The 56288-nt window shown below is 67.3% G+C and carries 50 protein-coding genes (1 of these 50 running past the window's edge); 23 read left to right on the top strand and 27 right to left on the bottom strand.

The genetic code is table 11. The annotated features are described in order from the left end of the window. Positions 1 to 655, top strand: the 3' portion of a protein-coding gene (locus E4A48_RS17165; protein WP_039004790.1) for a sugar kinase. The gene continues 368 nt to the left of window position 1, outside the view; the window shows 655 of its 1023 coding nt (coding positions 369-1023); the start codon falls outside the window, past its left edge; its stop codon occupies positions 653 to 655. A gap of 166 nt (positions 656 to 821) precedes the next feature. On the opposite strand, the gene fabV is transcribed toward E4A48_RS17165, so the two are convergent. Together fabV and E4A48_RS17155 are read right to left on the bottom strand one after the other, a co-directional pair. Further along, positions 822 to 2027, bottom strand: coding sequence for an enoyl-ACP reductase FabV (fabV, locus tag E4A48_RS17160; RefSeq protein WP_039004789.1), 1206 nt, complete (start codon positions 2025 to 2027; stop codon positions 822 to 824). Between the two features lie 404 nt (positions 2028 to 2431). Beyond that, a complete protein-coding gene (locus E4A48_RS17155; RefSeq protein ID WP_141696358.1) occupies positions 2432 to 3016 on the bottom strand; it encodes a hypothetical protein in 585 nt (194 codons plus the stop codon). Positions 3017 to 4335: 1319 nt separating this feature from the next. Here E4A48_RS17155 and E4A48_RS17150 point away from each other — a divergent pair. From E4A48_RS17150 to lldD, 3 genes are all read left to right on the top strand, one after another. Continuing rightward, positions 4336 to 4917: a methyltransferase family protein gene (locus E4A48_RS17150; RefSeq protein WP_080763310.1), complete on the top strand. Its 582-nt coding sequence runs from the start codon at positions 4336 to 4338 to the stop codon at positions 4915 to 4917. A 140-nt stretch (positions 4918 to 5057) separates the two neighbouring features. Beyond that, entirely contained in the window at positions 5058 to 5924 is an 867-nt protein-coding gene (lldR, locus tag E4A48_RS17145; RefSeq protein ID WP_142742849.1) for a transcriptional regulator LldR, read from the top strand. After that, positions 5921 to 7081: an FMN-dependent L-lactate dehydrogenase LldD gene (lldD, locus tag E4A48_RS17140; protein ID WP_142742848.1), complete on the top strand. Its 1161-nt coding sequence runs from the start codon at positions 5921 to 5923 to the stop codon at positions 7079 to 7081. Before lldR ends, lldD begins: the two co-directional genes overlap by 4 nt. A 323-nt stretch (positions 7082 to 7404) precedes the next feature. Here lldD and ligD read toward each other — a convergent pair whose 3' ends face one another. From ligD to E4A48_RS17125, 3 genes are read right to left on the bottom strand one after another with little or no spacing between them, the layout of a single operon-like run. Then, positions 7405 to 10119, bottom strand: coding sequence for a DNA ligase D (ligD, locus tag E4A48_RS17135; RefSeq protein ID WP_142742847.1), 2715 nt, complete (start codon positions 10117 to 10119; stop codon positions 7405 to 7407). Between the two features lie 6 nt (positions 10120 to 10125). Continuing rightward, positions 10126 to 11103: a non-homologous end joining protein Ku gene (ku, locus tag E4A48_RS17130; protein WP_039004786.1), complete on the bottom strand. Its 978-nt coding sequence runs from the start codon at positions 11101 to 11103 to the stop codon at positions 10126 to 10128. Beyond that, on the bottom strand, positions 11103 to 11501 hold the full coding sequence (locus E4A48_RS17125; protein ID WP_039004784.1) for a hypothetical protein: 399 nt from the start codon (positions 11499 to 11501) through the stop codon (positions 11103 to 11105). Before E4A48_RS17125 ends, ku begins: the two co-directional genes overlap by 1 nt. A gap of 166 nt (positions 11502 to 11667) precedes the next feature. Here E4A48_RS17125 and E4A48_RS17120 point away from each other — a divergent pair, with 166 nt between their 5' ends. Further along, positions 11668 to 11964, top strand: a complete 297-nt coding sequence (locus tag E4A48_RS17120; RefSeq protein WP_142742846.1) for a hypothetical protein — start codon at positions 11668 to 11670, stop codon at positions 11962 to 11964. Between the two features lie 142 nt (positions 11965 to 12106). On the opposite strand, the gene E4A48_RS17115 is transcribed toward E4A48_RS17120, so the two are convergent. The 4 genes from E4A48_RS17115 to E4A48_RS17100 form a co-directional block, all read right to left on the bottom strand. Further along, positions 12107 to 12502, bottom strand: a complete 396-nt coding sequence (locus E4A48_RS17115) for a DUF779 domain-containing protein (RefSeq protein WP_039004782.1) — start codon at positions 12500 to 12502, stop codon at positions 12107 to 12109. Next, entirely contained in the window at positions 12502 to 13530 is a 1029-nt protein-coding gene (adhP, locus tag E4A48_RS17110; RefSeq protein WP_039004780.1) for an alcohol dehydrogenase AdhP, read from the bottom strand. Before adhP ends, E4A48_RS17115 begins: the two co-directional genes overlap by 1 nt. A gap of 260 nt (positions 13531 to 13790) precedes the next feature. Beyond that, on the bottom strand, positions 13791 to 15320 hold the full coding sequence (gene adh, locus E4A48_RS17105) for an aldehyde dehydrogenase (RefSeq protein WP_039004779.1): 1530 nt from the start codon (positions 15318 to 15320) through the stop codon (positions 13791 to 13793). A gap of 55 nt (positions 15321 to 15375) precedes the next feature. Then, entirely contained in the window at positions 15376 to 15600 is a 225-nt protein-coding gene (locus E4A48_RS17100) for a hypothetical protein (RefSeq protein WP_039004777.1), read from the bottom strand. Here E4A48_RS17100 and E4A48_RS17095 point away from each other — a divergent pair. Then, complete coding sequence (locus E4A48_RS17095; RefSeq protein WP_039004776.1) at positions 15565 to 17508, top strand: sigma-54-dependent Fis family transcriptional regulator; 1944 nt, start codon at positions 15565 to 15567, stop codon at positions 17506 to 17508. The genes E4A48_RS17100 and E4A48_RS17095 overlap by 36 nt on opposite strands. A 141-nt stretch (positions 17509 to 17649) precedes the next feature. On the opposite strand, the gene xopAP is transcribed toward E4A48_RS17095, so the two are convergent. Next, positions 17650 to 18906, bottom strand: a complete 1257-nt coding sequence (xopAP, locus tag E4A48_RS17090) for a XopAP family type III secretion system effector (RefSeq protein ID WP_058196150.1) — start codon at positions 18904 to 18906, stop codon at positions 17650 to 17652. 147 nt (positions 18907 to 19053) lie between these two features. Further along, entirely contained in the window at positions 19054 to 21189 is a 2136-nt protein-coding gene (locus E4A48_RS17085) for a TonB-dependent receptor family protein (RefSeq protein ID WP_142742845.1), read from the bottom strand. A 151-nt stretch (positions 21190 to 21340) separates the two neighbouring features. On the opposite strand from E4A48_RS17085, the gene E4A48_RS17080 reads away from it, so the two are divergent. From E4A48_RS17080 to E4A48_RS17070, 3 genes are all read left to right on the top strand, one after another. After that, positions 21341 to 22543 (top strand): amino acid aminotransferase, encoded by a 1203-nt coding sequence (locus E4A48_RS17080; protein ID WP_142742844.1) that lies wholly within the window; start codon positions 21341 to 21343, stop codon positions 22541 to 22543. Between the two features lie 309 nt (positions 22544 to 22852). Further along, on the top strand, positions 22853 to 23869 hold the full coding sequence (locus E4A48_RS17075; protein WP_058196147.1) for a class 1 fructose-bisphosphatase: 1017 nt from the start codon (positions 22853 to 22855) through the stop codon (positions 23867 to 23869). A 328-nt stretch (positions 23870 to 24197) separates the two neighbouring features. Further along, positions 24198 to 24905, top strand: coding sequence for a 2OG-Fe(II) oxygenase (locus E4A48_RS17070; protein ID WP_058196146.1), 708 nt, complete (start codon positions 24198 to 24200; stop codon positions 24903 to 24905). A gap of 65 nt (positions 24906 to 24970) precedes the next feature. Here the strand turns inward: E4A48_RS17070 and E4A48_RS17065 are convergent, their stop codons facing one another. Then, positions 24971 to 26056 (bottom strand): PA0069 family radical SAM protein, encoded by a 1086-nt coding sequence (locus E4A48_RS17065; RefSeq protein WP_142742843.1) that lies wholly within the window; start codon positions 26054 to 26056, stop codon positions 24971 to 24973. Positions 26057 to 26164: 108 nt separating this feature from the next. Here E4A48_RS17065 and cls point away from each other — a divergent pair, with 108 nt between their 5' ends. The 4 genes from cls (at position 26165) to E4A48_RS17040 (ending at position 29279) form a co-directional block, all read left to right on the top strand. Continuing rightward, entirely contained in the window at positions 26165 to 27637 is a 1473-nt protein-coding gene (cls, locus tag E4A48_RS17060; RefSeq protein WP_142742842.1) for a cardiolipin synthase, read from the top strand. A 121-nt stretch (positions 27638 to 27758) separates the two neighbouring features. Further along, on the top strand, positions 27759 to 28028 hold the full coding sequence (locus E4A48_RS17055) for a hypothetical protein (RefSeq protein WP_003470016.1): 270 nt from the start codon (positions 27759 to 27761) through the stop codon (positions 28026 to 28028). A gap of 13 nt (positions 28029 to 28041) precedes the next feature. Next, on the top strand, positions 28042 to 28794 hold the full coding sequence (locus E4A48_RS17050) for a pyridoxine 5'-phosphate synthase (RefSeq protein WP_039004768.1): 753 nt from the start codon (positions 28042 to 28044) through the stop codon (positions 28792 to 28794). Between the two features lie 260 nt (positions 28795 to 29054). Beyond that, entirely contained in the window at positions 29055 to 29279 is a 225-nt protein-coding gene (locus E4A48_RS17040) for a transposase (protein ID WP_142742841.1), read from the top strand. Positions 29280 to 29448: 169 nt separating this feature from the next. On the opposite strand, the gene E4A48_RS17030 is transcribed toward E4A48_RS17040, so the two are convergent. After that, a complete protein-coding gene (locus E4A48_RS17030) occupies positions 29449 to 29982 on the bottom strand; it encodes a LysR family transcriptional regulator (RefSeq protein ID WP_080763305.1) in 534 nt (177 codons plus the stop codon). A gap of 236 nt (positions 29983 to 30218) precedes the next feature. Here E4A48_RS17030 and E4A48_RS17025 point away from each other — a divergent pair, with 236 nt between their 5' ends. Then, a complete protein-coding gene (locus E4A48_RS17025) occupies positions 30219 to 30635 on the top strand; it encodes an ester cyclase (protein ID WP_039004767.1) in 417 nt (138 codons plus the stop codon). Positions 30636 to 30914: 279 nt separating this feature from the next. Here the strand turns inward: E4A48_RS17025 and E4A48_RS17020 are convergent, their stop codons facing one another. From E4A48_RS17020 to dnaA, 11 genes are all read right to left on the bottom strand, one after another. Next, on the bottom strand, positions 30915 to 31328 hold the full coding sequence (locus tag E4A48_RS17020) for an ExbD/TolR family protein (protein ID WP_039004766.1): 414 nt from the start codon (positions 31326 to 31328) through the stop codon (positions 30915 to 30917). 3 nt (positions 31329 to 31331) lie between these two features. Beyond that, on the bottom strand, positions 31332 to 31757 hold the full coding sequence (locus E4A48_RS17015) for an ExbD/TolR family protein (protein ID WP_003470008.1): 426 nt from the start codon (positions 31755 to 31757) through the stop codon (positions 31332 to 31334). A gap of 42 nt (positions 31758 to 31799) precedes the next feature. Then, a complete protein-coding gene (exbB, locus tag E4A48_RS17010; protein ID WP_003469996.1) occupies positions 31800 to 32564 on the bottom strand; it encodes a TonB-system energizer ExbB in 765 nt (254 codons plus the stop codon). Positions 32565 to 32657: 93 nt separating this feature from the next. After that, on the bottom strand, positions 32658 to 33332 hold the full coding sequence (locus E4A48_RS17005) for an energy transducer TonB (RefSeq protein ID WP_039004765.1): 675 nt from the start codon (positions 33330 to 33332) through the stop codon (positions 32658 to 32660). Positions 33333 to 33482: 150 nt separating this feature from the next. Next, the gene (locus tag E4A48_RS17000; protein WP_039004764.1) at positions 33483 to 34676 is read right to left on the bottom strand and encodes a tetratricopeptide repeat protein; all 1194 of its coding nucleotides are present in this window, start codon (positions 34674 to 34676) and stop codon (positions 33483 to 33485) included. A 156-nt stretch (positions 34677 to 34832) separates the two neighbouring features. Next, on the bottom strand, positions 34833 to 35639 hold the full coding sequence (locus tag E4A48_RS16995; RefSeq protein ID WP_058196863.1) for a M48 family metallopeptidase: 807 nt from the start codon (positions 35637 to 35639) through the stop codon (positions 34833 to 34835). A gap of 68 nt (positions 35640 to 35707) precedes the next feature. Further along, a complete protein-coding gene (locus E4A48_RS16990; protein ID WP_039004762.1) occupies positions 35708 to 36559 on the bottom strand; it encodes a CPBP family intramembrane glutamic endopeptidase in 852 nt (283 codons plus the stop codon). 78 nt (positions 36560 to 36637) lie between these two features. Beyond that, positions 36638 to 39085, bottom strand: a complete 2448-nt coding sequence (gyrB, locus tag E4A48_RS16985) for a DNA topoisomerase (ATP-hydrolyzing) subunit B (RefSeq protein ID WP_142742839.1) — start codon at positions 39083 to 39085, stop codon at positions 36638 to 36640. 113 nt (positions 39086 to 39198) lie between these two features. Then, the gene (gene recF, locus E4A48_RS16980; protein ID WP_039004759.1) at positions 39199 to 40299 is read right to left on the bottom strand and encodes a DNA replication/repair protein RecF; all 1101 of its coding nucleotides are present in this window, start codon (positions 40297 to 40299) and stop codon (positions 39199 to 39201) included. Positions 40300 to 40662: 363 nt separating this feature from the next. Continuing rightward, entirely contained in the window at positions 40663 to 41763 is a 1101-nt protein-coding gene (gene dnaN / locus E4A48_RS16975) for a DNA polymerase III subunit beta (protein WP_039004758.1), read from the bottom strand. 325 nt (positions 41764 to 42088) lie between these two features. Next, positions 42089 to 43426 (bottom strand): chromosomal replication initiator protein DnaA, encoded by a 1338-nt coding sequence (gene dnaA / locus E4A48_RS16970; protein ID WP_039004757.1) that lies wholly within the window; start codon positions 43424 to 43426, stop codon positions 42089 to 42091. Positions 43427 to 43685: 259 nt separating this feature from the next. On the opposite strand from dnaA, the gene rpmH reads away from it, so the two are divergent. The 4 genes from rpmH (at position 43686) to mnmE (ending at position 47568) form a co-directional block, all read left to right on the top strand. Continuing rightward, a complete protein-coding gene (rpmH, locus tag E4A48_RS16965) occupies positions 43686 to 43826 on the top strand; it encodes a 50S ribosomal protein L34 (protein WP_003469983.1) in 141 nt (46 codons plus the stop codon). A gap of 38 nt (positions 43827 to 43864) precedes the next feature. Further along, positions 43865 to 44302, top strand: a complete 438-nt coding sequence (rnpA, locus tag E4A48_RS16960; RefSeq protein WP_142742838.1) for a ribonuclease P protein component — start codon at positions 43865 to 43867, stop codon at positions 44300 to 44302. Between the two features lie 18 nt (positions 44303 to 44320). Further along, positions 44321 to 46060 (top strand): membrane protein insertase YidC, encoded by a 1740-nt coding sequence (gene yidC / locus E4A48_RS16955; RefSeq protein ID WP_142742837.1) that lies wholly within the window; start codon positions 44321 to 44323, stop codon positions 46058 to 46060. Between the two features lie 167 nt (positions 46061 to 46227). Continuing rightward, positions 46228 to 47568, top strand: a complete 1341-nt coding sequence (mnmE, locus tag E4A48_RS16950) for a tRNA uridine-5-carboxymethylaminomethyl(34) synthesis GTPase MnmE (protein ID WP_039008624.1) — start codon at positions 46228 to 46230, stop codon at positions 47566 to 47568. A 113-nt stretch (positions 47569 to 47681) separates the two neighbouring features. Here mnmE and E4A48_RS16945 read toward each other — a convergent pair whose 3' ends face one another. Then, positions 47682 to 48758 (bottom strand): hypothetical protein, encoded by a 1077-nt coding sequence (locus E4A48_RS16945; protein ID WP_142742836.1) that lies wholly within the window; start codon positions 48756 to 48758, stop codon positions 47682 to 47684. Between the two features lie 410 nt (positions 48759 to 49168). Beyond that, the gene (locus E4A48_RS16940) at positions 49169 to 50011 is read right to left on the bottom strand and encodes an ABC transporter ATP-binding protein (protein WP_185910671.1); all 843 of its coding nucleotides are present in this window, start codon (positions 50009 to 50011) and stop codon (positions 49169 to 49171) included. 141 nt (positions 50012 to 50152) lie between these two features. On the opposite strand from E4A48_RS16940, the gene E4A48_RS16935 reads away from it, so the two are divergent. From E4A48_RS16935 to E4A48_RS16915, 5 genes are all read left to right on the top strand, one after another. Continuing rightward, complete coding sequence (locus E4A48_RS16935) at positions 50153 to 51349, top strand: DesA family fatty acid desaturase (RefSeq protein ID WP_039008618.1); 1197 nt, start codon at positions 50153 to 50155, stop codon at positions 51347 to 51349. 56 nt (positions 51350 to 51405) lie between these two features. Beyond that, the gene (locus E4A48_RS16930; protein WP_230812629.1) at positions 51406 to 51741 is read left to right on the top strand and encodes an EF-hand domain-containing protein; all 336 of its coding nucleotides are present in this window, start codon (positions 51406 to 51408) and stop codon (positions 51739 to 51741) included. Positions 51742 to 51884: 143 nt separating this feature from the next. Continuing rightward, complete coding sequence (mutM, locus tag E4A48_RS16925) at positions 51885 to 52697, top strand: bifunctional DNA-formamidopyrimidine glycosylase/DNA-(apurinic or apyrimidinic site) lyase (RefSeq protein ID WP_039008613.1); 813 nt, start codon at positions 51885 to 51887, stop codon at positions 52695 to 52697. A gap of 475 nt (positions 52698 to 53172) precedes the next feature. Continuing rightward, entirely contained in the window at positions 53173 to 53445 is a 273-nt protein-coding gene (locus E4A48_RS16920; protein ID WP_058196518.1) for a DUF4380 domain-containing protein, read from the top strand. A 58-nt stretch (positions 53446 to 53503) separates the two neighbouring features. Further along, entirely contained in the window at positions 53504 to 55108 is a 1605-nt protein-coding gene (locus tag E4A48_RS16915) for a glucan biosynthesis protein (protein WP_142742835.1), read from the top strand. A gap of 179 nt (positions 55109 to 55287) precedes the next feature. Here E4A48_RS16915 and E4A48_RS16910 read toward each other — a convergent pair whose 3' ends face one another. Beyond that, on the bottom strand, positions 55288 to 56040 hold the full coding sequence (locus tag E4A48_RS16910) for a Sel1 repeat protein (RefSeq protein WP_039008607.1): 753 nt from the start codon (positions 56038 to 56040) through the stop codon (positions 55288 to 55290). Positions 56041 to 56288: the final 248 nt, after the last annotated feature.

Raw genomic sequence — 56288 nt, 5'->3', positions numbered from 1 at the left:
GCCAGCGCTGCTGCGCGGCGCCCAGTGGCTGCACCTGTCCGGGGTGACCCCGGCGCTGGGCGAACGCGGCGCGGCCGCGGCGCTGGCGGCGGCACGCAGCGCGCGCGCGCTCGGCGTGCGCGTGTCGTTCGACGGCAACTACCGGCCCAAGCTGTGGGAAGCCTGGAACGGCGACGCGCCGGGCATCCTGCGCCAGCTGCTGGCGCAGGCCGACGTGCTGTTCGCCGACTACCGCGACCTGGGCGTGGTGCTGGGCCACCAGTATCCGCAGGACAGCGCGCAGGCGCGGGTGGAAGCCGGTGCGCGCGACGCCTTCGCCGCGTTCCCGCAGCTGCAGGCGATGGCCTGCACCCAGCGCGTGGCGCACAGCGTGGACCACCACAGCCTGGGCGCGCTGCTGCTGCGCCGCGACGGCAGCGTGGCGCAGGCCCCGGCCGAGGAACTCACCGGCATCGTCGACCGCATCGGCGGCGGCGACGCGTTCGCCGCGGGCGTGCTGCACGGCCTGAGCCAGGGCTGGGACGACACCGCCACGATCCGCTTCGGCCTGGCCGCCGGCTGCCTGAAGCACTCGGTGCCGGGCGACTTCCAACCGCTGAGCGAAGCCGACGTGCAGGCCTGCGTGGGGACGTCGCGGTTCGATGTGAAGCGGTGAAGGCCGGGAATCGGGAATGGGGAATGCGCAGGAGCGCTGATTGCGGCGTTTTTGCGCGCGGCCCTGCGTTGCTGGCGATACGTGTTGTTGTCGCGGCTGAAGCCGCGACAGGCGCTCACAGAAAACGGCCGGCATCGCTGCCGGCCGTATCCCGAATCCCGGCTGCTTACAGCTCGATGCAATCGAACTGCACGTCCGGATTCACGTCGGCGTCGTAGTCCACGTCGTTGCGCTCGAAGCCGAACAGCTTGAGGAATTCGTGCTTGTAGCCGGCGTAGTCGGTGAGCTGGAACAGGTTCTCGGTGGTGACCTGCGGCCATAACGCCTTGCACGCGTCCTGCACGTCGTCACGCAGTTCCCAGTCGTCCAGGCGCAGCCGGTTCTGCTCGTCGGTGGCCGGCGCCTGGCCGTCTGCGCGGTACATGCGCTCGCGGAACAAGCGGTCGAGCTGGTCGATGGTGCCTTCGTGCAGGCCCTTTTCCTTCATGATCTTGTAGACCATGGAAATGTACAGCGGCATTACCGGGATCGCCGCGCTGGCCTGGGTCACCACCGACTTGAGCACCGCCACGTTGGCGCTGCCGCCGCTTTGCTGCAGGCGCGCGTGCAGGCGCTGCGCGGTCTGGTCCAGGTCCACCTTGGCCTTGCCCAGCGCGCCATGCCAGTAGATCGGCCAAGTGATCTCGGTGCCGATGTAGCTGAAGGCCACGCTGCGCGCGCCCGGCGCGAGCACGCCGGCGGCGGCCAGCGCGTCGATCCACAGTTCCCAGTCCTGGCCGCCCATCACGGTGACGGTGTCTTCGATCTCCTGCTCGGTGGCCGGCTCGATCGAGGCCTGGATGATCGCGTCCTTGTTGGTGTCGATCGCGGTGGCGGTGTAGGTCTGGCCGATCGGCTTGAGCGCCGAGCGCTTCACCTCGCCGGTGCCGGGCAGCTTGCGCACCGGCGAGGCCAGCGAATACACCACCAGATCGACCTGGCCGCCCATCTCGGTCTTGATGAGGTCGATCACCTGCGCGCGCGCCTCGTCGGAGAACGCGTCGCCGTTGATCGACTTGCTGTACAGGCCCGCGGCCTTGGCATGCGTGTCGAACGCGGCCGCGTTGTACCAGCCGGCGGTGCCGGCCTTCTTGTCGCTGCCGGGCTTTTCGAAGAACACGCCCAGGGTGTCGGCGCCGAAGCCGAACGCGGCGGTGATACGCGAGGCCAGGCCGTAGCCGCTTGAGGCGCCGAGCACCAGCACCTTCTTCGGCCCGTCGCTGCGCACGCCGCGCGCGCGCGTGGCGGCGATCTGCTCGAGCACGTTGCGCTCGCAGCCGAATGGATGCGTGGTGGTGCAGATGAAACCGCGAACTTTGGGATGGATGATCAACGCCTACTCCTCGTCAACAAGATGCTGGCGGCATCTTAGGGCCTGGCAGCGTCATTGGGGAGGCCGCGGCGGGGCTGGGAGACGGTTATGGCGGGAGCGATGGGCTGGCGTTGACGGACACACAGCCGCATCGTCGCCGACATGAACGGCGCTGGCTTGCGTGCCGCGCATGCGCCAGCCAGAGCAGGGCATCCCGTGTAATGCAGGCGCGGCACACCGCTACGGCAGCGCGTTAGACCGGCGAAACCCTTGTCGCCACGGTAACGACATGCGACCAACATCGCGTGCCGTCCCCCGCCGTGTTGGTTTCAGGGCATCCAGCTCGCTTGCAAGGATACGACCGGTACCGGAGGTCGCTTCGTCGCGAACGGATCACGAAGGTGCAAACAAGGCGTTGATCACCGCTAGCGCCGGTCACTTGGTATATAGGCAACCAGAGTTTCGATCAATGCCTTGGCATTCCCGCTGTTTCTATATGCGTGATACACCGCTGCATGGCTCACTTGTTTGTCAGCTTGAATATCTTGGAGTAGGTCAATCACCCCCAGCCTCTGCCATTCAGTAATTCGAGGAGCGTCAATCTTACTCTCAAGGCCACATAATATGTTCATGGCTTCCGTCATAACTTCGTTACTGATTCCGGCCCGGGATCCATTCAGCATCGGCTCACTCGTCGCGCGCCGTGCTTGCGCTTCAACCCGCTGATGTTGGGCACCCGTTTTTTCATAATCACGGATGCATTTATCTACTATATGCGCCAGATCATCTCTAGAAATAGCGCTATTTTGGCCGGCAATTAGCTTGTCCGCGCGCGCAATACCATCTGCCGCCCTATCATAAGCACGCTGAAGCTCGCGATAGTATGGGAGGGCGGCAGATATCTTGTTAAATATTGCAACGAGATTTGGTTTTATCTCATTCCGAACCTGGTCAAGCCCCTCCTGCTCTACCCGCGATACATGTCGTGGCGGCGCGGGGCGGCTGGACAACTCTGCAAGGCGTGGGTCAGCGGATGCGGCGGGGGTTTCCCTCCGCGCACTCCTCCGCTCGGGTTCGTTTTCAGCCCGGCGGGAGCTCCCGGAAGCAGAAGAAGAACCGATTCCAAAAAACCGTCCAAATCTAGGCATTTTTTCCTCTTACTACTCAGTACTTATATTTAAAACTAGAACATGCGCGACATCCAATTTCCGGCGCGGAGCGAATCCGTGGCGCACCAATCGAACTCCACGCCAGCCTTGTGGGCGATCCCACGCCTCCGGTAGTGCATGTCGCCGGCGTCAACCAACATGACGCCGTGGTGTACAAAAAGCTGATCGATGCCGTGCTACCGGTGGTCGGCACGCTGCGATGCCGGCATAGTCCGGATATGCGTATTCGCACGCCGACGATCAGCCGTGCGCTCAGATAATGCGCCGTGTGATCGCCTTTAGCACCGCGCGGTTGCGGTTGCCGCGCGCATCCAGGATCGTGATCGGCTTCACGGTCACGTTGGTTTTGTTAGCTCCGATATGTCCGGGAATACCAAGCGCGGAAGCGGAGTGTTGCTCTGTATGGCACGCTCTTGCGTCGATGAAGCATCGGGGATCGCAGCGCGCGCAGGGGCGCGCGCAGGGAGCCCGTCTAATTGCGGGTCAGGGCATGCCGCTGGCGGTTCCAGGCGAGGATGCCTCTGCTCGGTACCGTGTTCGGGCGCGCGAGAACTTGAACTTGAAGAAGAACTGCTGCCCGTTACAAATTGTTTAGATCGGCGCATTCTTTTTTCTACTTTTTATCTGATATTCATAAAAATTTATAGTACACATTCCGTCTATTTTCGATTCGAATACCGAAAAGGTGTGGCGATAACCGAACTTCGCGCACGTCTCCGGGCCAAAGCACCGTTGCCGATTGGGTGGCCGCCGTCGTCCCTGCTCCGCTACAGCGACGGCGGCGCCTGGACCGATCGCACCTTGCAATGCAGCGTCGCCGCGCCGGCCGATGTCCGTTTGCAAACACGCGTGCTGCGCACCCTCGTCCGGCCGGTGCATGGACATGCAGGCACGCTGGCCGTACCGATGGAGCTTGGCGCCAGCCTGCCTGGCCTGCATGGACGCGCACTGCAGGCAAGATGCAGGCAGCGCGTGGCGGCAGCGATGAGTCGCATGCAAAAAAGACGTCCGGCAGGTCGCGGCGATGGCCAGCAGTCACTGTTCCCGCCACCGCATGGCGATCACAATGGCAGCATGCCATCGCCGCCGCGACCGCCAGTTCATCCGGCCTGCAGCGCGATGGCGTACACCGGCACTTCCCCCTCCAGGAGGCAACGACGATGTACCTGACCCTGCCACATCCCGATCTGTTGTTCATGCTGCTAGGTGCGAGCTGGGGCGTGTTCGAGATGCTGCTCGGCCACCGTCGACGCGCGGCCGATGGCGGCGCGCGCGACCAGGGCACGCTGCAGCTGCTATGGCGCGTACTGTTCGCGGCGCTGGTCTTGGGCATGCTGCTGTCCTTCCTCGGCGCATGGCGCTATGCGCCCGCGCTGCAGGAGCAGGCACGCTGGCTGGGCTGCGCGCTGCTGACCGGCGGCATTGGGTTGCGGCTGTGGGCGATCCGGGTGCTGGCGCACTGGTTCACCGTTGAGGTGACCATCCAGGACGACCACCGGCTGATCCGCCACGGGCCGTACCGCTATCTGCGCCATCCGTCCTATACCGGCACGCTGCTTGCGCTCTACGGGCTGGCGATCGGCTTGGGCGATGTGCTGTCGCTGCTGACGATCGTGCTGCCTGCGACCTGGGCGTTCCTGCGCCGCATCCGCGTGGAGGAAGCGGCGCTGACCCAGGCCTTTCCCCGCGAGTACCCGGAGTACGCCAAGCACAGCTGGCGGCTGCTGCCGTTCGTCTGGTGAGGGCGGCCGCCACCCGGGGGTGGCATGGTTTGTGGCGATTGGTATGACCAATATCCAGGGTGATCTCGTTGCCCGCGTTTGACTTGGCCGGATGTGCCGCGATCTAATGGCGTTCGGCGTTGCGCTAGGCAGCTTTTGGTATGACCAACTCATCCACGTCCGCGAAGGCCGGCACCCGCTCCCGGCCAGCGGCAGGCCAGCACGATCCTGCCAGCGCGGGAGCTGCGCCCGCGCTCGGCGGCGGCCGCCTCAGCGACCGCGTCGCCGCGCAATTGCGTGCGCTGATCGCACAGCACGGGCTGCAAGCGGACGCGCGCCTGCCGGCCGAGCGCACGCTGGCGCTGCAGCTGGGCGTGTCGCGCACCGCGTTGCGCGAGGCGATCGCCCAGCTCGCCAGCCAGGGCTTGCTGCGCGCTCGCGCCGGCGGCGGCACCTACGTGCAGCGTCCGCACACGCCCGAGGAGCAGGTGGTGGCGCCGCTGCAGCCGTTCCTGCCGCTGCTGCAGGGCGATCCGGCGTACCGCTTCGACGTGCTGGAGACCCGCCATGCGCTGGAAGGCGCCACCGCCTGGCACGCCGCGCTGCGCGCCACCGACGCCGACCGCGCGCGCATCGCCGCCGCATTCGAGGCGATGCTGCAGGCACATACGCAGGGCGATGCAGCGGCCGAGGCGCGCGCCGACGCCGACTTCCACCTGGCCATCGCCGAGGCCGCGCACAACCGCGTGCTGCTGCAGGTGATGCGCGGCCTGTTCGACCTGCTGCACACCAACATCTCGCAGAGCCGGCACGCGCTGTTCCAGTCGCCGCGCACTTTCGCCCCGCTGCTGACGCAGCACCGCGGGCTGCGCGACGCGATCCTGGCCGGCGAGCCCGAACGGGCACGCGACGCCGCGCATGCGCACCTGGCCTTTGTGCACACCGCGTTGCGCAGTCTCGACGACGACGAAGCGCGCCGCGCGCGCGCCGCGCGCCTGCCCTCCTCTCCCGACGACCCGCGCCGATGATCATTTCCGCCGCTTCCGATTACCGCGCAGCCGCCCAAGCGCGGCTGCCGCCGTTCCTGTTCCACTACATCGACGGCGGCGCCTACGCCGAGCACACGCTGCGGCGCAACGTCGCAGACCTGGCCGACATCGCACTGCGCCAGCGGGTGCTGCGCGACATGGCCGAGCTGAATCTGGAGACCGAGCTGTTCGGCGAGCGCCTGGCGCTGCCGCTGGCGCTGGCCCCAGTCGGGCTGACCGGCATGTACGCGCGCCGCGGCGAGGTGCAGGCCGCGCGTGCGGCGGCGGCCAAGGGCGTGCCGTTCACCCTGTCCACGGTGTCGGTGTGCCCGATCGAGGAAGTGGCGCCGGCGATCGGCCGGCCGATGTGGTTCCAGCTGTACGTGCTCAAGGACCGCGGCTTCATGCGCAACGCGCTGGAGCGGGCCAGGGCCGCGGGCGTGACCACGTTGGTGTTCACCGTGGACATGCCCACGCCCGGCGCGCGCTACCGCGATGCGCACTCGGGCATGAGCGGGCCGAACGCGCCGTTGCGGCGCATGCTGCAGGCCGCGACCCATCCGCGCTGGGCCTGGGACGTGGGCCTGCTCGGGCGCCCGCACGACCTGGGCAACATCTCCGCCTACCGCGGCAGCCCGACCGGGCTGGCGGATTACATCGGCTGGCTCGGCGCGAACTTCGACCCGTCGATTGCGTGGAAGGACCTGGAATGGATCCGCGAGTTCTGGACGGGGCCGATGGTGATCAAGGGCATCCTCGACCCCGACGATGCGCGCGACGCGGTGCGCTTCGGCGCCGACGGCATCGTGGTCTCCAACCATGGCGGGCGCCAGCTCGACGGCGTGCTATCCAGCGCGCGCGCACTGCCGGCGATCGCCGACGCGGTGAAGGGCGAACTGAAGATCCTGGCCGACTCCGGCATCCGCAGTGGCCTGGACGTGGTGCGCATGCTAGCGCTCGGTGCCGACGCGGTGCTGCTCGGCCGCGCCTTCGTGTATGCGCTGGCCGCGGCCGGCCAGGCCGGGGTGGAGAACCTGCTGACCCTGGTGGAGAAGGAAATGCGGGTGGCGATGACGCTGACCGGGGCCAGGTCGATCGCGGCGATCTCGCGCGATTCGCTGGCGCGGGTCACCCGCGAATCCGCTGTGTCGCCGTAAGTGGCGTAGTGGGCGCGGCAGCGGTTGCGGTTGCGGTTGCCGCCTACGCGAGCATCGCGCTAGTGGCTGCACCGTGGATGGCGGCACTGGCACATTCACTGCTCGCGGCACTGCGGTGACTGCGCTCGTGTGTAGAGGTCGATGCCAACGGCTGGACCCAGGCTCCGTTCGTCGCGGCTGAAGCCGCTCCTGCAAGGAGCTGCGTCTGTTGCGCGGTCAGCGCCTGGATCCAGTGTGGGAGCGACTTCAGCCGCGACGCGATACGCCAGCAGGTGCGGGAAAAAACGACAAAGGGAAGCCGCAATCCGCGGCCGCCCGCCGGCTCAGCTCCCAGGCAACCGCTGCTCTAGCGTCGCCATCTCCTTCCACGGATGCTCGCGCAGGCGCGCGGCGCGTTGCAGCGCCTTGGCTAGCGGGAACGCTTGCGACGAGGCGATCCGCGCCAATTCCTCCCAGCGTAGCGGCACCGCCACGGCGGCGTGCGTGCGCGCGCGCAGCGACCACGAGCACACGCTGGTATTGCCGCGGCCGTTGCGCAGCCAATCGACGAAGATCACCCCGCTGCGCTTGGCCTTGCTCATCGTTGCCACGTAGCGCTCGGGCGCGGACGCGGTCAGCGCCTGGGCGAAGGCTTCGCAGAAATCGCGCGCCTGCTCCCAATCCGCAGCGGGCACGATCGGCACCACCACGTGCAGGCCCTTGCCGCCGGACAGGCGCACGAAACTCTCCAGCCCGGTCTCGCGCAGGCGGGTGCGGATCTCGCGCGCGGCGGCCTTGATCTGCGCCCAGCTCACGCCCTCGCCCGGGTCCAGGTCGAACACCAGCCGGTCGGGATGCTCGGGATCGTCCACGGTCGATCCCCAGGGATGCAGCTCCAGGGTGTTCATCTGCACCAGTTCCAGCAGGCCGGCGAGATCGTCGATGTACAGGTAGTCCTCGGTGCCGCTCTTCTGCTTCAGCGCGATCGCCTGCACGTGCTGGCCGAGCGCGCGGTTGTTGTGCTTCTGGAAGAAGCATTCGCCGCCGGCACCTTCGGGGCAGCGCAGCAGCGACAGCGGCCGCCCGGCGACCTCCTGCAGCAGCCATCGCGCGATGGCGCGGTAGTAATCGGCGACCTCGCCCTTGCTGATGCCGGCGCCCGGGTACACCACGCGCTCGGGGTGGGTGAGGACAACCGCTGCGGCCGCGGCATCGGTGCTGGCGGAGGAAGCGGCCTTCCGTGCCGCGGCGCTTGCGCGCGGCACAGGCTTGGCAGTCGCCGGCTTGCGCCTGGCGGCGCCGCTTTTCGCGGCAGCGCCGTTCGAGGCGCTGCGTTTCGCCAGCGTGGCCGACCCACGCGCGGCCGGCGCGGTCTTCTTCGCCGACGCCGCAGCGCGCGCCGCCACGGCATGGCTACCCTTGGCTGCCGCCGGTGGCAGCGCACGATCGCCGCCAAGATCCTGCAGCGGCTTGTCCTCGCGCAGGCGCTTGAACGCGGCCTGGCGCAACAAGCCTTCCTTGGCCCAGCCGCGGAAGGCGACTTCGGCCACCAACTGCGGCCGCACCCAGTGCACGCTGCGCCGCGGGAACGGCGCATGCGCGGGAAGGTCCACCGCCGCCTGCTCGCTGTGCAATGCCTGCAGCTGCGCAAGCAACCGCCGCAGGCCGGATTCGTCGAAACCGGTGCCGACACGGCCGACATAGCGCAACCCGTCAGCGCTGCGCTGCGCCAGCAGCAGCGAGCCGAAGCCGTTGCGCGCACCCTTGGGATCGGTGTAGCCGACGATGGCGAAATCGTCGCTGTTCTCGTGCTTGGTCTTGACCCAGTCGCCGCCGCGGCCGCCGTGATGGCGCGCGTCCGCGCGCTTGCTGACCACGCCCTCGTAGCCCTTCGCCGCCGCCGCGGCGAACACCTCCGAGCCATGGCCGAGCACGTGGTCGCTGTAGGCCAGCACGCCCGGCGCATCGCCCAGCAACGCGCGCAACAGGTGCTTGCGCTGCAGCAGCGGCATGTCGCGCAGGTCAACACCGGCCACGCCGAGCAGGTCGAACACCAGGTAGCGCAGCGGCTGCTTGGAGCTGCCGTCGATGACCCGTTGCAACGCTGAGAAATCGCTGCGGCCATCGGCATCGAGCACCACCAGCTCGCCGTCCAGCCGTGCCTCGTTCACCGGCAACGCCTGCACCGCGTGAGCGACCTCGGCAAAGGTCTCGGTCCAAGCCTGGTCGTTGCGCGAGCGCAGCGTCGCCTGGCCGGCGTCGAGATCGGCGAGCAGGCGATAGCCGTCCCATTTGATTTCATGCAGCCACTGCGCGCCGTCGGGCGCGCGCTCGCGCAGGGTGGTCAGCTGTGCACGCTCGCCTGGCGGACACGGACGATCGTGCGCGCCGTCCAGCGCCAACGCGCGCTTGCGCCAGGCTGCGTCGCTGCGCCGGGGCCGCGCTGCGGGTGTTGCGGCAGTTGCGGCGGGCGCTTGGCCGCGCGTGGGTTTTGCCTTGCTGGCCTTCGTCGCCTTGGCGGCGCGTTTCGGCGCGGCCGCCGGCGCATCCTGCAGCAGGTCGTCGGCCTCGCGATCGGCGGCGAACGCGTCGTCGCGCTTGATCAGCAGCCACTGCGGCTGCTTGCCGCGCAGCGCGGTGCGCACCAGTTTCCAGTTGCCGTTGAGGCGCTCTCCGTGCAGCACGAAATCCAACTTGCCGGCGGCGATCGCGGCCAGCGGTTCGCCGTCGCACGACCAGGTGCCGTGATCGAACACATCCACATGGCCGGCGCCGTAATGGCCCTCGGGAATGTCGCCGGCGAAACCGGCATAGGACAGCGGATGGTCTTCCACCTGCACCGCCAGCCGCTTTTCGCCGACCCGCAGCGACGGGCCCTTCGGCACCGCCCAACTCTTCAGTACGCCATCGGCTTCCAGGCGGAAATCGTAATGGCGCGAACTGGCATGGTGCAGCTGCACGACGAAGATCGGCCGCCGCGACGGCGCCGCGACGCTGTCGTCGGTCGGTTCCGGGGTCGCGCCGAAGCGGCGTTTGCGGACGTACTCGCGCAGCGTCATCGCGCCCTACCCCGCCTTGCGCCGCGCCTGCGCGTTGCTTGCGGCGGCCTTCTTCGCCGGCTTGGCCTTGCTTGCGGATTTCACGCCAGGCTTGGCCGCCTTCTTCGCCGCTTTCCTGGTAGGCGTTCTCGCGGTCTTGCGCACCGGCACCGACACCTCCGCCTGCTTCGCCGGGGTGCGGCGCTTGGCGTCCAGGCTCTTCTGCAGCAGCGACATGAAATCGACCACGTTGGTGGCGGCGTCCTCGCGCTGCGGCGTGTCGGCACCATCCTCCACCTGGGCGCTGCCTTGCTGCGCCTCGATCCGCTTCTGGATCACCGCCTGCAGGCGCTCGCGGAACTCGTCGTGATAGGACCCCGGATCCCACTTGCCGGACATGGAGTCGATCAGCTGTGCGGCCATCTCGGTCTCCTTGGCGCTGATTCGGTAGTCGGCGGCCTTGCCGCCGGGCAGCGTGTAGTCGTCCAGATCGACCAGTTCCTGCGGATAGCGCAGCAGGATCAGCACCAGCGCGTCTTCCTGCGGCAGCACCGCTGACAGGTATTCGCGGGTGCGGATCACCACCCGCGCGATGCCGGCCTTGCCGGTGGCGCGCAGCGTCTCGCGCAGCAGCACGTAGCCCTTCTCCGCCTTCTTGCCCGGCACCAGCACGTAGGGCTTCTCGAAATAGCGCAGGTCGATGTCGGCGGCGTCGACGAAGGCCTCGACTTCCACCGTCTCGTGGCTTTCCGGCGCGGCCGAGGCGATGTCCTGCTGCTCGACCATCACGTAGTTGCCCTTGCTGTACTCGAAGGCCTTGACGATGTCCTTCCACGGCACCTCCTCGCCGGTGTCAGCGTTGACCCGCTCGAAGCGGATCGGGCGCTTGTCGCGCGCATCGAGCATGCGGAAATGCAGATCGACGCGGCGCTCGCCGGACATCAGCGCCACCGGTACGTTGAGCAGGCCGAAGGACAGGGTGCCGGTCCAGATCGGGCGCGCCATCAGTGCGCCTCCACGCGCAGCGCCGGCGCCGGCAGATGGTCCAGCGCCTGCCACGCATCCTCGATCACCGGCCGCGCCTGGTGCCAGTTCAGCTGCGACTCGCCGCGGACCTGCTCCCAGTGCGCGGCCAGTTCGCCGTCGGTGTCGGCTATGGGCGCGCGCGGCCAGCCGCCGGCGTGGGTGCGCAGCGCGAACGCGTAGGCCGGGCACAGGTCGCGCCATGGGGTGCCATGGCGGTCGCGGCGCTGGCGATAGTCGGCCAGGCTGTATTGGCGGTAGTCCGCTGCGTCGTGCGGACGCGGACCTGGAGCATCGCCGGGACCTTGCGGCGGCATGGCCGGCAACGGATCCAGGTGGGCATTGAACAACAGCGGATCGGGGCGGGCGCTGGGGCACATGGCGGAAGCTCCGGGCGGCATCGGCGGCATGGGGATGGGCAGCAGTAGCGCCGGTGCCGTTAGCCGTTGGTGACAGTCGTGTGGACGCATTGCGATTCGCAGCCGCTTCACCGGCATCGCGCTGCACTGTCCGCACGTTCCCCAACCCCAACCGGAGGAATCGGCCATGTCCACACCCACCGACCCGCTGCGTCGCAACGACCCGGTTCCCGGCGAACAACGCGGCAAGCGCGACGGCCAGGACCGCGAGGACCGCGGCGCCGGCGACAGTCCCGAGACCATCGTCGAACACGAGCCGCGCACCGGCGCGGACCGGCCTGCGCCCGACGCCGCCGCCGCCGATAGCGCCAGCGAGGAACACGCGCACAGGCAGCATGCCGACGCCAATCAGGACGAGGCGCTGGAAGCGACCTTCCCGGCCAGCGATCCGGTGTCGCCGTTCGTGCTGTCAAAGGCGCCTTAGGCCTGTCGGCCTGTCAGGGCAATTGTGGGAGCGACTTCAGTCGCGACAGGCTTTACCGGTAAGGCCCGTTGCGACTGAAGTCGCTCCCACAATATTCGTGCGCCCGGGACGATGCACAAGCGGTTGCGGTATTGCCCCCCCCTCACACCTTCCCCGCCGCCTGCAACGCCGCGTACTCCGCGTCGCCGAACAGCCGCGAGCGCACCAGGAAGCGCACGCCCTCACCGTTTTCCAACGAGAACATGCCGCCGCGCCCTGGCACCACGTCGATGATCAGCTGGGTGTGCTTCCAGTAGTCGAACTGCGAGGCGCCGATGTAGAACGGTGCGCCGCCGATCTCGCCCAGCTGCACGTCGCGGTCGCCGACGATGAAGTCGTCCTGCGGATAGCACATCGGCGAGGACCCGTCGCAACAGCCGCCCGACTGGTGGAACAGCAGCGGCCCGTGCCGCGCGCGCAGCGTGTCGATCAGCTGCAGCGCCGGCACTGTCGCCAGCACCTGCAGCGGTAACGCAGAGACGGGCGCGGCGTTGCTCATCAGGCCGCCATGTCCAACACGATGCGGCCTTCGATCTGGCCGGCGCGCATGCGCGCGAACACGGCGTTGATGTTCTCCAGCCTGGCGGTGGCCACGGTCGCGGCGACCCAGCCCTGCTCGGCGAAGTCCAGCGACTCCTGCAGATCCAGGCGGGTGCCGACGATGGAGCCGCGCACGGTCACGCCGTTGAGCACCATACCGAAGATGTCCAGCGGAAAATGGCCCGGCGGCAGCCCATTGAGCGACACCGTGCCGCCGCGGCGGACCATGCCGATCGCCTGCTCGAACGCCTTCGGCGACACCGCGGTGACCAGCGCGCCGTGCGCGCCGCCGATCTCCTTCTTCAGATAGGCCACCGGGTCGGTGGTCAGCGCATTCACCGTCACCGTGGCGCCCAGGCGCCGGGCCAGCGCCAGCTTGGCGTCGTCCACGTCCACCGCGGCCACGTTCAGGCCCATCGCCTTGGCGTACTGCACCGCCATGTGGCCGAGCCCGCCGATGCCGGAGATCACCACCCAGTTGCCGGGCTTGGTGTCGGTGACCTTCAGGCCCTTGTACACGGTGACGCCGGCGCACAGGATCGGCGCGATCTCGACGAAGCCGATGTTCTTCGGCAGATGGCCGATGTAGTTGGCGTTGGCCAGCGCGTACTCGGCGAAACCGCCGTTGACCGAGTAACCGGAGTTCTGCTGCGCCTCGCACAGCGTCTCCCAGCCGCCCAGGCAGTGCTCGCAGTGCCCGCAGGCCGAATACAGCCACGGAATGCCGACCCGGTCGCCTTCCTTGACATGATTCACGCCAGCGCCGACCGCGACCACATGGCCCACGCCCTCGTGGCCGGGAATGAACGGCGGATTCGGCTTTACCGGCCAGTCGCCCTCGGCCGCATGCAAATCGGTGTGGCACACGCCACAGGCTTCGATCTTGACCAGGATGTCGCCGGCCTGCGGCCGCGGCACCTCCACTTCCTCGATCGTCAGCGGCTGGCCGAACGCGCGGACCACGGCGGCTTTCATTGTCTTGTTCATGCAGCACTCCTTGGGAGAACGGATGACAGCACCATCGCTGATTGGGCGATGGTGCGCTTTGATCCAAATCAGGAAGCGGCGTCGCCTGCAATGCCCTGGCGCGGCCGCGTGTCGGGCTGGACGCACGGGCGGCGACCGGGGCGACAGGCGCGCACGGCACTGACGTGCGTCACCATGCGCCGACAGCGCCACGCCCGGCGTGAGCACGCGCGACGCGCGGGGCCACCGCTGAGCGCGGCGGCCCCACGGCCGCGGCGGACTCAGAAGAAGCCCAGCGCCTTGGGTGAGTAGCTGACCAGCAGGTTCTTGGTCTGCTGGTAATGGTCGAGCATCATCTTGTGGTTCTCGCGGCCGATGCCCGACTGCTTGTAGCCGCCGAACGCGGCATGCGCCGGATAGGTGTGGTAGCAGTTGGTCCACACCCGCCCGGCCTGGATCGCGCGGCCCATGCGGTACAGCCGCGACGCATCGCGGCTCCACACGCCGGCGCCCAAGCCGTACAGCGTGTCGTTGGCGATCGCCAGCGCGTCGGCCTCGTCCTTGAACGTGGTCACCGACACCACCGGCCCGAAGATCTCCTCCTGGAACACGCGCATCTTGTTGTGGCCCTTGAACACGGTCGGCTTGACGTAGAAGCCGCCGGCCAGCTCGCCGTCGAGGGCGTTGCGCTCGCCGCCGATCAGCACCTCGGCGCCTTCCTGCCTGCCGATGTCGATGTAGGACAGGATCTTCTCCAGTTGCTCGCTGGAAGCCTGCGCGCCGACCATGGTGTTGGGATCCAGCGGATTGCCCTGCTTGATCGCGGCCACGCGCTTGAGCGCCTTTTCCATGAACCTGTCGTAGATCGACTCCTGGATCAGCGCGCGCGACGGGCAGGTGCATACCTCGCCCTGGTTGAATGCGAACAGCACGAAACCTTCGATCGCCTTGTCGAGGAAATCGTCGTCCTCGGCCATCACGTCGGCGAAGAAGATGTTCGGCGACTTGCCGCCCAGCTCCAGCGTCACCGGGATCAGGTTCTGACTGGCGTACTGCATGATCAGCCGGCCGGTGGTGGTCTCGCCGGTGAAGGCGATCTTGGCGATGCGCGGGCTGCTGGCCAGCGGCTTGCCCGCTTCCAGGCCGAAGCCATTGACCACGTTGAGCACGCCGGCGGGGAGCAGGTCGCCGATCACTTCCATCAAGACCAGAATCGAGGCCGGGGTCTGCTCGGCCGGCTTCATCACCACGCAGTTACCGGCGGCGATCGCAGGCGCCAGCTTCCAGCACGCCATCAGCAGCGGGAAGTTCCACGGGATGATCTGCCCGACCACGCCCAGCGGCTCGTGGAAGTGGTAGGCGATGGTGTCGCTGTCGATCTCGGAGATGCCGCCTTCCTGCGCGCGGATGGCGCCGGCGAAATAGCGGAAGTGGTCAGCGCACAGCGGCACGTCGGCGTTGAGCGTTTCGCGCAGCGGCTTGCCGTTGTCCCAGGTTTCGGCATAGGCCAGCAGCTCGAGATTTTGCTCGATGCGGTCGGCGATCTTCAGCAGCGCGTTGCTGCGCTCGGTCGCCGAGGTCTTGCCCCAGGCGTCCTTTGCCGCGTGCGCGGCGTCCAGCGCGGCCTCGATGTCCTGTGCGTCGGAGCGCGCCACCGAGGTGAACACCTTGCCGGTGATCGGCGTGCTGTTGTCGAAGTAGCGGCCGCTCCCGGGTTCCACCCAGCGCCCGCCGATGAAATTGCCGTAGCGCGACTTGAAGATGGACTGCGGATCGGTGGCATGCGGCTTGGCGGTGGTGACGGCGTTCATCGGTGTCTCCTGCGGCGGTAGGAAAGGAATGGGACACGCCCATCCAGATAGGCAGTCACCGCAAGAGCGATGCCAGGTTTTCGCTGTTGCGCCGCGTCATGGCCGCGCGCCGCGGCCAATGGGCGCGCAGGCTGCATTCCTGCTGCAGCGCGTCACGCGTGCCGATTGCGCGCTGGCGGCGGATGTGCTGTTTATCGGAACACCTGTCCCACCACCTGTCGCAATCTGCGACAGCGGAGCCGTCATGGCGCACCAGCAATCGCAGCACCAGCTCGGCCACGCCCGCCGGATCTTCTTCGAGCGCGGCGGCGCTCCGGTCGGCCAGGTGCCGGATACCATCCTGCAGTCGTGGCAGCGCTGCCAGCGCCTGGGCCTGCCGGCGCAGGGCACGCCGCCGATCGAGCCGGTCAGCGCGCCGCGCCTGCGCGAATTGCGCGCAGCGCACGAACGCCTGTGGCGGCTGGCCCGTGCCGAACTGGACGGCCTGGCCGGCGATGTCGCCGCTACCGGCAGCATCGTGCTGCTGACCAACGAAGACGGCTGGATCCTCGATGCCGAGGGCAGCCCGGGCTTCCTCGACAAGGCCGGGCGCGTGGCGCTGATGCCGGGCGCGTGCTGGAGCGAGACCCAGGTCGGCACCAACGCGATCGGCACCGCCATCGTGGAGAGCCGTTCGGTGGAAGTGCGCGGCGGCGAGCATTACTTCGCGCCGCACCGGATCCTCAGCTGCGCCGCGGTGCCGATCTTCGATCCCTACGGCCAGCTGACCGGTGTGCTGGACATTTCCGGCGATGCCAGCGTGCAGCACATGCACGCGCTGGGCCTGGCGCGCAGGGCGGTGGCCAGCATCGAGCACCGCTATTTCGACGACGCCATCGCCGAGTGCGAACTGCTGCGCGTGCACCACGACCCAGCGCTGCTCGGCACCGCGCACGAAGGCCTGCTCGCGTTCCGCAACGGCACGCTGGTCGCCGCCAACCAGGCCGGCCTGCGCCTGTTCGGGCTGGAGCGGCACGACCTGGGCCGCGCGCCCCACGCGGCCCTGTTCGAACAGCCGCTATCGCAGTTGCGCCAGCACGGCAGCGTGATCGATCTGCAGGGCCGCGCGCTGCACGGGCGCGTGGACAGCGCGGGCGAGGCGTTGCCGCGGCGGCGTTCGCCGCCGCCGCCGCCGATCACCGTATCCACGGCCACGCACGCGCAGCCGCATGCCGATGCGCCGCTGTTCGATGCCGCGCAGGAACTGGCGCTGGAACGCGCACGGCGCGTACTCGACGCGCAGTTGCCGGTGCTGGTGCAGGGCGAGACCGGCACCGGCAAGGAAATGTTCGCGCGCGAACTGCATCGGCGCAGCGCGCGCGCCGGCAAGCCGTTCGTCGCGGTGAATTGCGTGGCGCTGCCGGAAGGCCTGATCGAGGCCGAACTGTTCGGCTACGAGGACGGCGCCTTCACCGGCGCGCGCAAGCACGGCAGTCCGGGCCTGCTGCGCCAGGCCGAGGGTGGGGTGCTGTTCCTGGACGAAATCGGCGACATGCCGCTGGCGCTGCAGCCGCGCCTGCTGCGCGTCTTGCAGGAACGCGAGCTGCTGCCATTGGGCGGCGGCAAACCGGTGAAGCTGGATTTCGCGCTGATCTGCGCCACCCATCGCGACCTGGACGAGGCGATGGCCGAACACCGTTTCCGCCCCGACCTGTATTACCGCATCGCCCAGCACGGCGTGCAGATTCCGGCGCTGCGCGTGCATCCGGATCGGCGTGGCGTGGTGCAGGAACTGTGGGCGCGGGTGGGGCAGGGCCGGCGCATGAGCGCGGCGGCGCTGGCGGCGCTGAGCGCCTATGCGTGGCCCGGCAACCTGCGCCAGCTGGTGGCCTGCCTGCGCACCCTGGTCGCGCTGAGCGACGCCGGTGCCGTGGTGGATGCAGATGCGTTGCCGGCCTATCTGCCAGGCGCGGCGCGGCGCATGCACACGGCAGGGGGCGGCGCGACGCCAGGGCAGGGCGGATCGCAGGGCGAACCGCATGCGATGCGCGCGAACGCGCCACTTACCCGGACCGACCTGGACAGCCTCGCCCTGGCGGCGATGCGCCAGGCGCTGGAGGCCTGCGGCGGCAACGTCGCAGGCGCCGCGCGCCAGCTCGGGATCAGCCGCAGCACGCTGTACCGCCGGCTCGGCCTCGGTATGGGTTGAGCGCAAGCAGCGCCGACCGCCCAGCGCTGGCAGATGCCGGACCTGGCAAGCGTGCCGATCACGGCGCGCGTCTTCGCTGCGATCGCCCGCCAGGCAGCAGCGGGCGCGTTGTTCTACGCAGCGGGTACGTAGGCCGCAGCGTCACTCCTGCCCGTTCTCGATCGGCAGCTCACGGTGCGGCAGGAACGGCGTCAGGAACTCCCTGCGGGAAACACCCGCGTCCGCGGATGGCGCTGGCGGCACCTGCATGGGAGCGAAGATGCGCTGCAACTCGGCCGGTTCGATCGTGGACAGGAAATACGGGCGCCACAGCGTCAATTCGTGGTTGTCCGCCAGATTGATCATGCTCGCCGGCTGGTCGGTGGCGGTGACGAACTGCGCGAAGCGATCGCCGCTGGCGTCGGCATCGGCGTCGCTGTCGTGCTCCCAGTGCGGGTGATGCATGAACAACGGCGTGGACTGGATCGGATCCAGCTCGCGGACGAACTGGCGCAGCGAGAATCGCAATGCGGTGTGCTCCGATTTCAGGGTATCCACATAGAGCGTCTCGATGCCCGCTTGCCCAAGGCGTGGCGGGTTAAAGGCATATACGCTGACCTTGCCGCTGGCCCCGCCCGCACGCAGGAAGTGCGCGATATCGAAGCCGGCGACCGTGGCCACTGCCGCGCCCAGGCTATGCCCGGTCAATGACACCGACAGTGCCTTGCCGCTGCCGCGCGCGCGGTCCGCGTAGCGGGTCAGCAGGTCCTTCATGACGACTCCGTCGGTGCGCGGCAACTGCGCTTCGGACTGCCACCATTCCTGCCAGCCCACTCCCAGCTTGCCCAACGTCGGCAGGCGCTCGTCCAGCATGTTGACGTGCGGCTGGGCGAGCTGACTCTTCATGTCGCACAACAGATCGTTCGCAGCATCCGGGCGCGTGCCGGAAAAGCCCAGCACCACGATGATCGCCTCATCCGTCGCGCCCTCCCACAGTTTCAACCGCGGCGTGGACATCGGCGCATCGAGATGCAGCCCGCCGATATCGGCGACCGCCGCCAGTTCGGCCGTATAGGATTCGCCGGCGCAGGCGCGCATGCATTCGAGCACCACGCGGCAGCGCATCTCCCCTTGCGGATCCTGTCCGGGCGACTGCGCCGATGCGTCATCCACGTGGGCAAGCGCACTGGCCAGATCAGCGGTTTGCGCATCGATCTGCAGCAGGCGCGCGCCACATGACGGTGTCGCGTTTGCCGCGACCGAACGCGGTGCCGTGCGCACGCGCCTGACCGGCGCAGCGCCGAGGCCGGCGAACACTCCCGCGCTGTCGCGCGCATGGCCGGCGGTGGCGGCAACGCAGACAGGCGCGCTGGCATCGGCACCGCGCGACGGCGCGGGCGGCAGACGTGGCAAAGACATCGGAACGGTTCGCATCCGACAGCTTCCGAATGAGTCCGCCGCGAGCTTAGCCGTGCCCCTGCCTGGCGAGCGGCCCGAAGCGAAAGACCGTATGAAAAACGGTAGCCGGCCAGGCGAGGGCGGTCGCGCGGCGCAGGCAGGCTGCGCTCAGTGCGCGAACTCCCATTGCAGCCCGACCGTATAGCCGCGATCCGGTCCCGGCTCGTAGTAGCGGCCGTTGCCGTCGTTGACGATCACCGAGCCGATGTAGGCGTGATCGAGCGCGTTGTCGATGCGCGCGAAGCTGCGTAGCGCGCCGTGTGCGGTATTCCAGCGGCGCGAGGCCTCCAGGTTCAGCAGCGCGTAGCCGGGGGCGGTCGCGCTGGCCAGGTCGTTGGCCACGGTGTCGCCGGCGGCCACCGCTTCGACCGCGAACTGCCAGGCGCGCGGCTGCCACTGCCAGCGCGCGAAGACCTGCTGGCGCGGCACCCCGGGCAGGCGCGAACCGGCCGCTACCCGCGCGGTGGGCGTGGCGCAGCCGCTGCTGGCGCAGGTCAGGTAGCGCTGGCGCACAGTCGCCTGCAGCCAGGTGTAGGACAACTGCAGCTGCGCGGTGTCGCCCAGCGGCAGCAGGTAGCTGGCTTCGGCGCCCTGGCGGCGGGTGCGGCCGATGTTGCGGTAAGTGCTGCGGCCGTTGGTGTTGCTGGCCACCGCCAGTTCGTCGTCGGTCGTGGCGCGGAACAGCGCCGCCTCCCAGGCCGCGCCGGCCTGGTTGCGCCATTTCGCGCCCAGTTCCAGGTTCTCGCCCCTGGCCGCGGACAGGTCCAGCGCCAGCCCGGCGCCGCCATCGTTGCGATAGCCCAGCTCGTTGAAGGTCGGCGTCTCGAAGCCGCGGCCGGCCGAGGCGTAGAAGCGCAGGTCGTCGCTGGCACGGAACACCACCCCGGCCACCGGCGTGGTCACCGCATAGTCGGTGCGGCCGCTGTCGTCCAGGTTGCGGCCGACGATGTAGGCGTCGTCGGAACGGAACCGCACCTGGCTGTGGCGCAAGCCGGCCAGCAGCGACCAGCGCGCGCTGAACTGCCACCAGGCCTGGGCGAACTGGTCCACGTTCTGCACTTGGTCCTCCTGGTCGCGGCGCAAGCGGCCCTCCACCCCCAACGTGCTGCCGACGAAGTTCTCGTAGCCGGTGCGGTGCTGCTTCTGGCGGTCGGCATTGGCGCCGGCGGTGAGCTGGAACGGCCGCCCGCCCAGCTCGCCCTGCCAGGCCCAGCGCGCATCCACGCCACCGTAGTCGCCGTCCAGGTCGATCAGCCCGCCGGCATGCAGCGGATTGGGCGGATTGGCCTGCACCGCCACCGGTACCGCCAGGTATTGCTGCACGTCGCGGCGCCCGGCGTAGCCCATCAGTCGCCAGGTCTGCTGGTCCACGTGCTGGGTGAAGATCGCCCCGGCCTGCGCCTGGCGCGTGGACTTGCGCGTATCGAACTGGGTCGCCACTGCGGTGGCCTGCTGCGGGTCGGCATGGAACTGGGCGCGGGTCAGGCCCAGCGGATCCTGCGCCCACGGCGCGTCCAGGTCGTTCAGCACCAGGTCCAGGCGCCGGCCGGGGGCCAGGTCGAAACCGAACCTGGCGTTGACCGATTCGCGCCGCGCCTGGCTGTGGGCGCGGTAGCCGTCGGTGCGGAAGTGGGTGGTGGCCAGGTTGTAGTGCACGTCGCCTTGCTGGCCCTGCAGCTGCACCCCGGCGCTGACCGTGCCGTTGCTGCCGACCGTGCTGCGCAGCCGCCACGGATCGTCTGGCGCGCCGTCGGCGCTCCACAGCTGCACCACGCCGCCGGAGGAGTTGCCGTACAGCGCCGAGAACGGGCCGCGCAGCACCTCGATGCGCTCGGCACCCAACAGGTTGAAGTGCGACAGCTGGCCCTGGCCGTCCGGCATCGTCGCCGGGATGCCGTCCAGCAGCAGGCGCACGCCGCGCACGCCGAATGCCGAACGCGCACCGAAGCCGCGGATCGACAACTGCGTGTCCTGCGCGTAGTTCTGGCGGTCGCGGGCCAGCAGCCCGGGCACGCCGGCCAAGGCCTCGGCGACCTGCACGCCGGTGCGGTTGCTGTCGCCCAGGGTGATCGCGGTCAGCGAGGCGGGCAGGTCGAAATCGTCGACCCCGGCGACGCGTGCGGCCTGCACCTGCACGACCGGCAGGGTGGCGGGATCGGCATCGGCATCGGCGGCGCAGACGACGGGCGACAGCCCCGCGGCACAGAGGCCGCAGAGCAGGGCGAGCGGATGGCGACTGGGCATCCGCGCATCATCGCGCAAGCGCCGCCCGGGCGCTCGCCGTGTAGCGCAAAGCCCCGCCACGCAAGGCCTGCGTTTGCTAGGATAGGGTGTTTGACCGCGCCGGCTCCGGTCCCTCCCGGCCCCCACCCTTCGCCACCGAACGAGTACCGCCGTGTCCTTCTTTGCAAACGTGGAACAGGTCCCAGGCGACCCGATCCTGGGCCTGACCGAGGCCTACAACGCCGATTCCCGCCCGACCAAGGTCAACCTGGGCGTGGGCATCTACTACGACGAGAGCGGCCGCATCCCGCTGCTGCGCGCCGTCCAGCAGATCGAACGGCAGCTGGCGCAAGACGCCAAACCGCGCGGCTACCTGCCGATCGACGGCCTGCCAGCCTACGACCTGGCCACGCAGCAGCTGCTGTTCGGCGCCGAGTCGCCGCTGCTGGCCGCCGGCCGCGTCGCCACCTCGCAGACCATCGGCGGCAGCGGCGCGCTGCGCGTGGGCGCGGATCTGCTGAAGAAGCTGCTGTCCACCTCGACCATCGCCATCAGCAACCCGAGCTGGGAGAACCACCGCGCGGTGTTCTCGGCCGCCGGCTTCGACGTGGTCGATTACACCTATTTCGATGCAGCCACGCACGGCCTGAACTTCGACGGCATGCTCGCCGATCTGGCCAAGCTCGCGCCGGGCACCGTAGTGCTGCTGCACGCGTGCTGCCACAACCCGACCGGCGCCGACCTGACCCAGGAACAGTGGCGCACCGTCGCCGCGCTGCTGAAGGAACGCAACCTGTTCCCGTTCGTCGACATCGCCTACCAGGGCTTCGACAAGGGCATCGACGAAGACGCCTACGCGGTGCGCCTGCTGGCCGAGGCCGGCGTGGACAGCTACGTGGTCGCCAGTTCGTACTCCAAGTCGTTCTCGCTGTACGGCGAGCGCGTCGGCGCGCTGTCGGTGGTCTCGGCCACCGCGGCCGAGAGCAAGGCGGTGCAGTCGCAGGTCAAGCGCATCATCCGCACCATCTACTCCAGCCCCTCCACGCACGGCGCCGCGCTGGTGGCCGGCGTGCTCAACAGCCCCGAGCTGCGCGCGATGTGGGAGCAGGAACTGGCCGAGATGCGCGAGCGCATCCACGCACTGCGCGCCGGCATGGTGCAGAAACTGGCCGCCCTCGGCGCGCCGGAGTTCGGCTTCATCCAGCAGCAGGCCGGCATGTTCTCCTACTCTGGCCTGAGCAAGCCGCAGGTGGACCGGCTGCGCGAAGAGTTCGGCATCTATGCCGTCGGCACCGGCCGCATCTGCGTGGCCGCGCTGAGCCAGGCCAACCTGGACTACGTGACCCAGGCCGTGGCCACCGTGCACAAGGGCTGATCGCGCGCGGTACTGCAATACGAAGCCGGAAGCGCGTGCGCTTCCGGCTTTTTTGTGCGCGACGTCCGCCCCCGACACATTCCTGTATCAACCAAGCGCCCATCCAACAATGGCTACGCGAGTTGCGCGCGAAGGCGCAGGACTTCGCTTTTTGTGGGAGGGGCTTCAGCCCCGACGCATGGCGCCTTCGGCTCACTTCAATCCCGAGCTCCTTCCACAGTTGGACCTCATCGCTCTCCCGCTAATCGAAATCTCACGCAACAGCCGCGACAATAGGCGCACTTCCCCCACGAAAGGCTGCCTGCGCCCATGTCGCGAACCTCGCTGACCCGCTTTCTGATCGAAGAACAGCACGCCGGCCGCATCGGCCCGGAGCTGCGCCAGCTCATCACCATCGTGACCCGCGCCTGCAAGCGCATCTCCATCGCGGTCAGCAAGGGCGCCCTCGGCGGCGTGCTCGGCGACGCCGGCACCGGCAACGTGCAGGGCGAGGCGCAGAAGAAACTGGACGTGCTCAGCAACGACATCCTGCTCGAAGCCAACGCCTGGGGCGGGCATCTGGCCGCCTGCGCATCGGAAGAGATGGACCACTGCCAACCTGTGCCCGACAAGTATCCCAGCGGCGACTTCCTGCTGCTGTTCGACCCGCTGGACGGCAGCTCCAACATCGACGTCAACGTCTCCGTCGGCACCATCTTCTCGGTGCTGCGCGCACCACCCGGCACCGACAAACCCGGCGACGAGCACTTCCTGCAGCCGGGTACCGCCCAGGTCGCCGCCGGCTACTGCATCTATGGCCCCAGCACGATGCTGGTGCTGACCCTGGGCCACGGTACCCACGCCTTCACCCTGGAACGCGAGGAAGGCAGCTTCCTGCTGACCCAGGCCGACATGCGCATCCCCGAGGACACCGCCGAGTTCGCCATCAACATGTCCAACCAGCGCCACTGGGAAGCACCGATGCAGCACTACGTGGCCGACCTGCTGGCCGGCAGCGAAGGCGCGCGCGGCAAGAACTTCAACATGCGCTGGATCGCCAGCATGGTCGCCGACGTGCACCGCATCCTGACCCGCGGCGGCATCTTCATCTACCCGTGGGACAAGAAGGAGCCCGGCAAGGCCGGCAAGCTGCGCCTGATGTACGAAGCCAACCCGATGGGCCTGCTGGTCGAACAGGCAGGCGGCGCCGCCAGCACCGGCCGCGAGCGCATCCTCGGCCTGCACCCGGAGCAACTGCACCAGCGCGTGCCGGTGTTCCTGGGTTCGAAGAACGAGGTGGCCGAGGCGGTGCGTTATCACGTGGAGCACGACCAGGCGCAGGGCTGATCCATCCGCTTGCCTGCGTTCGACGCGGTCCGACGACATCCGCCTTTGCGAAACCGAAAAGCTGAGGCGCGATGAACCAAACGGCCTTCCTCGTGTTCTTCTTCGCGACCGCGCCGATCGCACTGATGCCCCGCGTCATTTCCTGGATGACGCGGCAAAGCCGCAACGACCGATCGTAGCGGGCAACCTCGCGCTGTGGGCGCCGATCTTCTTTGCCGCCAGAAGCTTCACAATCGGCGCCTCCAGCGCGTTCCAACTGTCGACGCTACTGGGCGTGCGAAGCGACGGCGCAGCTGCGAGGCCGCAGGATCGCTGGTAAGGTCGCGCGATGTCCGATTCCACTCCCGATTTCATCGAAGTCTTCGACGCCGCCATGTCCCGCGAGGATTGCGCGGCGATCATGCGCCGCCTGCGCGGCAGTGCGCAGTTGCAGCCGGGCGAGGTCGGCAGCGGCGTGTTCCCCGAACTCAAGCATAGCCGCGACCTGCGCATCAGCGGCCTGGAGCCGTGGCGGGACGTGGAACAACGGCTGCAGCAGGCGGTGTTCGCCGGCCTGCTCGGCTATCTGCGCAAGTATCCGCAAGCGCTGATCTCGCCGCTGATGCTGCAGGTACCCGGCGCCGATGGCCAACCGCACCGGCTCGGCGCCGACGATTTCGCGCTGCTCGACGATGCGGCGCTTTCCAGCCTGGCCCGCACCTGCCTGCGCCCGGGCGCGATCAACCTGCAGTGGTACCAGGCGGGCGAGGGCGGCTATCCGTACTGGCACTGCGAGCTGTATCCGCGCGATCCCGGCGCCGAGACCCTGCACCGGCATCTGCTGTGGACGCTGTACCTCAACGACGATTTCCAGGACGGCGAAACCGAGTTCCTGTTCCAGCAGCGCAAGATCGCACCGCGCGCCGGCAGCCTGCTGATCGCGCCCACCGCATTCACCCACACCCACCGCGGTAACCGCCCGCAGGGCGGCGACAAGTTCATCGCCACCAGCTGGATCCTGTTCCAGTCGGCGCAGGCGTTGTACGGCAGGGAGTAGGGAATGGGGGAAAGCCGGCTAGCGCAGACAGCGTCGCGCGCGCTTGCCAATCCCCAATCACCGCCTCAAAACAACTCGCCCTGCGGCGATGGCGCGCGCGGCGGCAGCGGCCTGACGAAGCGGCTGCAGTCCAGCGCCGGGCGCGAGCGTTCGGCATAGCCCAGGCGCTTGTGCGCCAGCGCGAAGCGCCGCGCCAGCAGGTCGGCATAGACGCCTTCGCCGCGCATACGCTTGCCGAAGGCGCTGTCGTAGTCCTTGCCGCCGCGCAACTGCTGCACCGTGCTCATCACGTGCGCGGCGCGGTCGGGGTGGTGCGCCTGCAGCCAGTCGCGGAACAGCGGCGCCACCTCGTGCGGCAGGCGCAACAGCACGTAGCCGGCCGAGTCGGCCCCTGCGGCATGCGCCGCTTCCAACACCGCTTCCAGTGCGTGGTCGTTGATCCACGGGATCACCGGCGCCACCATCACTCCCACCGGCACCCCGGCCTCGTGCAGCGTGCGCATCGCGCGCAGCCGTGCATGCGGCGCCGAGGCGCGCGGCTCCAGCCGTGCCGACAGACGCGGATCCAGCGAGGTCACCGAGAAATGCACGCTGACCAGGTTCTCGCGCGCCAGCGGCACCAGCAGGTCCAGGTCGCGCTCGACCAGCGCGTTCTTGGTGATCAGCGAGAACGGATGGCGGGTTTCCCACAGCACCTCGATCAACTGACGGGTCAGCTGCAGCTTGCGCTCGATCGGCTGGTAGGCGTCGGTGTTGATGCCCAGCGCGATCGGGCTGGGCACGTAGCGGGGCTTGGCCAGTTCGCGGCGCAGCAGCTCCGGCGCGTTGGTCTTGGCGAACAGGCGGGTCTCGAAATCCAGCCCCGGCGACAGGTTCAGGTAGGCGTGGCTGGGGCGCGCGAAGCAGTAGCTGCAGCCGTGTTCGCAACCACGGTACGGATTGACCGACTGCGAGAAGCCCACGTCCGGCGACTGGTTGCGGCTGATGATGCTGCGCGCGGTCTCCTCGCGTACCTGCGTGCGCAGCCGCGGCGCAGCGAATTCCTCGCTGTCGTCGGGATGCCAGCCGTCGTCCTCGGCCTGGCTGATACTGCGTTCGAAGCGGCCCGGCAGATGGCTGCCCGCGCCGCGTCCCTTGATGGCGTTGCTCATCCGCACAGGCTACGCCGCTGCCGTCGCGGCCGTTGCGACGGCGACGCAGCACGGCTGAATCTTTCAGCGCAACGGGCAGAAGCCACGCCCGCCCCGTAGAATTCGCCGATGTTCGTATTCGCAACCTTGCAAAACACCTGGGACTGGGTGACCGGCATCCCGCATTTCGGCGCCTACCTCACCGCCGCCTATCTGCTGTACATCCTGTGGCTGAGCGGCTGGATCGTGCTGCAGAAACGCGAGCCGGCGGCGACGCTGAGCTGGGTGCTGTCGCTGGCCGCGCTGCCGTACCTGGGCTTCGTCATCTACTACCTGCTCGGGCCGCAGAAGGTGAAGCGGCAACGCCTGCGCCGCGGCCGCGCGCGCTCGGGCATGGAGCACTACAGCAGCGTCTGCCCGCCCGACGCCGATTGCACCGAGCTGGCCAAGATCGCCCAGGCCACCACCGGCCTGGCGCCGAGTTCGGCCACCACCGCGCAATGGCTGGTGGACGGCGCCGCCACCTACGACGCGATCGTGCGCGACATCGCCGCCGCGCAGCACCACGTGCACCTGGAGTACTACATCTTCAACCCCGACCGCAGCGGCACGCGCATCCGCGACGCGCTGGTCGAGCGCGCCCGCGCCGGGGTCAAGGTGCGCCTGCTGCTGGATGCGGTGGGTTCCTCGCAGGTGCGCAAGCGCTTCCTGCAGCCGCTGCTGGACGCCGGCGGCGAGACGGCCTGGTTCCATCCCACCCAACTGCTGCGCCCGTTCAAGTTCAAGCGGCCATGGGTGAACCTGCGCACCCACCGCAAGATCGTGGTGATCGACGGGCGCATCGGCTTCACCGGCGGCATCAACGTCACCGACGAAGAGAACGAGGCGCTGCGTCCCGACGCCTACCGCGACCTGCACGTGCGCTGCGAAGGCCACGTGGTGCGCAGCCTGCAGTTGGTGTTCGTCGAGGACTGGCTGTACGCCACCCGGCAGGGCCGCGACGCCTTCGACATGGCGCAGATCTGGCCGCACGACATGCCCGGCCGCGACGACGGCGGGATCAAGGCGCAGGTGCTGGTGTCCGGCCCGGATTCTTCGTGGGAGAGCATCCACCGCATGCAGGTGGCCGCGATCTACGCTGCGCAACAGCGGGTGTGGCTGGTGACGCCGTATTTCGTCCCGGGCGAGGCCGCGCGCATGGCGCTGACCTCGGCCGCGCTGGGCGGGCTCGACGTGCGCCTGCTGGTGCCCAAGCGCAGCGATTCGCGCTTGGTGACGCTGGCCGCGCGCTCGTATTTCGACGAATTGCTGCAGGCCGGAATCAAGATCTACGAGTACGGCCCGCGCATGCTGCACAGCAAGGCGCTGATCGTCGACGACGACCTGTGCATCGTCGGCAGCGCCAATTTCGACAACCGCAGTTTCCGCCTCAACTTCGAGGTCTCGGCGATGTTCCGCGACCGCCAGCTGACGCAGCAGCTCGCCACGCTGATCGGCCGCGAGCTCGGCGGTGCGGTGCAGATACGCGACGACCGCAAGCGCTCGCTGTGGCGCCACCGGCTGCCCGAGGCGATGGCACGGCTGACCTCGCCGCTGCTGTAACGTTGGCCGCGCAGCGATCGGGCGGCTACGCGGACCGCTGCGCTGCGGCCGTCCGCGCAGTTCTTCGTGGAACTGCCCACCCGCGCGGCGCTACACTGCGTCCATTCTTGGGGAGATCGTCATGTACTGGCTTTTTCTGCTGCTCGCGCTCGCTGCGTTCGTCCTGGCGTTCTCCACGCCGCACATGTCGTTGCTGGTGCTGGCTTTATTGGCGGCGCTGGGATTCTTGCTGGCCTGGGCGCGCGGCTGGTACGTGGCCAAGATCGGCGACGCCAGTCAACGCGATGCGGCGCCGATGATCGATCCGGCCGAGCTGCGCCGGTTGCGCGAACAGGCCGAGGCGCGCCGCGCCGCGGCGGCCGCGGCCAGCGACGACGCGCTCTCCTCGTAAGCGTCGCCCGTCGATGACCCGACTCAGCGTCAACGTCAACAAGATCGCGGTGCTGCGCAATTCCCGTGGCGGCGAGTTGCCGCGCGTGCTCGATGCGGCGCGCGCCTGCGTGGACGCCGGCGCGCACGGTATCACCGTGCACCCGCGCCCGGATCGGCGCCACATCCATGCCGAAGACGTGCTGGCGCTGGCCGAGCTGACCGCCGCGCGCGGCGTGGAATTCAACATCGAAGGCAATCCGTTCGCGCCGCCGCGGCCCGGCTATCCCGGGCTGATCCCGCTGTGCGCGCAGGTGCGCCCGGCACAGGCCACCCTGGTACCGGACGGCGACGGCCAGCTGACCTCCGACCATGGCTTCGACTTCGGCCGCGACAGCGAACGGCTACGCCCGTTGATTGCCGAACTGAAGGCGCTGGGCTGCCGGGTCAGCCTGTTCGTGGATGCCGGCAATCCCGATCTGGCACGCGCCGCCGACGTCGGCGCCGACCGCGTCGAGCTGTACACCGGGCCGTATGCCGCAGCGTTCGACCGCGGCGACGACGCAGCGGCCGCCGTCTTCGCCGTGGCCGCGCGCCGCGCGCAGGCTGCCGGACTCGGCGTCAATGCCGGCCACGACCTGGCCCAGGCCAACCTCGGCGCATTCCTGGCCGCAGTGCCGCAAGTGCTGGAGGTGTCGATCGGCCATGCGCTGATCGGCGAAGCGCTGTATACCGGTCTGGATGCCACGGTCAAGGCTTACCTGGCGCTGCTGCCGAGCGTTAGATAACGCGTCAAGCCATGCTGCCGGCACGACACCGGGATCGGCTTGCGCTGCGATGCTTCAGAAAGACGCCACCGTTGCCGGTGGCGTTTGGGTGCTCGCTAGGATCGCGCCTCGTCCCCTACTGCTAGAAGAATCCGATTGCGCAAGCGTCTGCCTGCAGATTGTTTGTATCCGTCCGGCCAAGTCATCTACCCAACCCCGCAAAGCCCAGACCTAGTGTGAACTCAAGTGGACACCAGATATAGCGTTTAAGCGGGTATTTCATGCAGCCAACACGCCGTTCCTATTCCAAGTCCTTCAAAGCCCAGATCATTCAAGCGTGCGCCCAGACCGGCGCTTCGATTGCCAGCGTCGCACTCAGCCATAGCCTCAACGCAAACCTCGTTCACAAATGGATTCGCCTGCAAGCACAGAAAAGCACGGCGCTGCAACCTACATTTATTCAGTTACCCGTGCCGTTAGCCAGGGCAAACCCCACTTATCATTGAATATTCACGTCGAAATACAGCACCCGTGTGGCACCGTCACAGTGAACTGGTCCACTGAAAATGCTTCTGCCTGCGCGACTTTTCTTCGAGATATTCTGCGATGATTCGCATCGACTCCATCTGGCTTGCCACCGAGCCGATGGACATGCTCGCCGGTACTGAAACGACGCTAGCCAAGGTGATCTCGGTGTCCGGTGCGGCGCAGCCGCACTGTGCTTATCTGTTTGCCAACCGCTGCGCCAATCGCATGAAAGTCTGCAAGGTCGCCGACTCGGAAAGCGATATCGTATCCATTGTCCACAATGTCCACATTGCGGTTAGAGAGCGTTAAATCAATCTGCACTTGCGGGTGACGTTCAAGGTAAACAGGTAGCTTTGGCACAAGTGCGTTGATGCCAAACGTCACAGGTGCGCTGATGCGAAGCCGACCGCGTGGCTCCGACCTGGTTTCGGCTACCAAAGAGTCGGCGAGCGCTACCTTGGCAAGAATGATCTTTACCCGCTCGTAAAAGGTACTCCCGATGTAAGTAAGGCTCTGCCGCCGGGTAGTACGATTCAAGAGCCTGACCCCCAGTTGCTCCTCCAGTATCAGGATGTTTTTCCCAACCAGTTGTGGCAACATGTTGTGGTCGATACCTGCCGCTGCAAAGGATCCGAGCTCAACTGCTTTGGCAAATACGCGCATGCTCGTCAGTCGATCCATTCACAACACCACGTTTTCGATGAGGAAACAGATGTGCAATTTATCACGATCTTGGCGCGAGATACTCTGTACTCACGAATTATAACGAGCTGGGTCGATAGCTCGTTAATACAAGAATGTGTGGAATTTTTACTCCCATGCCGCGCCAATGTTGAACCTGTATTCTGGCTAGCTCCGCTCAGGGTTGAACTGCCATCAGGGCTCACTCTGTCGCTATCACTTGGAAGAGACAAGACATGACCGTTACCGAAAACAAAGCCCTAATGAATCGCTTTGTAGACTTTATCAATACTGCCGATGCTGCCCTGGGTGAGCAGCTTGTATCACCCGATGCAATCTTCTACGTTCCCGGCCGCCCAGCCCCCCTGAGAGGTCAGCAGGGCTATCTGGAGATCATCGCGATGATGCGCTCCGGCTTTCCTGATATCCAATGGACGCTTGATGAGACAATCGCCGAGGACGATAAGATCGCGGCTCGGTTCACAATGCGCGGCACCCACCAGGGCGCTTTTTTCGGTGTGCCTGCAACAGGTACAAAAATCGCCGTTCAGGCAATGAATATCTACAGGTTTGCGAAGGGCAAAATCGTCGAAGAGCGCGGCCAGCCTGATTTGATGAGTCTGATGCAACAAATTGGTGCGCTTCCCCAATAAGATATCACCGGAGTCGGGTAGATGGCTTCGCCGTACGGTTACGATTGTTTCCGCTTACAGACAGCGGAGGAGGGGAGCGGCGGCTTCCGGCGCAAAGGACCGTCGGTCACGACAGCCATTGGATTGAAGCTACACCCAGTTGCGACTGAAGTCGCCACACGGGTCTGGCGGGGCATTACCGAACCTGCAGGCGATTGCAGGCCGGCGCCGGGCCAAAAAAACGCCACCGTTGCCGGTGGCGTTTGCAGTCGCGTCATGACTGAGGTATTGCGGTAGAACTTATTGCTGCACGAAGCCGATCTTTTTCATGTCCGAATTCTTGGCGGCGGCCAGCACCTTGGCCATCACTTCGTATTCGGAATCCGGATTGGCATCGATGCGCAGTTCCGGCTGGTTGGTCGGATCGCGCTGTACTTCGTTTTCCATCATTTGCGGAAGCGCCGTCACAGCCACCGGGCTGTTGTTCCAGAAAAGCTGGTTCGACGCATCGATACGCAGATCGATCGGCGGCGGCGGGTCGCGCAACTGCGGCGGCGGGTTGATCACTCGCTGCGGCAGGTCTACGTCGATCGGATACGTCATGATCGGCGCGGTCACGATGAAAATGATCAACAGCACCAGCATCACGTCGACCAGCGGCGTGACGTTGATGTCGGCCATGGGACCACGGCCGCTTCCTGAGCTGAACGCCATGGCTCAGTTCCCCTTCTCTTTGGTCGCAACGAAGCCGACGTCCAGCATGCCCTGACCCTGCGCGATCTTGGTGATCTCGTTGATCGTACGCATCTTGGTCGTGCGGTCGCCACGCAGGTTGAGCGGCGGCTGCGGGGTCTGCTGGGCAGCGGTGGAGAAGCGCGATTCCAGAGCTTCCTTGGAAACCGGCTCGTCGTTCCAGTACAGCGACCCGTCTTCCTTCACCGACAGCGTGATCGGATTGGAACGTTTTTCGTCCTTGTCCGGATCCTGCTTCAGGTTGGCTTGGGGCAGCTCCACCTTGACCTTGTGGGACATCAGCGGTGCCGTGATGATGAAGATGATCAGCAGCACCAACATCACGTCCACGAGGGGCGTGACGTTGATGTCGGCCATAGGGCCGCCGCTGTTACCACTACTGAAAGCCATAACGGGCTCCGTTAATCGTTGCGTGGACGACTCGACCGCGGATCAGCGAACGCGCGAACCAGTGGCGAAGAAGTCATGCAGGTCGTGGGCGAACGTATCGAACTTGGCGATCGTCGAGCTGTTGACCTTGCTGAAGAAGTTGAACGCGAACACGGCCGGGATCGCGACGAACAGACCGATCGCGGTCATGATCAGCGCTTCACCCACCGGGCCGGCAACGGCGTCGATCGAGGCGGAGCCGGTGGCACCGATCTTGATCAGCGCGCCGTAAATGCCCCACACCGTACCCAGCAGACCGACGAACGGCGCGGTCGCACCGACGGTGGCCAGCAGGGTCATGCCCGACTGCAGCTTGGTGCTTTCGCGGGTCACGGCCTGACGCAAGGCGCGGTCGACGAACTCCGAACGGCTCAGGGTTTCGCCCAGGCCATTGCCGGCGCCGGCTTCGGCACGCTGGTGGTGCGCAGCGGCCTGTGCGGCGTCGAGCGCGATCTTCGAGAACGGCTCGCTGGCCGGCTGCTCTTCCATCGCACGGATGGCGTCCTGCGCGTTCGGCGTATCCCAGAACAGGCTGGTGACGCGGTCGGCCTGACCCTTCAGACGGGTGGCGCGGAAGATGTTGATGACAGTCCAGTACCAGGACGACGCCGACATGATGATAAGGGTGATGAGCACCACCCAGGAGACGGCGAAGTCACCCGGCTTGGAGGTCATCTCGGTGATCAGGTGCTCGAAGCCCATCTGCGACAGGGCGTTCGATGCGTTGTTGCCCCCCGCAGCAGCGGCGATGAAAATTTCCTGCAGCATGACGCTTACCTTTGTTGTGTGTGGTGATGAGGGTGGTGCAAAGAGTAGACAGGGCGTGCAGACCGGCGGGTGCGCCGGTCTGCTGCCTTTGTATCAGTTCAGCGCGAAGTTGACCGGTACGCGGACGCGGCCGGCGGTCTTCTGTCCATTGACGACAGCGGAATTGAACCGCCACTTGCGCGCTGCTTCCATGGCGGCGCGGTCCAGATCGCGATTGCGGCTGGATTTCTCGACGGCGACGTTGGTGACGTTGCCGTTTGCATCGACGTCGATGATCAGGATCACCTCGCCTTCCGCGCCCGACCGGAATGCGGACGGCGGATACTTCGGCGGGTTCATGTTCTTCGACGAGATATCGACGCTGGCACCGATGTCGGTCGCGGCAGCAGGCGGCGTAGGCGGCGACGGCGGCGTAGCGATGTCCGTGTCGCGCGGCGTCGGCACATCGATCACCGGCGCTTGCGGCGGCGGCGGCAACGGGGTCGGCTTCGGCGGCGCCAGGTTCTTGACCGGCGGCGGCGGCGTCTCCGGCGGCTTCGGCGGCGGCGGCGGCGGCGGCGGGGGCGGCGGCGGGGCGTCGACCAGGGTGACGACGATGTTGCGTTCCTTCTCCGCTGCGGCCTTCGGCGCAACGGCTGGAATCAGCAACAACATCAGCGCTGCCAGATGCAGCGCAATTACGAAGGCAATACCGATAATGCGCGGCCAGCTGAGGCCGGAAGCTTCATCTCTGTCGTAATGCCGATTGATGACCAATTGTTCCGTCATGCGCCAATGACTCGATTTAAGGGGGCCGGGATTCGTGAAGAATCTGAATCCCAGTTCAGGCGGCTTGACGCCGCAGGAACCTCCAAGCTTATACCAATCCCTGCGACCTGCACTACTTTTAGCACTGGTTTTCGGGGGCTTTTTTGCGTATTACTTCAGGTTGATAATTTTTTTTGCGTCTTCCGGCTTCTTGACGCCCTTGGCCAGCGCCTGCTTCGCGGCCTGCTTGGCTTCCGGGATGCGGCCTTCCTGGTGCAGTACCTTGGCCAGGTTCAGATAAGTCTCGCCGTCTTTGGACAACGGCGCGGCCTTCTGCCAGTTCTCGATCGCCTGCGGCACCTGGTCGGTGTAGTAGTAGGACTGCGCCAGCGCCAGATAGGTCTGGTAGTCGGGCTTGAGGATGCCCTTCTGCAGGCCTTCGGTGATGACCGCGATGACGTCCTTTTCCTTCTTGTCGGTGTTGGCGTAGATCGAGTACAGCTGCTTGTACTCCTTCTCGTCGGTCAACTGCCCGGCCGAGCGCAGCTTGTCCATCACCGCGGCGGCCTTGTCCATCTGGTCGGCCTGCATGTACATGCTGGCAAGGTTGAGCTGGGCCTTCTTGTCGTTCGGCGTCTTCGCCGCCAGCGCTTCGGCGGCCTTGACCGCTTCGCCGGTCTGGCCGCCGGCGGCGTAGGACGCCATCAGCAGTTGGTTCCAGCTGTCCTTGGGCTCAGGCGAGGCGGCGATGGCCTGCTTCAGCAGCGGGATCGCCTCCTGGTAGCGCTCGGTCTGGTACAGCGCCTGGCCCTTGAGGATCAGGTCTTCCGGACGGGTGGACTTGGATTCGGCAAGGAACTTGTCCAGGGTCGCCAGGCCTTCGGCGGTCTGATCGTCCTGCAGCTGCAGCTGCGCCAGCATCAGCATCGACTGGAAGTGGCCGTTGTTGTCCAGGCCGTTGAACTGGATCGCCTGCTGCAGGTACTGCTTGGCCGCCTTGCTGTCGTCCAGGTTGTAGGCGGCCTGCGCGGCAAGCTGCGCGGCGATCGACTTGTCGTATTCGTTAGCTGCGCTATTGGCCAGGATCTCGTCGGCCTGGCTGCGCACGCCGGGGTAGTCCTCGCCCTTGTTGTAGGTGTCGATCAGCTTCTGCAGCTTGCTGCCGAGTTTGGCCGACGGCTTGCCGGTCGGCTCCTGGCGGGTGGCGCTGGGGAACATCACCGCGGCCTTTTCGTTCTTGGACTTGCGCGATGAGCGCTGCTCGGAACGGTCGGACTGCGCAACAGCGTCGGTCACCACCGCGCCGCCGAGGGCAGCAGTGATCAGCAGGGACAACAGCGCTTGCTTGCGAATACTGAATTTCATGGATCACCTCGGTGGAACCGCCCTGAGCGGCACGGAAGACGGAGCGGCCATCCTCGGCCGAGCCAGCAAAACTAACAGAAACCTATACGCGGTGAAAACGTTTTGGGACGCATGACCATGCACAGCGCACGCCCATGCGCGAGGCCGCCGATGCGCTCAACCGCACTTCGGCGTCCGTCCGGCACTACGGGCCTGCGTGTACACGGGCTCAAGCGTAGCGACATCGCGTTGCAGTTCGCCGATGCGGGCGCTGGGATCGGGGTGGGTGGACAGCCATTGCGGAGGGTGCTGGCCGCCGGCGGCCATCATGTTCTTCCACAGACCCACCGCCTGCGCCGGGTCGAAACCGGCCTGCGCCATCAGCCGCTGGCCGACCACGTCTGCCTCGCTCTCCTGGGTGCGCGACCCCGGCAGCAGGAATGCGGCCTGCGCGGTCATGCCGCCGACCTGGCCGACCGTATCGGCGGCAGCGCTGCCGTAGCGCGCGCCGGCCAGCGCGCCGAGCACGCTAAGCCCGGTCTGGGTCCCCATCTGGCGGGTGATGCGTTCCTCGTGATGGCGCGAGATCACGTGGCCGATCTCGTGGCCGAGCACCGCCGCCAGCTGATCCTGGTTCTTGGCGACGCTGAAGATGCCGCTGTTGACGCCGACCTTGCCGCCCGGCAGCGCGAACGCGTTGGGTTCCTTGTCGTCGAACAATGCGGTTTCCCAGGCGGTGCTGCGCCATTGCGCCGGCAACTGCGCGGCCAGCGCATCGACCACGCAGCGCACGTAGGCGTTGCGCTTCGGATCGGTGTCGATCGGCTGCTTGGCCTTGGCTTCGGCGAACGCCTTCAGCCCGAGCTGATCCAGTTCCTGCTGCGATACGCCACCCACGACCTGGGTGCGCCCGGTCGGCGATGTGGTGGTCGCGCACGCTGCCAGCAGCACCGCGATCAATGCCCCCAGTACTACACTCTTCATACACGTCCCCCCTATGACACGCATCACAGTGTGGTGGCACTTGTCTTAACGTTTCGTCAAACAAATCTTCAAGTTGTGCCAAACCAGTACAGCGCGCCGACGGCGACAGCATTGTTCAGCCCGTGTGCAGCAATCGGCGCCCACAGCGTGCCGGTGTGTTTATACAGCCATGCGAACGCCGCGCCCATGCTGCCGTAGACCAGCCACAGCTGGAGGGTCTCGGCCACGCCGTTGCCGGTGGTGCCGGGCAATTCGTGCACCAGCGCGAACGCGAAGCCGCTGAGCGCCATGCCCAGCCGCGGCCGGCCGGCATCCCACAGGCGCCCGAACAACACCCGGCGGAACAGCAGTTCCTCGTAGGCCGGGGCGATCAGCACCGCGAATACGACCAGGAACAGCGGCATCTGCGCCATCGCCTCGCGCATCAGCGGCAGGTTGGTCGGCACCGGCTTGATCCCCAGCTGCGCGCCGAGGTTGGACAGCAGGGTGCTGCCCACGAACACCGCCCCCGCGACCAGCAGCACCCAGCCCCAGGTGGCCGGCACGCGCGCGGCCTGCCAGGAGGCGCGGCGCTCGGCCGCGCTGGCCGGGCGGCGCAGGAAGTACAGCAGCAAGGCCGCGGACAGGGTGCTGACCAGGGCGATCAGCAGCTGGGCCAGCGCCCCGGGCTGGCCCAGCTGGGAGGCGACGGCCGTGGCCAGCCGATCGGCGGGAATGCCCTGCGCACGCAGTTCCATGGTGATCTGGAAGCCGCGCACCACGCCCCAGACCAGGCCGCACAGCACGCTGACCGCCAGCAGCACGACGGCGGCCAGCAGCAGGTCGAGGACGAACCAGAGCACCGGCTTGCCCGCGCCGGACGGCGGCGCGGCATGGGGCAGCGGGGGCGGGGCGGGCATGTGCGACGGCAGTGAGGTCATCGCTATCCTGGGCGAGAGCAGGCTAGTGGGAGCGCAACGCTGCCGGCCCCGGCGCGCGCCGGGGGCGGCGATGCCGCGTCAGATGTCGAGGTTGGCGACCTTTAGCGCGTTTTCCTCGATGAAATCGCGGCGCGGCTCGACCACGTCGCCCATCAAGGTGCTGAAGATCTGGTCGGCGGCCACCGCGTCCTCGATACGCACCTGCAACAGGCGGCGCGTATCCGGATTCACCGTGGTTTCCCACAGCTGCTCGGCGTTCATTTCGCCCAGCCCCTTGAAGCGCTGGATCTGCCGGCCCTTCTTGGCCTCGTCGAACAGCCAGGCATGCGCCTGGGCGAAGCTGCTGATCGACTGGGTCTTGTTGCCGCGCGCGATCTGCGCGCCTGCGCGGACCAGCCCGTTCAACGCCAGCGCGACTTCGCGCAGCGGGCGCAGTTCGCCGCTCTCAAACACCGCCATCGGCAGCACCTGGGTCAACTCTTCGCCCATGTGACGGCGCACCGCGATCAGTGTCGCCGGACGCTGTTCGGTGGCCGGCTCGAAGCGCAGCTGGTAGCGGGCAGTGCCCAGGCTGCCGCGGTTGAGCACGGCCTGCAGCGCGGTCAGGCTCGGGTGCTGGTCGCCTTCGGCCTCCAGCTGCGCCACGTCCAGCGGCGGCAGGTCGATCAGCGCGGTCAGCAGCGCCGGATCGTAACGGTGCGCATTGCGCGCCACCGCGTCGTTGGCGCTGGCGAACAGCAGCAGCAGCTTCTCTAGCGCGCTGCCGGTGATCGGCCGCTCGTCGGTGGCCGGGATCAGCGCCGCCCCTTCGACCGCGCTGTTGGCCAGGTAGGCGTTGAGCGCGTTGTCGTCCTTGAGATACAGCTCCTGCTTGCCCTGCTTGAGCCGGTACAGCGGCGGCAGGCCGATGTAAATGTAGCCGCGCTCGATCAGTTCCGGCATCTGCCGGTAGAAGAACGTCAGCAGCAGGGTGCGGATGTGTGCACCGTCCACGTCGGCGTCGGTCATGATGATGATGCGGTGGTAGCGCAGCTTGTCCGGGTTGTACTCGTCGCGGCCGATGCCGGTGCCCAGCGCGGTGATCAGCGTGCCGACCTGGTCGGAGGCCAGCATGCGATCGAAGCGCGCGCGTTCCACGTTGAGAATCTTGCCGCGCAGCGGCAGCACCGCCTGGTTCTTGCGGTTGCGGCCCTGCTTGGCCGAGCCGCCGGCCGAGTCGCCCTCGACGATGAACAGTTCCGACAGCGCCGGATCCTTTTCCTGGCAGTCGGCCAGCTTGCCGGGTAGGCCGGCGATGTCCAGCGCGCCCTTGCGCCGGGTCAGGTCGCGCGCCTTGCGCGCGGCCTCGCGCGCGCGCGCGGCATCGACGATCTTGCCGGCGATGGCTTTGGCCTCGCTGGGGTTTTCCTGCAGGAATTCCTGCAAACGGGCACCGAACGTGTTCTCAACAGCGGGCTTTACCTCGGAACTGACCAATTTCTCCTTGGTCTGCGACGAGAAGCTCGGATCCGGCACCTTCACCGACAGCACCGCGATCATGCCTTCGCGCATGTCGTCGCCGGACAGGGTGATCTTGGCCTGCTTGGCGATGCCGTTCTGTTCGATGTAATTGGTCAGGGTGCGGGTCAGCGCGGCGCGGAAGCCGGCCAGATGGGTGCCGCCGTCCTTCTGCGGGATGTTGTTGGTGAAGCAGAACATCGTTTCCTGGTAGGCGTCGGTCCACTGCAGGGCCACGTCCACGACGATGCCGTTCTGCTCGCCGGTCACCGAGATCACGTTCGGGTGCAGCGGCGTCTTCAGCTGCGCCAGATGCTCGACGAAGCTGCGGATGCCGCCTTCGTACTCGAACACGTCCTGGCGGCCTTCGCCACGCTCGTCCTGTAGGGTGATCTTGACCCCGGAGTTGAGGAAGGACAGCTCGCGCAGGCGCCGCGCCAGGATGTCGTAATGGAATTCGACGTCGCTGAAGATCTCCACTGCCGGCTTGAAGCGCAGCGTGGTACCGCGCTTGTCGGAAGGCTCGAGCTGCTTGAGCGCATACTGCGGCTCGCCCAGCTTGTATTCCTGCTGGTAGTGGTGGCCATCGCGCCACACGTCCAGCCACAGGTGCTCGGACAGGGCGTTGACCACCGACACACCGACGCCGTGCAGGCCGCCGGACACTTTGTAGCTGTTGTCGTCGAACTTGCCGCCGGCATGCAGCACGGTGAGGATCACCTCGGCCGCGGAGACGCCTTCTTCTTTGTGGATGTCCACCGGGATGCCACGGCCGTTGTCGGACACCTGCACCGAGCCATCCAGCATGATCTTGACCAGCACGTTGTCGGCGTGGCCCGCCAGCGCTTCGTCGATCGAGTTGTCGACGACCTCGAACACCATGTGGTGCAGGCCGGTACCGTCGTGCACGTCGCCGATGTACATGCCGGGACGCTTGCGGACCGCTTCCAGCCCGCGCAGCACGGTGATCTTGCTGGAGTCGTAGGTGGTGTTGGCGGGCGAGGTTGGCGGATTCTGTTGTTCGGTCATGCGCGTGCCGTAGGCTCCACGAGTCGGACGACGGCTGGCAGGAGCCCGGTCGCGCCGATGGATAGGGGATTGCGGCGAATTATAGCAGTCCCGGCCCTCCCGCCCCGCGGTGGTTAGGAACGGGCCACGGCCAGTCCATGTTCCACGTGGAACCGAGCAATCGGCAGCGCGCTATCGGCCAACGCCTGCGGGGTCTCGGTCGCGGTGACGAAGACCTGCGCCGGGCCGGCCTGCAGGCGCTGCAGCACACGCCGCTGGTGATGCTGGTCCAGTTCCGAGGCCAGGTCGTCCAAAGCAATCACCGGCCACTCGCCGCGTTGCTCGGCATAGTCTTCGGCCTGGGCCAGCAGGCAGGCCAATGCGGTGAGCTTGGCCTGGCCGCGCGACAGCGCGTCGCGGCCGGGGATGGTCGCGAACACCAGGCTCCAGTCGGCACGGTGCGGTCCGACCGAGGTATAGCCGTACTGGCGGTCGCGTTCGCGGTTGAGCAACAACGCATCGGCCAGCGATACCTCATGCCGGCGCCAGCCAGGCGCGAACTGCAGATGCTGGATGCCCAGCGCTGGGGCCAGCGCTGGCCCCAGCGCCAGCAGGCGCTGCAGCAAGCGCTCCAGGTATTGCTCGCGGCGCGAGGTGAGCGGTTCGCCGGCCTCGGCTAGCTCGTGGTCCCAGGCGTCCAGCGCCGCGCCGCCACCGCCGCTCTTGAGCAGGGCGTTGCGCTGGCGCAGCGCCCGCGCATAGCGGCGCCACAGCGACAGAAAGTCAGGTTCCACGTGGAACAAGCCCCAATCGACGAAGCGCCGGCGCGGTTCGCCGCCGCCGCTGACCAGCACGTGGCTCCCCGGCTCGAAGGTGACCACCGCCAGCGCGGCGCACAGCGTGCCAAGGTAAGCCACGTCTTCGCCATCCAGGCGGCCACGCCAGTCCTGGCCACTATGGCGCAGTCCGGCGCGGCGGCGCCGCGGCTGTTGCGGCTCGGCGCCGCGCTCCTGCCATTCGACGAACACCTCGAGCGCGTCCTGGCCCTGACTGACCAAGCCATCGCGGACCCGACCGCGGAAGCTGCGGCCATAGGCCATCAGGTGCATGGCCTCGAGGATCGTGGTCTTGCCGGCACCGTTGTCGCCGGTAATCAGGTTCAGCCCGGGCGCAGGCGCCAGTTCGAGCGCAGTGAAGCGACGCAGGTGATGAAGATCGAGGCGAGAGACATGCATGCGGGGAATCGGGGCGAGGGCGCTCGCACCGGGCGCACGCGGGTCGGCTCATGGGTGCAGGGCGGCAGCATACCCAAAGCCGGTGCGAACGTCGTGTGGGGAGCGCAGCTTGGGTTGCGGGGTTGGTTTGATGCGATTGACGGCGCAGGCGTGTGGGTGCCTGCGAAGCCATCTAGCGAATCCTTTGGCTATCCCTGAAGACATCAAACTGCGCGGGGAGAGCCCGTCGCGACTGAAGTCGCTCCCACAAGGGAGCATTGATGGCGTCGAAAACGCCTGCCGAATCCCGGGCAAAAGAAAACCCGGCGCTTGAGCCGGGTTTCTCTCTGTGTTCCACGTGGAACACAGTATGTCGAGCGACGGTCACAGGCGCAGCGGCATCACCACGTGGCGTGAGCGGGCGCTACTGGCCTCGCGTACCAGGGCCGAGGAGTTCGCATCGCGCAGCTGGATCACGATGAACTCCTCGCGCAGCGCCGACAGCGCGTCAAGCAGGTAGTTGACGTTGAAGCCGATCGCCAAGTCGCTGACCTTGGTGTCAGCCTCGATCTCTTCCTGCGCTTCTTCCTGCTCGGGGTTGTGCGCACTGATCTTCAGCTGGCCCGGCGAGACTTCCACGCGCACGCCGCGGTACTTCTCGTTGGACAGGATCGCAGCACGCTGGAGTGCGGCGCGCAGCGCTTCGCGATCCAGCTTGACCTCGCGGTCGGCGCCAATCGGGATCACCGCTTCGTAATCGGGGAAACGGCCGTCGATCAGCTTCGAGGTGAAGGTGACATCATCGCGCTTGACCCGCACGTGGCTGCGCCCGACTTCAAGCTCGACCTCGCGATCGCCGCCTTCCAGCAACCGCTGCAGTTCGGTCACGCCCTTGCGCGGCACGATGATCTGGCGCTTGGCGCCGCTGGCGTTTTCCAGCGCGGTCTCGCACAGCGCCAGGCGGTGGCCGTCGGTGGCCACGCAGCGCAGGGTCTGGTCGTGCAGGTCGAACAACAAGCCGTTGAGGTAGTAGCGCACGTCCTGCTGCGCCATCGCGAACGCGGTGCGCTCGATCAGCTCCTTCAGCGCCGCTTCCGCCACAAGCACCCGCTCGGTGGCTTCGACTTCGTCGACCGACGGGAAATCGTTGGCCGGCAGCGTGGCCAGGGTGAAGCGGCTGCGCCCGGCCTGCACGGTGATCTTGTCGCCGTTCTGGGTCACGGTGATCTTGCTGCCGTCGGGCAGCGCGCGAATGATCTCGAACAGCTTGCGTGCCGGGATCGTGGTTTCGCCGTCCTGCGCATCGTCGACCGTGATGCGCGAGACCATTTCCACTTCCAAGTCGGTACCGGTCAGCGACAGTTGCCCGTCGTGCACCTGCACCAGGAAGTTGGCCAGAACCGGCAAGGTCTGGCGGCGTTCGACCACATTGACGACTTGCGCCAATGGCTTGAGGAAGGCTTCGCGCTGCAGTGTGAAACGCATGTGGTTCCGTGCCCCTATGCTTTAAAAAGATATGGAATAAATCAAAAGCTTGGTGGTGATGGTAGAGCGATTTTCGGTGCAAAGGCAGCTTAACTATCTGGAATCAAAGGATTTTTGGGTCCCTCAATCCCGGGTATTACTGCCCCCGTAGGGGTAGGGAAACCTGTGGATAGTTTTACCTGCGCCGCCGCGCTGCACTTTATCCACAGTTTCTACCGGATTTGTCGCGAAGTCATGCACCGTTTTATCAAAGCGTCGTCTGCATGCGTCGTGGAGGGCGCGCCATGCCTCCCATCCGCGCCGTGCCGGGCGCCCCCCCGCCGGGCTACTCGCTCAACTTGCGGATCAGCTTGTCCCAGTCCTCGCGCAGCTTGCCGTCGGTTTCCATCAGGTGCTTGATCTGGCGGCAGGCGTGCAGCACGGTGGTGTGGTCGCGGCCGGCGAACGCATCGCCGATTTCCGGCAGACTGTGTTCGGTCAGTTCCTTGGTTAGCGCCATCGCCACCTGCCGCGGTCGCGCCAGCGAGCGGGTGCGGCGCTTGGACAGCAGGTCCTTCATTTGCAGGCCGTAGTAGTCGGCCACGGTCTTCTGGATGTTGGGGATGCCGATCGCCTGCTGCTGCGCGCGCAGCAGATCGCGCAGCGTTTCCTGGGCGAACTCGGTGGTGATCGCGCGGCCGGTGAAGTTGGCGCGGGCCGCAAGCGTGTTGAGCGCGCCTTCCAGGTCGCGCACGTTGGAGCGCATCTTCTTGGCGATCAGGAACGCCACGTCGTCGGGGATCTCGGCGCCGCGCTCGCGCGCCTTGGCCAGCACGATCGCTGCGCGGGTCTCGAAGTCGGGCGGGTCGATCGCCACCGACAGGCCCCAGGCCAGGCGCGACTTCAGCCGCGGCTCCAGGCCCTCGACTTCGCGCGGGTAGCGGTCGCAGGTCAGGATGATCTGCTGGCGGCCGTCGAACAGCGCGTTGAAGGTGTGGAAGAACTCTTCCTGGGTGCGGTCCTTGCCGGCGAAGAACTGGATGTCGTCGATCAGCAGCGCGTCCACTCGTTGGAACTGGCGCTTGAACTGGTCCATGGTCTTGTCCTGCAGCGCGCGGATCATCGCGCTGAAGAACTGTTCCGAGCGCAGGTACATGACCCGCGCGTGGGGATTCTGCTCGCGCATCGCGTTGCCGGCGGCGAACATCAGGTGGGTCTTGCCCAGGCCGGTGCTGCCGTACAGCAGCAGCGGGTTGTGCGCGCGGTCGCCGGGTTTCTGCGCCGCCTGCGTGGCCGCGGCCAGGCCGAGCTGGTTGCTGCGGCCTTCGACGAAGTTGGCGAAGGTGTAGTGCGCGTCGAGGTTGCCGGCGAACGGCTCCAGCGGCGCTGGCGGCGTGCGCACGGCCGCCGCATCGCTGGCAGCCGCGGGCACCGGCTCCGGCGCCCGCGGCCGCGAGCCGACCTGCAGCGCCACCTCGCCGCTGCCGGCGAAATAGGTCATCAACTCGCGGATCCGCGCCAGGTAGCGCTCGCGCACCTGTTCGACGATGAAGGCGTTCGGGGCGTACAGGACCATGCTGTTGTCATGGCGCTGTTCGGCTTGTAGCGGTTTCAACCAGGTGTGAACGTCCTCGGCTGGAAATTCAGCTTCCAGACGTTCCAGGCAACGGGGCCAAGCATCCATCAGATGTAATTCATTGAGAGACCAGGCGTGAGGCGCGAAATATCGCGGCGCACTCGGCCGGTGAAAAGAGGAAAACGGATGAACCAGACTACCATCGGCACGCAGGGTCGGGAATGGTTTTCCTGCATCTATTCACAGATTCATCCACAGGCTGCACGCGGGGGCCACCTCAGCGCCGGATAAAGAGCAGTTGACCGCACGCCGGTTGGTTCTATAGAATTTCCGGTTCTTTCCGCCTCATTCAGAACAGAGCGCCCCGATGGCCACCAAGCGCACATTCCAGCCCAGCAACCTCAAGCGCAAGCGCGACCACGGCTTCCGTGCCCGTATGGCGACCGCCGACGGCCGCAAGATCCTGGCCCGTCGCCGCGCCAAGGGCCGCAAGCGCCTTAGCGCTTGATTGCGCCGCCGCCCCAGGCGGCGCCTGCAATCCGGACCGTGACGCATCCCGACCCGCGTAGGCGATTTCCTCGCTCTGCGCGGGTTCGCACGTCTGCGGAATACCGCGTCGTGTTCGATGCCGCACGCCGCTGCTCCGAACCGCTGATGAGCCTGCACTGGCGCAGCGCGGACCACCGCGCGCGGCTGGGGCTGGCCGTGTCGCGGAAGGTCGACAAGCGCGCCGTGGTCCGCAATCGCATCAAACGCGTCCTGCGCGACGCCACGCGGCATCTGCTGCCGTGGCTGGCGCCGGGCGACTATGTGGTGGTGGCGCGCAGCGCCGCCGCCCAGGCCAGCGGCGAACAGCTGCGTCAGGCCTATCTGCGCCTGCTGCGTCGCGCTGGCGCATTGCCGGCCCCGGCTGCGGACGGCACAATGCCGCCGCCGCTGCCTCCTTCTTCCCCCACTTCCAAGTCAGAATCCGTTTCTGGCTGAGCCGAGCTTGCCTGTCCGATGAACCAGACCCGCCTTTTCCTGATCTTTGCCTGGCTGATGGTCGCGGCCCTGTTGTGGATGGAGTGGAACAAGGAGCACGCCGCGCCTGCGGCCGATGCGACCGCCATTGCGACCATGGCCAAGGTACCGCCCGCGCAGGACGCCGATGCCGGCGCCAGTGGCACCCCGGCCGTGCCGCGCGTCAGCGAATCCGGCGCAGCAGCCGTGCCCGGCGCCGCCAGCGAGACCGCCGCGCCAGCCGCCGCCGGCGCCGCGCCGCGGGTCACCATCACCACCGACGTGCTGCATCTGACCCTGGACGGGCGCAGCGTGTTCGATGCGGATCTGCTGCTGTTCCCGCAGACCAAGCAGCCCGGCAGCCCGCCTGTAGCGCTGCTGACCGAAGACCCGGTGCATCCGTACACCGCCACCAGCGGCTGGGTCGGCGAGCACAATTCGTCGTCGCCGGGCCCCGGCGGCTTCCGCCCCGAACAGCCTGGCAAGGACTATGTGCTGGCCAGGGGCCAGGATGCGCTGCAGGTGCCGTTCGTGTGGAACGGCCCGGACGGCGTCAGCATCCGCCGCGTCTACACCGTGCAGCGCGGCCACTACGCGGTGCAGATCAAGGACGAGATCGTCAACCAGGGCAGCAAGCCCTGGCAGGGCTACGTGTTCCGCAAGTTGAGCCGGGTGCCGACCATCGTCAGCCGCGGCATGACCAACCCGGATTCCTTCAGCTTCAATGGCGCTACCTGGTTCAGTGCGCAGGACGGCTACCAGCGCCGCGCGTTTAAGGATTTCCTGGAAGACGGCCCGGTCAACCAGACCATCAAGGGCGGCTGGATCGCGCTGCTGCAGCACCACTTCTTCACCGGCTGGATCCCGCAGGCCGACCAGGACGCGCTGTACGTGCTGTCCAACGACGGCCCGCGGCATGTGATCGAAGCGCGCGGCCCGGGCTTCACCGTGGCCCCCGGCGCGCGCGCCAGCAGCGAAGCGCGGCTGTGGATCGGGCCGAAGCTGGTCAACCAGATCGCCAAGGAAAACGTGCGCGGCCTCGACCGCGTGGTCGACTACAGCCGCTTCTCGCTGATGGCGATCCTGGGCCAGGGCCTGTTCTGGGTGCTGAGTCACCTGCACACCCTGCTCGGCAACTGGGGCTGGTCGATCGTCGGCCTGGTGATCCTGCTCAAGCTGATGCTGTATCCGCTGTCGGCCGCGCAATACAAGAGCATGGCCAAGATGCGCAAGTTCCAGCCGCGCATCCAGCAGCTCAAGGAACGCTACGGCGACGACAAGCAGAAGTTCCAGACTGCGATGATGGAGCTGTACAAGAAGGAGAAGATCAATCCGATGGGCGGCTGCCTGCCGGTGCTGGTGCAGATGCCGATCTTCTTCGCCTTGTACTGGGTGCTGGTCGAATCGGTGGAGCTGCGCCAGGCGCCGTGGTTCGCCTGGATCCAGGACCTGACTGCGCGCGACCCTTACTTCATCCTGCCGGTGATCAACGTGGCGGTGATGTGGCTGACGCAGAAGCTGACGCCATCGCCGGGTATGGACCCGATGCAGGCGCGGATGATGCAGTTCATGCCGCTGGTGTTTGGCGTGATGATGGCCTTCGTGCCGTCGGGTCTGGTGCTGTACTGGGTCACCAACGGTTCGTTGGGTCTGTTGCAGCAGTGGTGGATGACCAAGCGTCATGGCGAGGCGGCCAGCGCTGGCGCCAGCGCCAAACCACCGGCCAAGACCAAGAAGTAGATTCAACACCGCCCGCCGACAGGCGGGCGGTGCGTATGCGGCCGATGCACTGCGCTCGCCTGTCCTGCCACCTCTCTGGAACTGCAACCGAGCGATGCCTCGGCGGCTCACGCGCGCAGCCAGCTGCAGACGGTGTAGCCTGCAGCGCAGCTGGGACCTTCTTCGCCATGCCGCACGCCGCCGATACCATCGCCGCCATCGCCACCGCCCCGGGTGCGGGCGGCGTCGGCGTGGTGCGCGTGTCCGGGCGCCTGGCCGCCGCGATCGGCACCGGCCTCGGCCTGGGCGCGCTGCCGCCGCGCACGGCGCGCTACGCGCGCTTTCGCGATGCGCATGGGCAGACGCTCGACGACGGCATCGCGCTGTGGTTTCCGGCGCCGCGCAGCTTCACCGGCGAGGACGTGCTGGAACTGCAGGCGCACGGCAGCCCGGTGCTGCTGCGGCAACTGGTGGCGCGCTGCTGCGAACTCGGCGCGCGGCCGGCGCGGCCGGGCGAGTTCAGTGAGCGCGCGTTCCTCAACCGCAAACTGGACCTGGCCCAGGCCGAGGCCATCGCCGACCTGATCGCCGCCGGCGACCTGCGTGCGGCGCGCGCGGCGCGCCGATCGCTGGATGGGGTGTTCTCGCGCCGGGTCGAGGCCCTGGCCGAACACCTGCTGCGCTTGCGCATCCACACCGAGGCGGCGATCGATTTCGCCGACGAATCGCTGGACACGCTCGGCGGCGACCAGGTCCGCGCCGGCCTGCAGCAGGCGCGCGCGGACCTGGCGCAGCTGCTGCTGGACGCCGAACGTGGCCGGCGCCTGCGCGACGGCCTGCACGCGGTGCTGGTGGGGCCGCCGAACGCCGGCAAGAGTTCGCTGCTCAACGCGCTGGCCGGCAGCGACCGTGCCATCGTCACCGACATCGCCGGCACCACCCGTGACACCCTGCGCGAGACCGTGCGCCTGGACGGTGTGGAACTGACCCTGGTCGACACTGCCGGCCTGCGCGATGGCGGCGATGCGATCGAGCGCGAAGGCATGCGCCGTGCGCGACTGGAACTGCAGCGCGCCGATCTGGCGCTGGTCGTGCTCGACGCGCGCGCTGCGGACGCTGACCGCGCCGCGATCGCCGAGGCCATCGCCGACGTACCGCAGCGGCTGTGGATCCACAACAAGAGCGACCTGCTCGACGCGGTGCCCGAGTCTACAGCCGACAGCGTGTACGTTTCCGCCAGCACCGGCAGCGGTCTCGAACGGCTGCACGCATGCCTGCGCACGATCGCCGGGCAGGCTGCCGGCGATGGCAGCGATGGCGAATTCTCCGCGCGCGCGCGCCATGTGGAGGCCTTGCAGCGCGCCGCAGAACACGCCGCGGCCGCGGCCGCCGAACTGGGCTACGAGCGGCTGGAACTGGCCGCCGAGGAACTGCGCCTGGCGCACGCCGCACTGGGCGAGATCGTCGGCCATCTCAGCGCCGACGATTTGCTTGGGCGGATCTTCTCCAGCTTCTGCATCGGGAAGTGAGGCGCGGCGCGGGCGTTCGCCCTGCCACGTCATGCGTTTGCAGCTGGGCCGACCACGCGGGTGTTCTCGGCATCACCGCGTACGCGTTCGTCGCGGTGGGTCGCCGTCGTCGTTTATTCCGACCATAGACTGGCGTCGGCCAAACGGCGCAGCAGGGCCGCACGTTTGGCATGGGGAGCGAGAAAGCGCCGCAGATCCCGGTCGAAGGCGTCGCGGCTGCAGAGCATTGCATAACCTTCGGCAAGCTCGGCCAGCGCAGACACCGCTTGCGCGTAGCCGGACGCACCGCCACGCGTGGCGTGGGCGTGGGCCGCTTTCCAGAGTTTTCCCGGATCGGTCATCAACTGGCGTAGCTTGGCTTCGCGCTGCTTGCGGCGCTGGGCTTCGTGCTTCCCATGTGCTTTGGCCTCTCGCTCCCGGCGGACCGAGGCCAACGACCCGGCCAGTTCGCACAACTCGGCCACGCGGCGTCGGGGAGAACCCGAGGATGCCGGACGCCGTGCCTTCAGCCAGGCAGCATAGTGTGATTTTACCTGCCGCTCCGCGTCCTGCCCCTGTCCCAGCACGATGCGCCTGAGTACGTCCTTCATCGCATCGGGCTGCCATCGATCCAACCAGGCAGCGATGCGCTGCGCTTCGTCCCCAGGCGATGGCGCGGACGCAGCACTACCGCTGCGGGCAGCTTCCAACAGATCCGGATCGACCTCCAGGAATTCGGCCAACGCCTGCTGTGCGGGCGACAGTTCCGCCATCCCAGGCAGAAGTTCCGGCTCCAGTGCGTCTTCCCGCAGCGTGTCGATACCGGCTAGCCAGCCTAGGTAAAGCGGTCGCATGTCGCCACGCAACAACTCATCGCGCAGCGGAATCAGTCGCCGCATCCAGCCGTGGCCATCGTCCATGGCAAAACGGTCGTCGTCTTCGCTTTCGGCGAGGGTCCAGTGCAGCACCCAATGCGTGTTGCTGGACTGGATCGAGAGCGTCGCGCGGTTGCACTCGGTCTTGCGGAACGCGGCTTTTGGCAATCGCAGCGACAGCCGACAGGTGTGCCAGTTTGCCCAATAGACGAAGGCATCGAAGTAGCGCCGCATCCATTCGGCGGGGTCGGCCTTGAGGTCGCCCCAGTCGTAGTGGTTGGTGAAGCCGCTGGGCGTGATGACGGCGCGGGTGGACACCGCGCGCAGCTCGGCCATTTCGGTACGGGTTAATGGCCGGTCGATGGCCGCAAATTCGTAGTACTGGTATTCATTCGCTCATGATGTTGGTGTCTGGTTTGGTTCGCCACGCATCTCCGTGCCGCTCGAACCAGGCCCGCGGCTACCGCCATGATGCTCATCGGCAAGGCTAGCGCGTGTTGTGCCGCTCAGGGCGCCAGGGCGGCGATCGATGTCGCGCAGCGCATGCCGCCCAGACCCTGCGCGACCTGCAGCGCGAAGGCATGGTCGCGCACGCGGTGCTGCCGCTGCTGGCGCCCGTTCGCCGCGCAAGAACGGCGCAGCGCGGTGGTGGAATTCCCGCGGCTACGTCGCCGAGATCCATCGCCCGCTGGCGCATTGAGCGAGGTCGGGTCCGCGCGGCCGCTGCAGGCCTGTCCGCCCACGATTCACTCCAGCTCGGCCACGCTCGCGCTATAGGTCGTGCCGTCGCGGCGTACCCGTACCGGGCCGCCGAACACCGCCGACAACGGCGCATCGGCCAGCAGTTCCTCGCGCCTGCCATCGGCATACACGTGGCCGCCGCGCAGCAGGATCACCCGCTCGATCTCCGGCACGATCTCCTCGATGTGGTGGGTCACCAGCACCAGGGTGATGCCCTGGCCGGCGAGGCCGCGCATCGTCGCCAGCAGGTGCTGGCGCGCGATCAGGTCCAGCCCGGTGCCGGGTTCGTCCAGCAGCAGCGCCTGCGGCCGGTTGACCAGCGCACGGGCGATCAGCACGCGCCGGGTCTCGCCGGCCGACAGTTCTGCATACGGCCGCTGCAGCAGCGGCAACGCATGCGCCAGCTGCAGCGCTTCGCGCGCGCGGTCGCGCATCGCCTGGCTCACCTCGCGATGCGGCGGCACCACGTAGCTAGCGAAGAAGCCGGACAGCACCGCGCTCTCCACATCCAGCCCGGGCATGTCGGCGAGATTGACGCTGAGGTCGCCGCTGACGATGCCCAGCTGGCTGCGCAGCCGGTCCACCTGCCAGCGGCTCTGTCCCAGCACTCGCACCGGCGCGGCTTCGCCGGCGCGAGCGAGCGGATACAGCTCGCGCGTGATCAGCTTGATGAACGAGGACTTGCCGCAGCCGTTCGGGCCGAGGATCGCGGTGTGCTGGCCGAGCGCGATGCGCAGGCTGAGTTCGTGCAGCACGCGCACCTGGCCGCGCACCAGGCTGGCGCGGTCCAGTTCGATCAGCGGCGCGGCGGCCGGCATGGGAGTTGCATCGGGGATGGCGACGGACATGGAAGTGACACCGTTCTGAGATCAAGAGCGCGCAGCGGCTGAATACCGTACGCAGGCGATGGGTGAAGTTTGCCGCCACTGCCCCCATCATGTCTTCCATACCAACCTGGCGCACGCCTTCACCTGCCTGGAGTTCTGGCAATGTCCGACGCGATCCTCGACTTCCTCAGCACCGGCCTGCTCGACGTCGGCTGGTGGGGCATGCTGGCGGTGCTGCTGGTGTTCACCCAGCTGACCATCTTCGCGGTGACCTTGTACCTGCACCGCAGCCAGGCGCATCGCGGTGTCGATTTCCATCCGCTGCTGTCGCACTTCTTCCGCTTCTGGACCTGGTTCACCACCTCAATGATCACCAAGGAATGGGTGGCGATCCATCGCAAGCACCACGCCAAGGTGGAGACCGAGGAGGATCCGCACAGCCCGCAGACCAAGGGCATCGGCCGCGTGTTCTGGCGCGGCGTGGAGCTGTACCGCGAAGCGCGCGCCATGCGCGGCGACATCGAGCAGTACGGCAAGGGCGCCCCCAACGACTGGATCGAGCGCCGCCTGTACACCGCGCACGCGAACTGGGGGCCGATCGCCTTGTTCGCCTTCAACTTCCTGCTGTTCGGCCTGCCTGGCATCGCGCTGTGGGCGCTGCAGATGGCCTGGATCCCGTTCTGGGCCGCCGGCGTGGTCAACGGCCTGGGCCACTGGTGGGGCTACCGCAACTTCGAATCGGCCGACACCTCGACCAATCTGACCCCGTGGGCGTTGTGGATCGGCGGCGAAGAGCTGCACAACAATCACCACGCCTTCCCCAGCTCGGCGCGCTTCTCGATGCGGCGCTGGGAACTGGACATCGGCTGGGTCGCGATCCGCGCGCTGGCCGTGCTGCGCCTGGCCAGGATCCTGCGCGTGGCGCCGACCCTGGACGTGCGCCCCAACATCGCCGTGCCCGATGCCGACACCCTGCGCGCGTTGCTCTCGCACCGCTTCCAGGCGATGACCGACTACCAGCGCAATGTGTTCACCCCGGCGCTGAAGGAAGAGGCCGCGCAGGCCGGCGCCAAGCTGCGCCAGCTGCTGCCGGGGCGCCTGCGCAAGGGCTTGGTCGACGACGGCCGCTGGCTCAAGCCCGATGCGCGCGAACAGCTGCAGCACTGGGTCGCGCAGCGCCCGCGCATGCGCACCCTGGTCGAACACCGTGCCCGCCTGGCCGCCCTGCTGGAAGCGCGCAGCCACGACGCCAGCGAACGCCTGAAGCAACTGCAGGCCTGGTGCCACGACGCCGAGTCCAGCGGCATCGCCGCCCTGCAGGCTTACGCCGCGCGGTTGAAGGGCTACGCGTTGGCATGAGTCATGGCTTCCCGCAGCCGCTACGCGAACGCCGCCTCGTGCGGCGTTCGTCGTTCATGGCAGCACTCGTCCTGCTGGCCGCGTTGCTTGGCGCGGCGGGCGCTGTCGTCGCGCAGGTCGTCGATACCACCGGGAGTTATTTACAACGGATGGACCGCGACAGCGACGGCCGCATCAGCCTGGACGAATATCTGGCCTGGATGAGCTACGCTTTCGACGCCCGCGACCTCGACCACGACGGCGCGCTCAGCGCAGCGGAACTGCCTGGCGGCCGTGGCAAGCCGATCAGCCGTACGCAGCACCAGGCCACCTTGGCCGCCCGCTTCCGCAAGCAGGACAGCAATGGCGATGGGTACCTGAGCGCCAGGGAGTTGGCCGCGCCTCCGCAGTAAAAAACGCAAAACCAGGAACGACCAAGCGTGGATGGCTGCTGCCCACTTCCGGTTTCCAATAGCGCTGTAGGTTGTGGCGACAACGTCGGATTCCACCGGCTAAGCTTGTCGATCGCACGCCACCGCACTCCCGCACCCCGCTCATGCCCGAACTCCCCGAAGTAGAAACAACCCGGCGCGGCCTGGAACCGCATCTGCTGGGGCGGCGCATCCACGGCGTGATCCTGCGGCGGCCGGACCTGCGCTGGCCGATCCCGCCGGAGGTGGCGCAGCAGCTGCCGGGGCAGCGCATCGATGGCATCCGCCGCCGCGCCAAATACCTGCTGATGGACACCGACGCCGGCAGCGCGCTGCTGCACCTGGGCATGTCCGGCAGCCTGCGGGTGTTGCCCGGGGACACGCCGCTGCGGGCGCACGATCACGTCGATGTCAGCCTGGAAGACGGGCGCGTGCTGCGCTTCAACGATCCGCGCCGCTTCGGTTGCCTGCTGTGGCAGGCGCCGGGCCAGGTCCACCCGCTGCTCGAGGAGCTGGGGCCGGAGCCGCTGTCGGACGATTTCGACGGCGATCATCTGTTCCGGCGCAGTCGTGGCCGCAGTGCGCCGGTCAAGACGTTCCTGATGGACCAACGCGTCGTGGTCGGAGTCGGGAACATCTATGCCGCCGAAAGTCTGTTCCAGGCAGGAATCAGTCCGCTGCGCGAGGCCGGGGAGGTCTCGCGGACACGCTATGCGCGCTTGGCCGAGGCGGCCAAGGCGATTCTCGGCTATGCCATCGCCCGTGGCGGCACGACCTTGCGCGACTTCATCAGCCCGGACGGGGCACCCGGTTATTTCGAGCAGGAGCTGGCGGTCTACGGCCGTGAGGGCGAGGCCTGCAAACGCTGTGGGCGGCCGCTGCGCCACGCCAGCATCGGCCAGCGCGCCAGCGTCTGGTGCGGGAGCTGCCAGCGCTGACGGACGGCCGCCGCTGACCACCGGCGCGCGCTATCGTCCGCGCGACTCCCGGCCGGAGGAGAGACCGCCGTGGCAGAGCCCGCCCCCGAGATCGCCTGGGGGCTGGATGCCGCGCGCTGGGGCGACCGCGAGGGGTGGCAGGCTGGCTGCAGGCGCTCGACGTCCGCATCGCCAAGTTGCTCGACACCGAGGTCGACGCTGCGGCCGATCTGCATCCGCGCACAGAAGCGTGCGCGTTCATCCTGCACGACGCCGCACCAGAACAGCTGCGCGGCGACCTCGACAACATCCTGCTCAAGGCGCCGCAGAAACCGCTGGCGCCGCGTTATTCCTCAGCCGAGGCGTTGGCCCACTTACCTGCCGGGCCGGCCGTTCCAGGCGCGCTCGCGAGGCCTGGCCAAATACCTGCAGCTGCACCGCTGGAGCCTGCTGTTCCGGCAGCCTGGTCGTCGCCGCGCTGTTTGGCGCCGCGGGCATGGCGTTGGGCAGGTATGCGAGGCCCAGCGCGAAACTGTGCGCGCGCCGGCGATGCAGGATCTATCTAGATGCGCTGGCTTCCGATCCGGGCGGCGGCCTGCTGGAAATCGAAGCGCACGCGCCGTACCGGACCCCGGCGCCGGGCCAGACCATGCAGGCCGAGGAGCAATGGACGTTGCTGGATTACGCCGGCGGCGACGACCCGGCGCAGCAGCGCAGCGTCCTGTGCCGGCACGCCGCGGCGCCGGCGGGCGCCTGCGCCACGCCCTAGCTCCCGCGTTTAACGCAGCTTGTCTATGATGGAGGCCCTTTCCGCTTCGATCCGGCCCATGCAACGACGCGATTTTCTCAAGAACGCCGCCGCCGCCTTCGCCGCCATGGGCTTGCCCGCGATGCCGATGCTCGGCCAGGCCGCGCCCGCGGTCGGCCTGCGCCGGCTGGGCAAGCCGCAGCCCTTCGATTACGCCTGGCTCAAGGGCCATGCCCGGGCCATGGCCCAGGCGCCCTACCAGAGCCACAAGCGGGTGCTGCCGGGACCGCTGGAATCGTTGAACTGGGACCAATACCAGTCGATCCGCTACCGCCAGGATCACGCGTTGTGGGCGGTGGACAACGCTTCGAAGTTCCAGGCCAAGTTCTTCCACCTGGGCCTGTACTTCAAGTCGCCGGTGCACATGTTCGACCTGGTCGACGGGCAGGCGCAGGAACTGGCCTACGACGGCGCCGCGTTCGATTACGGCAAGAGCGGCCTGCAGGGCAAGCACCTGCCCCAGGAGCTGGGCTTCGCCGGCTTCCGCCTCAACACCAAGCAGGACACCGACCGCGACTTCGCCGCGTTCCTGGGTGCCAGCTATTTCCGCGCGGTGGGCAAGGAAGGCCAGTACGGCCAGTCCGCGCGCGGCCTGGCGATCGATACCGGCACCGGCGGGCCGGAGGAATTCCCGGATTTCATCGCCTACTGGCTGGAGCAGCCCAAGGCCGGCTCGGACACCGTGGTGGTGTACGCGCTGCTGGACTCGCCGAGCGTGGCCGGCGCCTACCGCTTCGCGATCACCAACGGCGACGTGCTGCTGATGGACATCGACAGCGCGCTGTATCCGCGCAAGACCATCGAGCGGCTGGGCTTGGGGCCGTGCACCAGCATGTACCAGGTTGGCGAGAACGACCGCCGCATGGACTGGGACTGGCGCCCGGAGATCCACGATACCGACGGCCTGGCGATGTGGACCGGCGGCGGCGAATGGATCTGGCGGCCGCTGTGCAACCCACCGCAGCTGCGCTTCAACATGTTCGTCGACGAGAACCCGCGCGGCTTCGGCCTGCTGCAGCGCGACCGCAATTTCGACCACTACCACGACGACGGCGTGTACTACGAGAAGCGCCCGTGCCTGTGGGTGGAACCGAAGCAGGGCTGGGGCAAGGGTTCGGTGCAACTGGTGGAGATTCCCACCGTCGACGAGACCTTCGACAACATCGTCGCGTTCTGGAATCCGCAGGACAAGCCGCAGCCTGGGCAGGAACTGCTGTTCGGCTATCGCCTGTACTGGGGCGCGCAGCCGCCGGCGTCCTCGCCGCTGGCGCAGTGCGTGGCCACGCGCACCGGCCTGGGCGGCGTGGTCGGGCAGAAGCGCAGCCATTTCTCCTGGCGCTTCGCGGTGGACTTCGTCGGCGGCGAGCTGGCCAGGCTCGGCAAGGACAAGGATGCCAAGGTCGAGGCGGTGCTGCAGCTGAGCCGCGGCAGCACCGAGATCGTCTCGGCGCGGCCGCTGCACGAACTCTCCGGCTACCGCGCGATGTTCGACGTGGTGCCGCCGGACGATGGCACCCAGCAGATCGACATCCGCCTGTTCCTGCGCGCCGGCGGCAGGCCGCTGACCGAAACCTGGCTGTACCAGTGGACGCCGCCGCCGCCGGCCGAGCGCAAACTGTATTGAGCGTGGCCGGCGCTGCCGCGTTATGCGCGGCAGCGTCTCGCCGCGTGCAGTAGTGCCCGACTTCGTTTGTCGCGGCTGAAGCCGCCATTACAAGGCTCGCGGCCAACGCGCCTGGCGCACTGTGGGAGGGACTTCAGCCCCGACGCGCGACGTGTCCGGCATCGCGCGCTGCGGCGCACTCATGGTTTGGCCGGCTCCCGCGGCTTCGGCGCGCTCTCCTGGCTGATGTCCTCGACATCGCCGATATCCACGCGGCCCGGCGTGCGCCCGTCCCAGACCCGGTCCTGCAGCTTCCAGTACGCCGCCGGTTCCCAGAATTGCTTTGCGTAGAACACTTCCGGATCGATGCTGCCGCCGCGCGGGCCGTTGATCTGCACGCTGGAAGCGCCGGAGTGGCCGAGCATGCTGCCGGTGCTGCGCGCCGCTTCGCGGCGCAATACCGCTTCCTGGCGCGGCTTGGCCACCTGGTCGCCGTACTCGGCCAGCATCTTCTTGTCCTGCTTGATCGCGCGCTGCCGCTCTTCGGGCGTCAGCTGGTTCCAGTAGTCCATCTTGCGCGTGGTGAAGGCGTCGTAGCCGCGCTCGGAGGCCAGCGCCATCCACAGGAAACCCATCGCGCGATCCTGCGCCACGCTTTGGCCTTCCCAATACATTTCGCCCAGCCGCGCCTGCGACGGCTTGTCGGCATAGCGCGCGGCGAGCTGGTAGTGCTTCCTGGCCTCGGCGAACTCGCCCTTCTTATCGGCGCGGATACCGGCGCGCCGATAGAACAGGTCCAGGTGCGCTTCGAGGAACCCGTCGGTCATCACTTGCGCCGGAATGTCGTCGAAGGTACGGGCGTTGTCGGCGGTGGCCGGGCCGGGCAGCGCCAGCGCAACCGCAATGAGCAGCGCCGCGCGGCCGGCGGCGCCATATTCCTTGAACTGATGCATGTCTCTCTTCCCATGAGTACGATCGCCGCAGAGTTTAGACGCGCGCTATGGCGGCGATCCATAGACGAATGGCCTATGCGGCGGATGCCGCGCAGGCGCCGTCAATCGCCATTCATGGTCGCGCCCCGTCGCCGTGCTGACGCGGCGGCTGTCCGCACCAGATCAGTGCTGCATCGCGCTCGCGGCGGGTGTGGCCTACGCACGCGGCCAAGGCCAACGCGGACCGGGCGAAACCTGCTTGCGGCAAC

Source organism: Xanthomonas translucens pv. cerealis (assembly GCF_006838285.1).
Taxonomy (GTDB): Bacteria; Pseudomonadota; Gammaproteobacteria; order Xanthomonadales; family Xanthomonadaceae; genus Xanthomonas_A; species Xanthomonas_A cerealis.
Note: the sequence above shows the minus strand (reverse complement) of the source record. Positions and strands in the feature narration are given on the sequence as shown.

What these genes read in the sequence shown, in the direction of transcription:
- E4A48_RS17150 (WP_080763310.1), top strand. Translation starts at nt 4,336, where the DNA reads ATGTACCTGACCCTGCCACATCCCGATCTGTTGTTCATGCTGCTAGGT.
- lldR (WP_142742849.1), top strand. Translation starts at nt 5,058, where the DNA reads ATGACCAACTCATCCACGTCCGCGAAGGCCGGCACCCGCTCCCGGCCA.
- lldD (WP_142742848.1), top strand. Translation starts at nt 5,921, where the DNA reads ATGATCATTTCCGCCGCTTCCGATTACCGCGCAGCCGCCCAAGCGCGG.
- ligD (WP_142742847.1), bottom strand. Translation starts at nt 10,119, where the DNA reads ATGACGCTGCGCGAGTACGTCCGCAAACGCCGCTTCGGCGCGACCCCG.
- ku (WP_039004786.1), bottom strand. Translation starts at nt 11,103, where the DNA reads ATGGCGCGCCCGATCTGGACCGGCACCCTGTCCTTCGGCCTGCTCAAC.
- E4A48_RS17125 (WP_039004784.1), bottom strand. Translation starts at nt 11,501, where the DNA reads ATGTGCCCCAGCGCCCGCCCCGATCCGCTGTTGTTCAATGCCCACCTG.
- E4A48_RS17120 (WP_142742846.1), top strand. Translation starts at nt 11,668, where the DNA reads ATGTCCACACCCACCGACCCGCTGCGTCGCAACGACCCGGTTCCCGGC.
- E4A48_RS17115 (WP_039004782.1), bottom strand. Translation starts at nt 12,502, where the DNA reads ATGAGCAACGCCGCGCCCGTCTCTGCGTTACCGCTGCAGGTGCTGGCG.
- adhP (WP_039004780.1), bottom strand. Translation starts at nt 13,530, where the DNA reads ATGAACAAGACAATGAAAGCCGCCGTGGTCCGCGCGTTCGGCCAGCCG.
- adh (WP_039004779.1), bottom strand. Translation starts at nt 15,320, where the DNA reads ATGAACGCCGTCACCACCGCCAAGCCGCATGCCACCGATCCGCAGTCC.
- E4A48_RS17095 (WP_039004776.1), top strand. Translation starts at nt 15,565, where the DNA reads ATGGCGCACCAGCAATCGCAGCACCAGCTCGGCCACGCCCGCCGGATC.
- xopAP (WP_058196150.1), bottom strand. Translation starts at nt 18,906, where the DNA reads ATGTCTTTGCCACGTCTGCCGCCCGCGCCGTCGCGCGGTGCCGATGCC.
- E4A48_RS17085 (WP_142742845.1), bottom strand. Translation starts at nt 21,189, where the DNA reads ATGCCCAGTCGCCATCCGCTCGCCCTGCTCTGCGGCCTCTGTGCCGCG.
- E4A48_RS17075 (WP_058196147.1), top strand. Translation starts at nt 22,853, where the DNA reads ATGTCGCGAACCTCGCTGACCCGCTTTCTGATCGAAGAACAGCACGCC.
- E4A48_RS17070 (WP_058196146.1), top strand. Translation starts at nt 24,198, where the DNA reads ATGTCCGATTCCACTCCCGATTTCATCGAAGTCTTCGACGCCGCCATG.
- E4A48_RS17065 (WP_142742843.1), bottom strand. Translation starts at nt 26,056, where the DNA reads ATGAGCAACGCCATCAAGGGACGCGGCGCGGGCAGCCATCTGCCGGGC.
- cls (WP_142742842.1), top strand. Translation starts at nt 26,165, where the DNA reads ATGTTCGTATTCGCAACCTTGCAAAACACCTGGGACTGGGTGACCGGC.
- E4A48_RS17055 (WP_003470016.1), top strand. Translation starts at nt 27,759, where the DNA reads ATGTACTGGCTTTTTCTGCTGCTCGCGCTCGCTGCGTTCGTCCTGGCG.
- E4A48_RS17050 (WP_039004768.1), top strand. Translation starts at nt 28,042, where the DNA reads ATGACCCGACTCAGCGTCAACGTCAACAAGATCGCGGTGCTGCGCAAT.
- E4A48_RS17040 (WP_142742841.1), top strand. Translation starts at nt 29,055, where the DNA reads ATGCAGCCAACACGCCGTTCCTATTCCAAGTCCTTCAAAGCCCAGATC.
- E4A48_RS17030 (WP_080763305.1), bottom strand. Translation starts at nt 29,982, where the DNA reads ATGGATCGACTGACGAGCATGCGCGTATTTGCCAAAGCAGTTGAGCTC.
- E4A48_RS17025 (WP_039004767.1), top strand. Translation starts at nt 30,219, where the DNA reads ATGACCGTTACCGAAAACAAAGCCCTAATGAATCGCTTTGTAGACTTT.
- E4A48_RS17020 (WP_039004766.1), bottom strand. Translation starts at nt 31,328, where the DNA reads ATGGCGTTCAGCTCAGGAAGCGGCCGTGGTCCCATGGCCGACATCAAC.
- E4A48_RS17015 (WP_003470008.1), bottom strand. Translation starts at nt 31,757, where the DNA reads ATGGCTTTCAGTAGTGGTAACAGCGGCGGCCCTATGGCCGACATCAAC.
- exbB (WP_003469996.1), bottom strand. Translation starts at nt 32,564, where the DNA reads ATGCTGCAGGAAATTTTCATCGCCGCTGCTGCGGGGGGCAACAACGCA.
- E4A48_RS17005 (WP_039004765.1), bottom strand. Translation starts at nt 33,332, where the DNA reads ATGACGGAACAATTGGTCATCAATCGGCATTACGACAGAGATGAAGCT.
- E4A48_RS17000 (WP_039004764.1), bottom strand. Translation starts at nt 34,676, where the DNA reads ATGAAATTCAGTATTCGCAAGCAAGCGCTGTTGTCCCTGCTGATCACT.
- E4A48_RS16995 (WP_058196863.1), bottom strand. Translation starts at nt 35,639, where the DNA reads ATGAAGAGTGTAGTACTGGGGGCATTGATCGCGGTGCTGCTGGCAGCG.
- E4A48_RS16990 (WP_039004762.1), bottom strand. Translation starts at nt 36,559, where the DNA reads ATGACCTCACTGCCGTCGCACATGCCCGCCCCGCCCCCGCTGCCCCAT.
- gyrB (WP_142742839.1), bottom strand. Translation starts at nt 39,085, where the DNA reads ATGACCGAACAACAGAATCCGCCAACCTCGCCCGCCAACACCACCTAC.
- recF (WP_039004759.1), bottom strand. Translation starts at nt 40,299, where the DNA reads ATGCATGTCTCTCGCCTCGATCTTCATCACCTGCGTCGCTTCACTGCG.
- dnaN (WP_039004758.1), bottom strand. Translation starts at nt 41,763, where the DNA reads ATGCGTTTCACACTGCAGCGCGAAGCCTTCCTCAAGCCATTGGCGCAA.
- dnaA (WP_039004757.1), bottom strand. Translation starts at nt 43,426, where the DNA reads ATGGATGCTTGGCCCCGTTGCCTGGAACGTCTGGAAGCTGAATTTCCA.
- rpmH (WP_003469983.1), top strand. Translation starts at nt 43,686, where the DNA reads ATGGCCACCAAGCGCACATTCCAGCCCAGCAACCTCAAGCGCAAGCGC.
- yidC (WP_142742837.1), top strand. Translation starts at nt 44,321, where the DNA reads ATGAACCAGACCCGCCTTTTCCTGATCTTTGCCTGGCTGATGGTCGCG.
- mnmE (WP_039008624.1), top strand. Translation starts at nt 46,228, where the DNA reads ATGCCGCACGCCGCCGATACCATCGCCGCCATCGCCACCGCCCCGGGT.
- E4A48_RS16945 (WP_142742836.1), bottom strand. Translation starts at nt 48,758, where the DNA reads ATGGCCGAGCTGCGCGCGGTGTCCACCCGCGCCGTCATCACGCCCAGC.
- E4A48_RS16940 (WP_185910671.1), bottom strand. Translation starts at nt 50,011, where the DNA reads ATGTCCGTCGCCATCCCCGATGCAACTCCCATGCCGGCCGCCGCGCCG.
- E4A48_RS16935 (WP_039008618.1), top strand. Translation starts at nt 50,153, where the DNA reads ATGTCCGACGCGATCCTCGACTTCCTCAGCACCGGCCTGCTCGACGTC.
- E4A48_RS16930 (WP_230812629.1), top strand. Translation starts at nt 51,406, where the DNA reads ATGGCAGCACTCGTCCTGCTGGCCGCGTTGCTTGGCGCGGCGGGCGCT.
- mutM (WP_039008613.1), top strand. Translation starts at nt 51,885, where the DNA reads ATGCCCGAACTCCCCGAAGTAGAAACAACCCGGCGCGGCCTGGAACCG.
- E4A48_RS16920 (WP_058196518.1), top strand. Translation starts at nt 53,173, where the DNA reads ATGGCGTTGGGCAGGTATGCGAGGCCCAGCGCGAAACTGTGCGCGCGC.
- E4A48_RS16915 (WP_142742835.1), top strand. Translation starts at nt 53,504, where the DNA reads ATGCAACGACGCGATTTTCTCAAGAACGCCGCCGCCGCCTTCGCCGCC.
- E4A48_RS16910 (WP_039008607.1), bottom strand. Translation starts at nt 56,040, where the DNA reads ATGCATCAGTTCAAGGAATATGGCGCCGCCGGCCGCGCGGCGCTGCTC.